This is a genomic window from Flavobacterium cheonhonense (genome assembly GCF_035671315.1).
GTDB lineage: Bacteria > Bacteroidota > Bacteroidia > Flavobacteriales > Flavobacteriaceae > Flavobacterium > Flavobacterium cheonhonense.
The window spans coordinates 1-55,974 of sequence record NZ_JAXAVY010000009.1 but is presented as its reverse complement, the minus strand read 5'-3'; the positions used below and the strand labels follow the sequence as shown (position 1 = coordinate 55,974).

Genomic DNA, 55,974 nt, shown 5'->3' with positions numbered 1-55,974 from the left:
CAGAAGTATTGATAAACAAATTTTAAAACCATCCATTTTTTTTTGTGAACTTATGTAAATCACTGAAGAATAGTTCAGATTTAAAATCTTTGAGTTTATACTTTGATACAATTTTTGGTACTTCGTCAAATAATTTCTCCACAACTACATTAATTCTTTCTTTTTGAGTTATATCTGAAACGAAATAATTGTAGTCCAACATTAAATCAATATATAAAGTTTTAGTTTTTTTATCCATCCGAATCCGCTGCTTGAAATTGTATTCTGGATTTCTGCATATTAGTACAATACAGATACATTCCAAATCATCTCCGTAATTTTTGAAATGTAACCAATCTTCAAGTTCTCTTGACGGAAATGAGTTAGTTACTTGGTCAATTTTAGCCTCATAATTTGTGTCAGAAACGATACCAAACCTCATTTAAATTACAATTTTAAATTATCAATTTCAAAAACCTGAATTTAAAACAGGTCGTTCTCAAATATTTCTGCTAACGTTTCGCGGCTAGTGGCTTTTTGCGAAGCCAGCGAACTGCGTACTTTCAGCTAAGATAAAATTTTTACGTGAAAAACCAACGTGAAACCACGAAAAACCAGCAATGGCCACTAACCGCTGTTAAGCCATTTTTTGCGACGTAAACTTGAGCACGCAACCTAACCAGTTACATTTTCCGGTTTCTATTTTGGATTCTGTTTTCAGTTTCTACTTGTTCTCTGATAAATTTTCAAAGCAAACTTGGAAAAAATTCGGTTTGATTTTCCGCAAACATTTTCCGCAACACTTTTCCAGTTTCTGATTTTTGTCAAAGGCATTTTTTCTTCAATGATTTTTATAAAACAACGAAAGAAAAATGAACATGAATTTTATACAAAAATTGCTGCTGAAATCGGGAACGCAAAATGTGGCTTAACGTTTCGCGGCTAGTTGCATTTGCGAATCCAACGAACTGCGTACTGTCTGCTAAGATAAACTTTTTACGTGAAAATTGAAGTACAACTCAAGAAAAACCAGCAAGTGCTACTAACCGCTGTTACAAGAGGTTTTTTTACGCAAACCTGATAACGCAACGTAACCAGTTTCATTCTTCGGGTTTCAACTTCGGATTCTCAATTTCCGGCTTCTGCTTTCTGTCTGATTTTTGTCTTTTAAGCGCAAACACATTCAAACTTTTGAGTTCTGATTTTCTGCAAACTTTTGAACGTCTTTTTTGAGTTTCATTTAAGAGCAAACTTTGGTTTGTCTGTTGATTTTCTTCTTCATTTTTTCGGTTTAAAAAATCTCAAAAAAAAGCAGATTTTGTCTTCAGCAGAATTTCCAAAAAAATCTCTTGTAACGTTTCGTGGCTATCCGACTGTAGCGAATCCAGCGAACAGCATACTGTCAGCTAAGATAATAGTTTTACGTGAAAAACAAACGTGAAACTACGAAAAACCAGCTATATCGGATAACCACTGTTAACCCAATTTTTCCAACCCAAACTTGAGCACGTAACGTAACCAGTTTCATTTTCCGGTTTCTAATTCGGATTCTGTTTCTCGTTTCTGCTTATTCTCTGATAAACTTTCAACGCAAACTTGGAAAAAATTCGGTTAGATTTTCCGCAAACATTTTCCGCAAACATTTTCGGATTTCATTTTTCCGTCAACTTTTTTTCGTCAATATCTTTTGAAAACGGATCTTGTCTTCAACTACTCTTTTAAAAAACCTGGAACGGAAAATGAATTTTAATTTACTACTAAAGTTGCTACTGAAATGCGGTTTCTGGAAAATATGGGTTAACGTTTCGCGGCTAGTGGCTTTTTGCGAAACCAGCGAACTGCGTACTTTCAGCTAAGATAAAATTTTTACGTGAAAAACAAGCGTGAAACCAAGAAAAACCAGCAATGGCTACTAACCGCTGTTACAAGAGATTTTTTTACGCAAACTTGATAACGCAACGTAACCAATTTCTTCTTCGGGTTTTCAACTTCGGGTTTTCAACTTCGGATTCTCCATTTCCGGTTTCTGATTTCTGTCTGATTTTTGTCTTTTATGAGCAAACACATTCAAACTTTTGAGTTTTGATTTTCCGCAAACTTTAGAACGTCTTTTTTGAGTTTCACTTTCGAGCAAACTTTGGTTTTTCGGTTACGTTTCTTCTTCAGTTTTTCAATTTAAAAAACCTCAAAAGAAAGCAGATTTTGTCTTCCACAAAAATTCCAAAAAAATCTCTTGTAACGTTCCCACGCTTGGCGTCAGTTGCGAACTTCGGAACTGCTTATTTTCTGTTAAAGATAAAATTTCTTGCGAAACGTGAACGTGAATTTACCACAAAATTCGCAATTGCGCCAAACGTGTGTTGGCAGATGCCTTTCTTTTTTCTGTTGCCGTTTTATATACTATTTTGTAGATTGAATAATTCGGATATTTTGTAGAATTTCATATTATTATTTTTTACATAGTTACAAATTTGAATTAGAGTTTGGTATTCCGTTTCATAATTGTTTTGAAAAGTCGGAACTGGTTTATGAGCATAAAATATTACGATTTTATTATTGTTTTTTGCATATTCTAAAAGTGATAAAAAATATGAAATGCTGAAATGTGAATAATTTTTGTCAATTCCTAAACCAAATACAAGATTGTTGTTATTGTAATAACAATTTTGAGAAGCTGGATTTGCGTTTCCATATGTTGTTCCGCGAACTATTTCAAATCGATTGAGTAGCAAATTGTCAGTTGTTGTATTTCTTGCACCATAAGGATATGCAAATGATGTTGTTGATAAATCATTATTATTCATTAAAGTTTCCATTGGAATAATTTCCTGATTTAAATATTCGGCGGTTCCGTTTGCTGAAATAAAATTAGGTGCGTTTAAATGATTTAATCCGTGTCCACCAATTTCGTGACCGTCAATTTTCAAATCTTTTAGCTTTTGTATTTTAGCTGTCGATAACTGATTAAATTTAGTTACAAAAAATGTTGCTTTCCAATCGTAAGGTTCTAAAACACTGTTTACTTCAAACCATTCATCGACATAATCATCATCAAAGGAAATTACAACTCCAGGTTGTAAATTTGATTGTTGATTTGGAATTTCGTCATTTTCATTACAAGAAAATAACACTATACTTAAAACTAATAAAAAGTATTTTTTTGTTTTCAAATTTCTATTCTCTTTGCGTTCTGTTTTTCCAAGGTTTCTGCCAACGTTTCGCGGCTAGTGGCTTTTTGCGAAGCCAGCGAACTGCGTACTTTCAGCTAAGATAGAATTTTTACGTGAAAAACCAACGTGAAACCACGAAAAACCAGCAATGGCCACTAACCGCTGTTGTGTGACGTTTTTATATTTGACTTTGCAATTAATTATTTATTTTTAAATCTCTGATTATAGGGAAAATTGCAAATCTGTCGGTCAACAAATTTAAATAAATTTGAGCAGTTTCAGGTGTAAATCTCGCTGACTTGCATAATTCGTCTGCTTTGTCAATGTCCTCGTAAAACAATTTATTATATTGCTCAAAATTACCTGTTGCTATTAAGAAAAGATTGTTTTGATAGAAAACCACTTGGTCCTTATTTTCATCTTTCCATATTTTGTTATTACTTCTAATTGCATTTAAAAATTGATATAAATTGGGCACTTCTTTCAATTGGTTTTGCCATAACTTGTTTTTTAAATTTGACTGTACAAACTCTAATATAACTTGATGAGACGGCTCTAAACCATGGTTGTAAATTTTGTCGCTGATGTTCAGAAAACGATTATCAAACAACCATTTTATTAAAAATGTATACGCTTCCGGCCATAGATTGTATTCGTTATTTTGATCAAAAAAATCCGAGCTTATGATTTCTCGTTCCTGTTTTATTATAAATGATACATATTCGCATTTATTTTTTTTAATCTCATATTGAGCAACTATATTTATAAGTTCGCTGTATGTCTTTTTGAAATATCCATTATCTATTTTTCCAAAATAGTTTTCAAATTGTTCAAATTCTCCTTTTGGATTGGGGGTGATATCCCAAAAATCATTAGTTCGTGTATCATTTTTTTTTGGCAAGTAAAAATATACCGCTTTTAAGTAAGCTATAAAATAATAATCATTATTTTTAGGACTAACTGGGGGATAAAATGCTTCGTTAATGATGTCATAATCAAAATCAAAATCGATTTGGTAATCTTTATGTCTTATTGCTATTCCACAGGAGTTTGAATTGACCGTTTTGGGTGGTTTTTTTAGCCCATATTTCTCAAAAAATGCCAGTAATTTAACGTCGGTTGATAGTAGTCCGATTAATTCAATTATTTCTGTTTGTTTCATGTGTTTTTCTCTGAATTACTTTTATAATAATTTGTTCTAAAAAAGGCATAAATAATCATTTTTTACTCGTCAAAAGGATTGTAACCTAAATAGTGCATCAGTATATTATCACCTGTTGGTATTGGTCTGTCAATATATTCCAAACTCATAGCAAATGCTGATTTAATATATTTAGAATAGTTTCCATTGTGCAAATTTCTTGAAACACCAAACCCAAATTTTTTAGACTCAAATCCACTTTCATCATCCGTTTTTAGGTTTTCATCTAAAACATGAAATTTGTCCAATAATTCAGTATACGGAACTTTAAATAAATCAATACCGTTAAAAATGAATTTTCCTTTTTTCATTTCAATAAATTCAATAGATTTTTTATTCTCATGAAAAATGATTGATAATTTATATTTTTCAATATGTAGAAATTTGTTCTTTTCTTCTAAAGAAAGGTGATAGCTTTCGCTCTCTTTATATTGGATATCTTTTCCAAGTTTAGCTTTTGCGGCTTTTAAACTATCACTAAAATGAAAGATACCAAGACTTTCAAAACTTTTAAATTCCATATCTTAATTTTGAATTATTTGTTCGACATTATGAATACATATAGCTAATTCTTGATAGCTGTTTATCATGAGCTTCATAGAGTTTTTGCATTTCTTTGCGTTGCCCTTCTTTTAAAAACCAGATTTCTATTTTCTCAATATTTTTATTTCTCAAAACAGGTAAAAAATCGTTTGGCTCATTAGTTATCATTTCTCTACAGGCAAACTCTTTTAGTGTATGTAAGTTTTCCAGAGCGCCGAAATCTCTGATGTTTTTCATATACCAAAGCTCAATTTTTCTCAATTTACAATTTGCATTGAGTTTAGGAAAAGAAGTGATTTTATTGACAGTTTGTAGAAATATGTGTTCCAAAGAATCCATTTTATTTATAAAGTTAAGATTCTCTAAATTTTCAACTTTATAAAATTCGATAAACTTTAAACGAGGAAGCGATTCAAGCGCATCAAAATTTGTTAGAGGAATAGATTTGAGGTGTAGATACTCCAATTTTTTCAAAGAGGTAACAAAATCTAAATTTTTTATTGTTTTGATTTTGCTTAGTATTAAAACTTCAAGATTTTCTAATTGTGAAATGGCTTGTTCAATATTTTTGTTGTGTCCTAAAACACAAAATGACTTTAATTTTTTAAACCTAGTAATTTGAGAAATATCAACTTTATGTTGTTTTGTATCATCTGCAATAATTGATAATTTTTCTAAATTTTCATTTATTTCATTTAAAAAGTCATAATTAATTATATTTTTTGTTTCAAGTGAAAGGGATTTTAAATCTTTTAAATGTGATATTGACTGCTCGTTAACAACTTCATAATGATCAATTGAAAGATGTTGAAGATTTTTCATCTTATCTAAAATTTTTAAATCTATTTTATCACTCCAGCCATAAAGTCTTAAACAAATATTAGGTTTTACGGAAAAGATTCTATCATTTAAAATTTTATATGTCTTCAAAGAAACTTTATTAAATGAGTTAATTTGGATATACAAAACATTATTATTTAGAATCTCCTGAATTAACTCTTCAGTAAGCATATTTTCAGAATCAATTTGATTAAACTGATTAAAATTGTGTTGCGGAATTGAATGAATATGTCCTCCCATATTTTTATATTATTTTTTGTAAATATTTATCTGTTTTCAGCGGTTCGCTCAAAATGTCACACAACGTTTCGCGGCTAGTGGCTTTTTGCGAAACCAGCGAACTGCGTACTGTCTGCTAAGATAATAGTTTTACGTGAAAATAGAAGTACAACTCTAGAAAATCCAGCAATGGCTACTAGCCGCTGTTACCAGCTGGCTCGTTGTCGTCAACATTTATCCAACAATAATATTTTCCATTAAACTTTCTGATTGAGATTAAGGTTAAAATCATATTCCCAACTTCTGTTTCAGCATTAGTGAACTTGTTATAAATGCAAATCGTTTTGTTGTCTAAAAAATAATGATTCATAAAATATTCAAACTTCCATTTTTCCGCTTCCATTTCTTTGTAATCAAATTCAAGCGCCTTAATTATAAAAACTATTAAATCATCAACTTTTTCAAACTCAAATACATTCTTCGATTTTAAGTTTTTTGTGTCAAGCTTTTGAACTTCGATTAGATACTTTTTTACATATTCTGTTGTATTCAAAATCGTTTCATCTTCGAGTTCTTTAAATTCTAACGATGGATTTTCAAAAGTCAGATTTTCTGCGGAATAATATTCTGCTGGAACGAAAAAGTATTTTATTCTGTTGAAAATGTTCATTTTAAGCAGATTTTTTTGGAGCTTGCTGGTAACGTTTCGCGGCTATCAGTCTGTAGCGAAGCCAACGAACTGCGTACTGTCTGCTAAGATAATAGTTTTGCGTGAAAAAAGAAGTACAACTCAAGAAAAACCAGCTATAGCTGATAACCGCTGTTATATGCAGGTTTTATTGAACTTTTCTCAAATAGACTTCTTCGTTTACATATTTTTTTCCGTTGTATACTTTAGAGCGTTTTACTAATCTCCCATTGTCAATTCTATATGTTAAAAGTTTTTCATTTCGAATTTTAAACTTTAAGTGATAAAAAACTCCTTTTTCATTTTTTAAATCGTAGTTGTGATAATTTCCGCTCAAGATTTCTGAAACTGATAAACTATCCGATTTACTTTCTATTTCGCCTTTATTTTTATAAAATTTTAGGTAAACGATATTTTGTTTGACGCTAAATTTTCCAGTTAGGTCTTGATTGATCAAATCACCTGAAAAATTATATTTAAAAGTGCTGTCGGCTTTAAATTCAATAGTAGTAATGAAAAAACCTAAACTTGCTCGATTGGATTTATAAGTTCCAATAACTTTCTTATCAGAAGCACAAGAAAGCAAAGTTGTAAAAATCAAAAAGATTAATAGTTTATTCATATTTTCTCTGTAAAACTAGGCGGAAAACTTGCATATAACGTGATCTGGATAGCCGCTATTGCGACCTCACACGCCTGAAGCTGTAAAGATATACAAAAATTACAACTCCATGCATAGTGTCTGCTACAGCCTAATTTAGCAATAGCGGTTATCCAGGGTTATGCGCAGTTATCCTTTGGATAGGATTTGGAGATAACGTAGTTGGCCGAGTTTCACCTCTGAATTATTTTCAACGTCATCTACTTCCAATGAACCTTTTTTTAATTGCGTTTATGTTTGATAAGCGTCAGTCAAAAAAAGGCTTCCTAAAAAAAAAATGGGCTGTGAGTTTCAAAAGTTAAGAAAAACTTGACATTCTCAATTTTTTCTTTTAACTTCGCCAAGTCTTTTACGTTGTCAAACGTCTGAAAGTAAACTTTCTACGATTTTAATCGAAAGACTTGAGCACGAGAATTCTTCTCTTTCTAAAAAACTCACAGCCCATTTTTTTTAGGATTCATTGACGCAAACTCTCCGGAACTTGGCCAATTGCGCATAACGTTTCGCGGCTAGTGGCTTTTTGCGAAACCAGCGAACTGCGTACTGTCAGCTAAGATAGAATTTTTACGTGAAAAACAAGCTTGAAACCACGAAAAACCAGCAATGGCCACTAACCGCTGTTAGTGGCTGTTTTAGTTTATGTTTATTGGAATCATGTATGGATATTTTACAAATCTACCGCGTTGGTATGCTGGTTGCCACCTAGGCATGATACTTATTATCCTTATTGCTTCTTCATTCAATTTTTCATTAGTACTACTTTTAATTTCTATTTCTGTAGCAAATCCTTTTGAATCAATTTTGAACTGAACTTCTACTTTTCCTTTATTTCCGTTACTCTTAAAATTATTTCCAATAAATTCATAAAGTTTATTAACTCCTCCATAGAACATTGGCATAACCTGACCAGCATTAAATGTATAGTATTTTTTTATTTCCGAATCGATTTCTTTTCCATTTTTGTCAATTAGGGTAGTGCGATTATCTTCATTTCTATGAAAATTGCAAATTATTGTTTTTGAATCTTTATATATTATTAATTCGTCCACATTATTATATGTTGCAATTAACTTTGAATCTTTATAAAAATTTGTGTCTGCAATATATTCTCCATTCTTAAACTCACAAATTATTAAAATATTTTTTTCTTCATCAAACAATTTCCAGATTCCGGTTTGATTATTGTTTTCATCTAAAGCATTTATTTTTTCTCCCTTATATTCAATTATTTTTTGAGAAAATGAAGTTATTCCACAAATTAGGAAAGTAAGTAATAATAGTTTTTTCATAGTATATTTAATAAATTATTGAATTCTCCGAATCTGCGGTAAAATAGCCACTAACTCTTATATACTCGCTATTTTATAGCGAGTATGCACCCGAAATCGGTTGTATAGCCGCTATTGAATACGTGTATTGCTCAAATATAGGGATTTTATTATAAATCGTCAAAAGGGCTGCGAATTTGTTGTAAACTCTTCGTGCTGACGTGAGTATATATCTCGGTGGTTTTACTACTATTGTGTCCCAACAGTTCCTGAATATACCGCAAGTCAGTTCCTGTTTCCAGTAAATGCGTGGCGTAACTGTGACGCAACCAATGCAAAGTAACGGGCTTGTCAATTCCGGCTTTCTGTATGGTGAGTTTTAAAATTTGCTGTAAGGTTCGGCTGTCATAGGGAGTGCCTTTTATGCGGCCTTCAAATAAATAGGTGGCTGGTTTGTAGAGTTTAAAATAGGAGCGTAACAGTTCCAATATTTTCGGACTCAATGGCGCAATCCGATCCTTTTTGCCTTTCGCGTTTTTAATCAGTACTATGTTTCGTTTCGAGTCAATATCGCTTAATTTTAAGGCTAAAAGTTCGCCACACCGCAAACCGCAACTGTAAATCAAGCTGAACATCGCGCGGTGTTTCAAGTTGATTGGTGTTTCTAATATCTTTTTAACTTCTTCCTTGCTCAAAACATTGGGTAACACTTTGGCACGCTTCGGGCGATGAATGATATCAACATCCATTACACGGTTCTGAATCGTGTTAAAAAATAATTTTATAGCATTCGTAATTTGGTTTTGATAAGACGCCGATAAGTTGTTTTTCAAAATATAATCGTTATTGAAATACACAAAATCATCATTGTCTATCAGCGCAATACTTTTGTGTTTGTAGTAAATCAAAAACACTTTCACCGCATTAAAGTAAGTGGTTATGGTATTGTCACTATACCTTTTGGAACGCATCCAAAGTTTGTATTGTTCTAAACTCTTGATGCCTTCTTCGCTGGGTATGGTGTCGAATTTGCTCGGAATACCAAAATAACGCCGATTGGCTTCGGTGTCCGGAATGTGCCAAACTTGCTTCGACTGACTCCATTTGGCATCTTCAAACTCTTTCACTCGCAGCAGAATTTCTGCATTTTTTTCAAAGTAAATGCCAATTCGCTCTTCCTCGTAATGCTTGATTACTTTTGCACTCCAGTCCATATCTTTTATATTAGATAAGAATAAAAGTACAAAAAATAATATTTTGTAAAAAATTAATTACTTATTTTAATGGTAATTAACTGTTTGATATCGTTTATTTGGGATTCATTGGTAACCGGTATTCGTATGCCGCGACCTTCAGCGTAGGGTTTTGCGGCAAGTAGTTCATTTTTAATCGAATCGGCTATGTCGCTTTTCAATACGGCATCGGTGGCTTTTGAACCGAAAACAAAAGCAACTTTAAAGAATTGATCTCTGGGTAATAAGTAAATTAGAACTCTTTTTGTATCGCTGATGCGGAAACTCCAACCGAATTTTTCACCGGAATAGTGCCATTGTGTTATGGCTTTCGGATGCAGGGATAAGGTTATATTAGCCAACGTTTGCCAATAGTCATAAGTTTCACCTAAAGCGGTTTTGAGTTGCGCTTCACTTGGTGTTATTGCTTTATCGGTAAAGATGCTTTTCATTATGCTTCAGCCAGTTTGTTTTGCAGCGCTTGAATCTCATCGCGGTATTTAGCGGCTTGCATGAAGTCTAAATCTTTGGCGGCTTTTTCCATGGCTTTTCGGGCTTCGCGTATTTTCTTTTCGATTTCCGGTTTGGATAAATACAAGCTTTCCGATTCGGCGGCTTTGGCGATTTTGTCTTCAAAATATTGGGTTGAAACCGAGTTACCGCTCAACGCATTACCCAAACTTTTGTTCAGAGCTTTCGGTACCAAATTGTGTTTGGTGTTATAGTTCATTTGCTTCTCACGACGGTAATTGGTTTCGTCTATGGTTTTTTGCATCGAAGCCGTGATTTTGTCGGCATACATAATCGCTTTTCCGTTCACATTTCGGGCAGCGCGACCTACAGTTTGCGTTAACGAGCGATGACTGCGTAAGAAACCTTCTTTATCAGCATCTAAAATGGCTACCAAAGAAACCTCGGGTAAATCCAAACCTTCACGGAGTAAGTTCACGCCAATCAGTACGTCGAAGATGCCTTTGCGCAAGTCTTGCATGATTTCTACGCGTTCTAAAGTATCTACATCCGAATGGATATAGCGACAACGGATGGAGACTTTCGTCAAGTATTTCGTCAGTTCTTCCGCCATTCTTTTGGTCAATGTGGTGACTAAAACCCTTTCATCAACTTCACATCGTTCCTGGATTTCTTCGATTAAATCGTCTATCTGATTCAAACTCGGACGTACCTCTATTATCGGGTCTAATAAACCTGTAGGGCGGATGATTTGCTCTACATAAATGCCTTCCGATTTTTGCAATTCGTAGTCAGCCGGTGTGGCCGAAACATAAACGACTTGGTTTTGCATGCTCTCGAATTCCTCAAATTTCAGCGGACGGTTGTCCATCGCTGCGGGTAATCGAAAACCGTATTCCACCAAGTTTTCTTTTCGACTTCTGTCTCCTCCATACATGGCGTGTACTTGTGAAATGGTCACGTGACTTTCATCGACTACCATCAAATAATCGTCCGGAAAATAATCTAGTAAGCAGAAAGGTCGCGTTCCCGGTTGTCTTCGGTCTAAATAACGAGAATAGTTCTCAATGCCGGAGCAGTAGCCCAATTCGCGTATCATTTCTAAGTCGAAATTGGTGCGTTCTTCCAAACGTTTGGCTTCGAGATGTTTGCCGATTTCTTTGAAATAATCGACTTGTTTGACCAAATCTTGTTGGATATCCCAAATGGCGGCTTGTAAAACATCAGGCGAAGTTACGAACATATTCGCCGGATAGATATTCAGTCTTTCGTAGCGTTCTAACACTTTAGACGATTTGGCATCGAAGGCTTCAATCTCTTCAATTTCATCACCGAAAAAGTGCACGCGGAACGGTTCATCGGCATAACTCGGGAAGATTTCTACCGTGTCGCCTTTGATGCGAAATGTTCCCGGCAGGAATTCCACTTCGGTTCTGGAGTATAAACTTTGCACTAAGCGATGGAGCAATTTAGTTCGGGAGATGACTTGATTTTTCTCAATTGAAATCACGTTCTTCTGAAATTCAACGGGATTTCCGATACCGTACAAACAGGAAACCGAAGCAACTACCAACACATCACGTCGGCCGGACAATAGGGCAGAGGTTGTGCTCAAGCGCAGTTTTTCCAATTCGTCGTTGATGGACAAATCTTTTTCGATAAAAACACCCGTTACTGGAATGTAGGCTTCGGGTTGGTAATAGTCGTAATAGGAAACGAAATATTGCACCGAGTTGTTCGGGAAAAATTGTTTGAATTCCGAATACAACTGTGCGGCCAAGGTTTTATTGTGGGCTAGGACCAAGGTTGGTTTTTCCACGTTCTGAATCACATTGGCCATGGTAAACGTCTTGCCTGAGCCCGTAACGCCGAGCAGCGTTTGGTATTTTTCGCCGTTTTGGATGCCTTTGACTAATTTGTCAATAGCTTGCGGTTGGTCGCCGGTAGGTTGGTATTCAGATACGACTTGGAATTTCATTTTGAAGTACGATTTACGAAGTTCAATGGTTATAGTTTTTTTGGATTTCTACTGGTATGTCTTACTCTTAAAATATAGATGGTTTTAGGAGTTATTTTGTATGAAATTCGATAATGGTAAATTTCGTAAGCTCTATAATTTCCGTCATTCAAACTTTTCATTTCATCTAATTCATAAATTTCAAAGTTTGATTTTAAAATAGATACAGAATCATAAATAGTGTTGATTACTTTCTCTGGAATACTTTCGTTTTTGGTTTTGTCAAGAAGGTAAAAATAAATTTCTTCCAGTTGGTTTAGAGCATTTTCAGTCCAAATTATTTCTTTTTCCATTGTTCCATCTTGGCTTTGATTTCTTCATGTGATACAAGATAACCATTGGCAATGTCTTCTTCCGCTTTTAAAATGTCATTATTGTAATCTGTTGAAGAATAGTCTTTTGATGTCTTGGCGTCAATGATGGTTTTGATAGCCAAAAGAAAATCTCTGTCATGAATTTCATTTATTTTGGCAATCACACTATTTTTCAATTCTAAAGTATTCATAACAAAATGTTTTTACGAAGTTACAAAACTAATCCCAACATTCCATCAACAGCAAATCGCCCTCTTTGTGAGTGATCGAAACTAAGCCATCGTTGATGACGTGATTGCTGCTTCCGGTTCGGTAGCCGATAGTCAAATCTTCATTAGTTAATGCATAAAACAGATTTTGTGTCGAAATACCACAGACTTTTCCAATGGGAATTAATGACAATATAGTGTTGGCGGTGTACCATTTTTCGAAGACATTTGGAAGTAAGAATACTTTGGAGTGGTCGTCTAGTATTACAATTTTAAGCTGATCTCGGTAAGCTACAATATTGGTCAAGTTGGTTATGGTGTGATCGGCACGTCTTCCGGTGGCCCAAATCACATTGGCTGCTTTGTGGCCTTTTTCGATTAAATAATCGAAAGCTTTTTCCAAGTCGGTTTTTTCCTGATTGGGCGCGTAGACAATCTCAATGGGGTATTGTTTGGCTTTGTAGTATTCAGGGTCAAATCCGCGATCGAAATCGCCTAAAAGGACGTCGACTTTAATTCCTAGAGCCAAAACACGTTCTATGGCCGAATCTAAAACGATTACCAAAGGCGACCATTCGAGCAATTGCCCTAACAATTCCGGACTACACATTTCGCCGTTGGCAATGATTAAAGCCGGTTCTTGGTCGTCGCGAACGATATGATGTGATGACATTTTTAAGTACGAAGTTAAAAGTTAGAAGTACGAAGTGGTAAAAATAATTAAAACACTTGTCACTTCCTATTTCGTAATTCCTATTTCGTAATTCGTAATTCGTACTTCCCACTTCGTACTTCGTACTTCGTACTTTTCACCTACTCAATCACATATTCCGAAACCTCAGTTTTACTCAAACGGAAATACCCCAAAGCGAAATGGTCAAAATTAGTCTGATTGATGATATTACCTCTCACGGTAGCCGTTGGTGTAGAAAACGGTCCCATACTATTGGTTCCGGTTTGCTCTAACAATACGTCCATATAGTTGAAATAGCCTTGAGTCACACCGTTTAAGGTAAATTTAAGTGTGTCGCCCGGTTTTAAATCTTCGCTGAAGTACAATCCGAACATTTCGTTATTTTGGAAAAAACGGTCTTCGATTACACCGTATTCGGGGATGACTTTGTACGGATCGTCAATTCGCAAGAAGTAAAAATTCGTTTCATTCACCAAGTCATCAAAATAAAATTTCACTTCGGTTTCGTTGCCTAACACACCGCCGTCATTAATTTGTTCTACTCCGGTAATTGTTGGCGTATTCAACAGTTTTTCGGTAGCCGTATACGTTTCACCTTCGTGAATTACGGTTAAAGTATACGTTTCGTTTACTGACGGAATGAAATTGACACATTTATAGGTTCCCAATTCAGTCGGATCTTCTATAAAATCGAAAACTTGGTTGGCACTATTGGTGATAAAGACAGTTGCGTTCGATACTTTAGGGATGTCTTCGTCGAAATAGCCTGTTGTGGTGGAAAGTTTGATTTTTTGTTCGTTTCCGGCCGTTTCCGCATACCAATTGATAGAAGCTTCAATAACCAATCGCGGTTCACCGGTTTCCAAACCGATATCAATGACTTTTTCGCACGAACTGAAAGTCAATAAAAGAATGAGAATGTATAGATAGTTTGTAGATTTCATGACCTTAGAATTTGATGTTATATGTAGCACTTGGTACTATACCGAAGATAGACAATCGCAACGCTTCGTTTGAACCGGTTTCTTGGTTTTGACGGAAAGTAATAGAAGCCGCATTTTGTCGATTGTATAAATTGTAAATACCGAAAACCCATTCCGCTTGCCATTTTCGGCCTTTGTTTTTAGTAGGTGTCAAAGTAGCCGAAACGTCTAAACGATGGTAAGTGGGTAAGTTTTCTTCGTTACGGCCGCTAAAAACCGGAACCGTAATGCCTTCGTATTGGTATTGTCCGTTCGGGAAAGTCACCGGTTGTCCCGTTTGAGCGATGAGGTTGGCGCTGAAACGCCATTTTTCATTGAGTTTGTAATTGGCGACTACAGCCAAGTTGTGCAATTTGTCGAAACCGGTTTTGTACCAATTGCCGTTGTTGATGCCGGTTTCTTCCGGAGTTCTTCCGGCCACTTGTTGCTCTGTTCTCGATAAAGTATAAGAAACCCAACCTTTGAAACGACCGGAGTTTTTTCGGAATAGGACTTCCAAACCGTAGGCTCTGGCTTTGCCGTTTAAAATCACTTGCTCTATGGCTTCGTTGGCAATCAGGTTAGCGCCGTCTATGTAGTCTACGCGGTTTTTGATTTTTTTGAAAAACGATTCTACTTCTAAGGAGTATAAATCGTCTTTGAAATTTCGGAAATAGCCTATGGCGACTTGATCCAGCAATTGCGGTTTCAAATAGCGGTCACTTGGCGCCCAAACGTCTAAAGGTGTAGGCGATTGCGTATTGGAAATCAGGTGTAAATATTGCGTCATTCGATTGTAACTCGCTTTTACCGATTGTTCTTCGTTAATGACATAGGATACCGCAAAGCGAGGTTCTAAATTGTCAAATTTGGCGATGGTTTTATTTTTACCGTAACTCACTGTTCCGATGGGTTCTGCGTTTTGGTAGATTTGGAAATCAGGGTTGAAAATCACCGGCTGGTCGTTGGTATATGTATTCATGGTTTGCTGACCTAATCGGAGGAAATTGCTGAAGCGAAGTCCATAAGAAAGAGAAATCTTGTTGGAGATTTGATGCTCTGCATCGGCATAGATCGCGTTTTCCATGGCGTATTTCTTGTCCAATTGCTCCGGATTGATGCCCGAATCTTCGCCGGTGGGTTCAATTTTCCCCGGATTGAAATCGTAATAATGCGATTGTAAGCCGTAGTTCAATTTGAATTTATCGGTAATGTAATGCTTGAAATCGTATTTGATGTTGTAGTTTTTGATGCCGCTATCCCAGTTGAAACCTACGAAGTCCAATCGCAATCCATAATAGTAATCCGAATAAATCATCGAAAGGTTGGAGAAGAGTTTATCCGAATACAAATGGTTCCAGCGGAAATTAATCACCGCGTTACCGTAAGTATTCACAAAGCTGTCGTTGAGTTGAAATACGTCGCGTCCGAAATAACCGGAAAGGTAAACGTTGTTTTTTTCGTTGATACTGTAACTCAATTTGGTATTCAAATCGTAAAAGTACGCCGAGTTCGGGTTGTCAAATAATTTTAAAAACAAATGCGCGTACGATCCGCGTCCGGCAATCAGGAATGAACCTTTGTCTTTTACTATCGGACCTTCGGCTAAAATACGGCTGGAAATCAATCCAATTCCGCCATTCATATGGAAGGCATTTTTGTTACCTTCTTTTTGATAGATGTCTAATATAGAGGATAATCGTCCGCCAAAACGCGACGGAATACCGCCTTTATACAGTTTTAAATCTTTGATAGCATCCGGATTGAAAACAGAGAACAAGCCGAATAAATGTGAGGAATTGTAAATGGTAGATTCGTCCAGCAATACCAAATTCTGATCGGCACCGCCACCGCGCACATTAAAACCCGATTGGCCTTCGCCGGCATTGGTAACACCGGGCAAGGTTAAAATAGATTTCAGTACATCGACTTCGCCAAAAATCACCGGCATTTCTTTGATTTCCTGTATGGTGAGTTTGTTGACGCTCATTTCGGGTTTACGGATGTCCACTCGTTTTTTGTTGTCAACAATAACTACTTCGTCTAATTGCTGACTGCTGACCGAAAGGTAAAAGTTCCTTTTAAGGTCTTGGTTGAGCTTGATTTTTTCTGTTACCGTTTGATAACCTAAATAGTTGATTAGTAAGGTATAGTCGCCTTCCGGTAAGGTAATAGAGTAGAAGCCGTATTCGTTAGTAACCAATCCGGTTTTGGTTTCTTGCACAAAGAGCGACACTCCAATAAGTGTTTCCTTATTTTTTTCGTCAGCTACTACACCGCTTATCGTAAACTTTTTTTGGGCTTGTAGCGATACACTCATCAAGAGTATCAGTACGATAGTAAAAGTATTTTTTGACATAGGGTTAGATTATGTTGCAAAATTCTTAATAAAATGCGGTACTTGTTACTAATCATTTGTTAATCTTAGGTTAATTAAAAAAGGCGGTTTTGATTAAAATAAATACATTTATCTTTGAAAAAAAAATTGATTATGAAGGCTTGGCTTTCTTTTATAGTATTGTTTTTGGCGATGTCGAAAAGTTACTCACAATTTGAGTTACCCAAAAAGACATTGAAAATCGCGCCGGCTTCCAATCCGACGGGACAAGTAGCGCCAACTTCTTCAAAATTGATTACGTATCCGAGTATTTTTGATAAGAAAGACAAGTTGTTGGAAAGCGTTTCTTTACTCAACAGAAAAATTGAACCTGAGAAGAGTATCATGGAGCAGGAACAGTTTGAAAATCCGTCGAAGTATTATACTGAAAAAATGAACAGAAAGACGGATGATGGAGAAATTCTGGAGAAATTTAAGAGTGACAGTTTTTTGGGGCAATTCAAAACCGGAACTAAAATCATCAGTATAGCTTGTCGTGATCACGAAGCACCGGATGGCGATGTGGTTCGTATTTGGCTTAACGATAGGATAGTGGTTGACGGGATATTGTTAGATGTAGATTACAAAGAAGTTTTTCTGGATTTGAATGAAGGCATCAATAAAATTGAAATTGAAGCGATGAACCAAGGCGCATCCGGACCTAATACAGCCCAATTTGTTATTTACGATCAAAAGAAAGGCATGATTACCACCAACAAATGGAATTTAACGACCGGAGTTAGGGCCAAAATAATCATCTTAAAAAACGCCGGAACCCTGGAAGAACAAAAATAAAAAAGCGTCTCAATCGAGACGCTTTTTTTATTGCTTTTGGTTATCATTAAACCAATTTAGAAAGTATGGTGTTGAAAGTTTGGCTTGGTCGCATCGCTTTATCAGTCAATGCTTTTACCGGTTGGTAATACCCGCCAATGTCTTGCGGTTGGCCTTGTGCACCAATCAACTCTTCGTTTATGGTCGCTTCGTTAGTATTGAACTCACGGGCAACATCGGCGAATTTAGCACTCAGCTCAGCGTCTTTGGTTTGAGCCGCTAAAGCTTCAGCCCAATACATCGCTAGGTAAAAATGAGAACCTCTGTTGTCTATTTCACCAACTTTACGCGCAGGCGATTTGTCATTGGCTAAGAATTTCTCAGTGGCTACATCTAAGGCTTCGGCTAAAACCATCGCTTTCGGATTGTTTTGGGTTTGTGCCAAATGCTCTAAAGAAGCGCCTAAGGCCAAAAATTCGCCTAACGAATCCCAACGCAAATAGCCTTCTTCAATGAATTGTTCAATGTGTTTTGGGGCTGAACCACCGGCACCGGTTTCAAATAAGCCACCGCCGTTCATCAACGGAACTATCGATAACATTTTAGCTGAGGTACCTACTTCTAAAATTGGGAACAAATCCGTCAAGTAGTCACGCAACACGTTTCCGGTAACCGAAATGGTGTCTAAGCCTTGGCGAATTCTCTCTAAAGTGACTTTGGTAGCCTCAATCGGATTCATGATGCGAATATCCAATCCGTTGGTATCGTAATCTTTTAGATATAAGTTTACTTTTTTGATGATTTCGCGGTCGTGTGCGCGGTTATCATCCAACCAGAAAATGGCCGGAGTGGCAGACAAACGCGCTCTGTTCACGGCTAATTTCACCCAGTCTTGAATTGGTGCGTCTTTGGTTTGACACATTCTGAAAATATCGCCGGCTTCTACGACTTGTTCCATAAAGATAGTGCCTTCGCCATCGGTCACACGGATTACACCAGCTGCTTCGGCTTGGAAGGTTTTATCGTGCGAACCGTATTCTTCCGCTTTTTGCGCCATCAAACCTACATTGGGCACTGAACCCATAGTTCTCGGGTCTAAAGCACCATTGATTTTACAGTCTTCTATGGTAGCAACGTATACTCCGGCGTAACAACGATCCGGAATTAAAGCAAACGTATCTTGAGCTTTACCGGCTGCGTTCCACATTTGTCCCGAAGTACGAATCATCGCCGGCATAGAAGCATCTACAATAACGTCAGATGGTACGTGTAAGTTGGTAATGCCTTTGTCAGAGTTGACCATAGCTAAGGCCGGACCGTTGGCTATAGCAGCTTCAATGGCAGCTTTGATTTCGGCTTCTTGAGCGTGACCTGCAATTTTAGCGTACAAATCGCCCAATCCATTATTGGCTTTGTAACCTAAGGTGTGGAATGTGTCAGCATATTTTACAAAAATATCCTTGAAATAGACTTCAACAATAGCGCCGAAAATAATCGGGTCAGACACTTTCATCATCGTGGCTTTTAAATGAGCCGATAGTAAAACACCTGCCGCTTTGGCTTCTTCAATGGTTTGAGAAACGAAAGCTTTCAAGGCTTTTAAATTCATCACCGAAGAATCGATTACTTCGCCGGCTTTAAGATTAGACAAGCCTTTTAATTCTTTTACACTGCCGTCTTGGGCTACGAATTCAATTTTGAATTGCCCGGCGTTGGCTACGGTAACCGATTTTTCAGTGCCGTAAAAATCACCTTCGTTCATGAAGGCGACTTTGGTTTTAGAATCTTTCGACCAAGCGCCCATAGAGTGCGGATTGGCTTTGGCGTAATTTTTAACGGCTTTCGGTGCCCTGCGATCAGAGTTTCCTTCGCGTAAAACAGGGTTAACCGCTGAACCTAATACTTTAGCATAAGCAGCTTTAACGGCTTTTTCTTCGTCAGTTTGCGGATTGTCCGGATAGTTTGGTACGGCGTAACCGTGTGCTTGCAATTCGGCTATGGCATCGGTTAACTGCGGAATAGAAGCGGAAATATTGGGTAATTTTATGATGTTGGCTTCAGGTTGAGTGGCCAATTGTCCCAATTCGGTTAAAGCATCGCTAACTTTTTGATCTTCTTTTAAATAGTTGGGAAAGTTGGCTAAAATTCTGCCGGCTAGTGAAATATCTCTCAATTCAATATCGATGTTTGCCGGAGCGGTAAAGGCTTGTACTATAGGCAAAAACGAATGGGTAGCCAGCATGGGCGCTTCATCCGTTAAAGTGTAGTGGATTTTTGATTTTTGTGTCATTGTAAAGGTTTTTATTCGTATTGTTTGTTCGCATAGTGTTGCGTCAAATCCCTCATTTTGAAGCAAGCAAATATAAAGAAATCAGTGGGAAGGTTTTACGAAATCGATTGAATTATCAAATTGACAATTAAAGGGAAAAAAAATGGCGAATTGTCAAAATAAGGCGTTTAAATTTTCGGGAATAAAAAAAGTCCCGATAAAATCGAGACTTTTTTTATGAGCACAAAGCGAAAAATTATCTTCTTCTTTCTTTGATTTTTGCTTTTTTACCAGTAAGTTCTCTAAAGTAGTAGATACGAGCTCTTCTAACTTTACCTCTTTGGTTAACTTCAATTTTTTGTAATGCCGGCATGTTTACAGGGAAGATACGCTCTACACCTACAGCACCTGACATTTTACGGATGGTGAATGTTTCAGTCAATCCGGCTCCTTTTCTTTGGATAACTACTCCTTTGAAAAACTGAGTTCTTGTTTTTTCACCCTCTTTAATTTCGTAGTATACCGTGATAGTATCACCGGCACCGAATTCAGGGAAATCTTTTTTGGTTGACAATTCGTTGTTAACGAAATCTACTAAATTTGCCATTTTTGTTATTATTATGGTTTAAAATCTGAGCAACATTCACGGTTCTCGCCAGAGGTTGGTCAAATGTGGGTGCAAATATAAAAAAGAATTGTGACTCGAACAAAACAAATTTAAATTTGTTTTGGGACTGGCGAAGCAATTGTGAATGATGAATTATGAATTTTTTATCGCCTTATAAATTTGTAAAATCAATAAGATACATAAAAAGCTACTGCTAAACTCGTAATTCATAATTCATAATTCGTAATTTTTACGATTCTTCCAGCAAATCCGGTCTTCTGTTTTTAGTGTGTTCAAAAGCCTTTTCCTCGCGCCATTGTTCTATTTTGGCAAAATGACCGCTGGTGAGCACCTCAGGTACTTTCCAACCTTTGTAATCTGCGGGACGCGTGTAGATTGGTCCGGAAAGTAAATTGTCTTGGAAACTGTCGGTCAAAGCTGAAGTCTCATCGCTTAAAACGCCGGGAATTAATCGGATTAAGGCATCGCATAATACTATGGCACCAATTTCACCGCCGGATAAGACATAATCGCCTATCGAGATTTCTTTGGTAATAAAATGGTCTCGCACTCTTTGGTCAACGCCTTTATAATGTCCGCAAAGGATGATGATGTTCTCGTACATCGACATGGTGTTGGCCATTTTTTGGTTCAAAGTTTCTCCGTCAGGAGTCATGTAAATTACCTCGTCGTACTGGCGTTGGCTTTTCAAATGGGTGATGCAATCGTCTATGGGTTGGATCATCATTACCATGCCGGCACCGCCACCAAACTGGTAATCGTCTACGCTTTTTTGTTTATTTTTAGTATAATCCCTCAAATTGTGAAAATGCACTTCTACCAATCCTTTTTCGATGGCGCGTTTCATGATGGAAGCTTCAAATGGGCTTCGCATTAGTTCTGGTAATATGGTAATAATGTCTATTCGCATGGTGCAAAGATATAAAATAGAGTGTCACACTGAAGCTTGTCGAATTGAGAAGCTGTTTCCCGCTGTCCGCTGTATCTTTTTTGTCACCTCGAGCGCAGTCGAGAGGCTTTTCTATAAAAAAGGATGCCGCTCCCATCGGGGCTAGGGTATCTGTTACCATAGGAACTTACTTTTTAATGGCCAAAATCGAATACACCATCGGAATTTTGTTGCCAAAAGCTTGAATTCGATATTTTCCTCCCGACCCTTCGGGATCGAATTCTTCTGTTTGATTGAAACAATTGTAAGGCGAATAATCATATTCGTTAAAGCGTTTGATTTCGAGTCCCGAAACAATCAAGGCGTTCAGGATTTCGCTAATCGGATGGTTCCAAGTGATCGTTTGGTTTGCAATCGGAGCTTCCCGGTCGGCGTAGGTTCCGGTTTCCGCTTCCACAATGGGTGCTGCATTGAAATAGTTGTAAAATACCGTTTTGAAATCGTTGTCATACATCCAAACCACCGGATGGAAATCGGCCATAATCAATTGTCCGTTCGGCTTTAAAAAATGTGTTACCACATTCGACCATTGGTCCAAATCAGGTAACCAGCCAATGGTGCCGTAACTGGTAAAAACGATATCAAATTTTTCCTCAATCACATTGGGTGCCTCATAAAGATCACAGCAAACAAAAGTAGCTTCAAGGTTGAGCTTTTCGGCTAATTCTCTTGCCCTTTCAATAGCTTTGTCCGATAAGTCAACACCGGTAACTTGCGCACCCATGCGCGCTAAGGACAGACTGTCTTGCCCGAAATGGCACTGCAAATGCAATATTTTTTTACCGGAGATATCGCCTAATAACGTCAATTCAATGTCGTTTAAAGTTGTTTTTCCTTGCAAAAATGCTTCCATGTTATAAAAGGAAGAAGCCATGTGGATATCGACTTTGTCATTCCAGGTTTTTTTATTGATTGTTTTGTAATCTGACATTTTTTAGATTTTTACTTTGGGTTACACTCCAAACTGTCTCAAATGATGATCAATATGATTCCACATCAGTTTGTTCCAATCTTCATCTGACATTGGTCCCCAAAACGGATGTACCTTGAGTGTAATGGCTTTTGGTCCTTCGGCAAACCTGGCGAAGTTGCGGATAAATTCTTTTTGAGCAGTTTCAAAATCGTATTGCGCTGTAAACACAAATTCTTTGGCGGTTGGACTGTTTTTTTGGAATTCGTTGTTGAACACCTTGTTCTTTAGCAGGCGACCCAACAATCTCAAGAAGAAGTTGACTTTGATTTCATTTTCTCCAAAAGCGACTATTATGGCTTCGTTGCAATGCTTGAACATTTGATCAACCGTCATTTTTCCCCATAAAGCCTTGCTTTCAGGAGTGAGTTGGTTGATTCTGGAAATGATAGCATCATTGTCGGCTTTGGAATAAATTGAGCTCATGGTTTTGGTTTTAGGTAACCAAATTTACAAGATATTGTAGTAACTTTGCACTTCATTTTTAATAAATACAGTCATGGAAAACGGAATATACGCTAAATTCAACACCACTAAAGGGACGATTTTAGTAAAACTAACACACGATTTAACACCGGGAACTGTCGGCAATTTTGTTGGCTTAGCCGAAGGACAATTGGAAAACTCAGCTAAACCAATGGGAAAACCGTATTACGACGGATTGAAATTCCACCGCGTAATCCCCGATTTTATGATCCAAGGCGGTTGCCCGCAAGGCATCGGAACCGGTGGTCCGGGGTACAACTTCGACGATGAGTTTCACCTAGATTTGCGTCACGATAAACCGGGCGTTTTGTCTATGGCTAATGCCGGTCCGGGAACCAATGGTTCTCAGTTTTTCATCACGCATGTGCCAACGACTTGGTTGGATGACAAACACACGGTTTTCGGTCATGTAGTAGAAGGACAAGATATAGTAAACGATATAGCACAAGGCGACATCATCGAGAGTTTGGAAATCGTTAGAGTAGGAGACGAAGCCCAAAAATGGAATGCTATTGAAGCGTTCCGTACTTTTGAAGGTTCTCGTCAACAAAGAATTGAGGAAGCCAAGAAAGCGGCTGAGGCGGCTATGGAAAAATTAGCGGCCGGATTTGATAAAACGGAAAGCGGTTTGCGTTATAAAATCATTCAAAAAGGCAATGGTAAAAAAGCGGAAGCCGGAAAGACGGTTTCTGTTCACTACACCGGTCAGTTAGAAAACGGTAAAACATTTGATTCGTCTTACCCGCGTAAAAAACCTATCGAATTTCCATTAGGTAAAGGCCATGTGATTGAAGGCTGGGACGAAGGGATTGCTTTGTTGCAAGTAGGCGATAAAGCACGTTTCGTTATTCCGTCTTATTTAGGATACGGTTCACGCGGCGCCGGAGGTGTTATTCCGCCGGATGCTACCTTAATTTTCGACGTAGAATTAATGGACGTTAAAGGATAAATTAAAACTTAAGTTTTGATTAAATGAAAATCCCAATCTTTTACGGTTGGGATTTTTTGTTACATTTACTTCAACCAATAAATATAAATATGAGATACAAATTACTTGCCTTACCGGTTTTAGCCCTTGTGTTATATTCTTGCGCTTCAAAATCCAGTATTCCTACTGTAGAAGTTCCTAAAGAAAAGGTATTATCGCCGGAATTGGCAGAGGGAAAATCGCTTTACGAAAACAGTTGTGCTCGTTGCCACCAATTATACAATGCCAAAGATTATTCGGCTGAACAATGGAAGCCTATAGTGCAACGAATGCAAGAGAAAGCGCGTTTAAATGACGCCCAAGGATTAAAAATTTACAATTACCTCACGATGAACTAAACCGAAAGCACTCAACAGAGTGCTTTTTTAGCTTAAAAAAATATGGAAAACCCATTAAATTGGACAGATTTTGAAAAAGTAGAAATGCGTATCGGAACCATAGTGGAAGTTAATGATTTTCCCGAGGCGCGAAAACCGGCTTATCAATTGCTTATTGATTTTGGTTCTGAAATAGGATTGAGAAAATCATCGGCCCAAATTACCAAAAGATACACCAAAGAATCCTTGGTTGGCAAACAAATTATAGCTGTAGTGAATTTTCCCAAAAAACAAATCGGCAATTTTATGAGCGAATGTTTGGTCTTGGGTTCGGTAGGAAAGGATAATGATATAGTATTGCTCACTTCCGATGTGAAAGTGGATAACGGATTGCGCATTGGATAAAAAAAAGTCCGGAACTTTTCAGCTCAGGACTTTTTTAAACTTTTGACTATTATTAGTCACTAATTACTTTTTAAATATCGTCAAAATCAATATCGGTGAAGCTTTTCTCTGAAGCTGCTTTTCCCGAATCGGCAGTGTCGTGATGGTATTCTTTTTTGAAATCTTTTTGGTGTCTTTCCGAAATTACTTCTTCGCCTTTGTGATTCAATACATAAGCAGTCATTTCTTCTAAGATGTCTGTAAAAGCAGCAAAATCTTCTTTGTACAAATAAATTTTATGTTTTTTGAAGTGAAAAGAACCGTCTTCTTCAGTAAACTTTTTACTTTCTGTAATGGTAATGTAGTAATCATCCGCTTTGGTCGCTCTCACATCGAAGAAATACGTTCTTCTTCCGGCTCTTAAAACTTTAGAAAAAATCTCATCTTTTTCTAACATATCATTTTCTCTCATATTCTTTCGGTCAATTAAAAAGGTTTCTCTATAGTTCAAAAATGGTAAAATTTTTGTTACCAAACAACAATTTAATTTAATTCTTTTTCCGAAAGTTGTTTCTGATACAGCTCTGCATAATAGCCTGGTTGGTTTACCAATTGATTATGAGAACCTTCTTGTATAATTTGTCCGTCGTCGAGTATGATGATCTTATCGGCGTTTTTGGCCGAGGAAACACGATGACTCACAATAATGGTGGTTTTGTCTTTGGAGATTTGAAGCAAATTGTTCAAAATTTGCTCTTCGGTCTCCGTGTCTACAGCCGATAAACAGTCGTCAAACAACAAGATTTCCGGGTTTTTGATAATCGCTCGGGCAATGGAGACTCTTTGTTTTTGGCCGCCCGAAAGGGTAATACCGCGTTCGCCCAACATGGTTTCGTATTGCAGATTAAAGTTCATGATGTTATTGTGGACTACTGCTTTTTTAGCCGCTTCGATTACTTCCTCGTCTGTGGCGTCTTCTTTGCCGAATTTGATGTTGTTTTTGATGGTGTCCGAAAACAAAAAGGCATCTTGCGGGACTATACCGATGCTGTTTCTTAAGTCGAATAAGTTCACTTGGTCAATGGCTTTGCCGTCTATCGTAATTTGACCTTCTTGGATATCGTACATACGGGTAATCAAAGAAAGGATACTCGATTTCCCGGAGCCGGTTTGACCAAGGATAGCCAGCGTTTCTCCTTTTTTAACTTTGAAAGAAATGTTTTTCAATGCGGTAATTTCGGTGTCTTCATAAGTGTAGCTTACGTTTCGGAACTCGATTTCTCCTTGAATGATGGTGTTTTCTTTGGCTTTATTTTTAATCTGTGGACTAACATTTAAAAATTCGTTGATGCGTTTTTGCGACGCTTCAGCTTCTTGCACCAGAGACGAAACCCAACCGATAGAAGCTACAGGCCAAGTCAACATGTTTACATATAATATAAACTCGGCTATGGTACCGATACTCTTGATATCGCCTTGGATGTACATCAAACCGCCAAAATAGATAACTACTAAATTACTCACGCCTATCAAAGCAATCATGAGCGGACCGAATAGCGACTGAACGCGTGCCAAACTCATGCTTTTGGTTTTGCTTTCTTTGGCCAAATCAACAATCTCTTCTTGGTATTGTTTTTCTAAAGCATAGGCTTTTACTACGCGAATTCCCGAGAAAATTTCTTGGGAAAAACTAGAAATCTTAGATAAATATTGTTGGAAAGTGGTACTGCGTTTGTTGATTTCCGAACTTAATCGGAAAATGATAAACGACAAAATCGGCAACGGTAAAATAGTGTATAAGGTCAGCAATGGCGATACATTGTACATGTAAATGATCACTACTGTAAAACGAATAAACGTATTGATAGTATACATTACGGCAGGTCCGACATACATGCGAACTTTAGCCACATCTTCACTGATACGGTTCATTAAGTCGCCGGTGCGATTTTGTTTGTAGAAATTTTGATCCAAAACTTCGTAGTGTTGGAATACTTCGTTTTTCAAATCAAATTCAACGTGACGCGACATGACTATGAGTGTTTGCCGCATCAAAAAAGTCAAAACGCCGGCAATCAGAGTAGTGCCAATGATCCAAAGAATGTTTTCAATCAGTTTGGCTTTAATGACGTCACTGCTGATGTTATTCGAATGAAAACTTTGAATCGCTTCAAAAGATTGGCTAACCAACTTTGGCGTGAATAAAGAAAAAATTTGCGCGACAATAGTGATAAAAATTCCTAATAAAAAATGGAATTTATATTTAATAAAATATTTGTTTAAATATTGAAGTTCTTTCATCTTGAAATTAAAGAAATGGACTTTTTGGGGTTTATTTTGTTAATTTTTTTGCGAATAAATAAATTATTGTATTCTTGTTTAAAATTGAATTTATTAACAAATTACTAATTATTGCTCATATTGAGGCTATTTGTTGAATAATATTTTATTTTTGTACCGACTTTTTAAAAAAGTCTTAAATTAATACTACTGCAATATGACATCAGAAATCACCACACCGGTTGAGCTCAAAAAAATGGACCCAGTTTTCGGTCAACTTTCTTTTGACAATCATGAACAAATTGTTTTTTGTCACGACAAAGATACAGGTTTAAAAGCAATTATTGGTATTCATAATACAGTTATGGGACCGGCGCTTGGAGGAACAAGAATGTGGAATTACGCTAACGAATGGGAAGCTTTAAACGACGTTTTGAGACTTTCTCGCGGAATGACCTTTAAATCAGCCATTACCGGTTTGAATTTAGGTGGCGGAAAAGCGGTTATCATTGGTGATTCTAAAGCAGATAAAACACCGGAAATGATTACACGTTTCGGAGAGTTTGTAAACTCATTAAGCGGAAAATATATTACTGCAGAAGATGTAGGTACAACTACCGAAGATATGGACAGAATTCACAAAGTAACCAATCATGTTACCGGAATTTCAGAGTCTATTGGTGGTTCAGGAAATCCTTCTCCGGTAACGGCATACGGCGTTTACATGGGAATGAAAGCTGCTGCTAAATACCAATTCGGTTCCGATAATTTAGAAGGTAAAAAAGTATTGGTGCAAGGTACCGGTCACGTGGGTGAAACCTTAATCAGCTATTTGAGAACTGAAGGTGCGGAGGTATTTGTATCCGATATCCACCAAGATAAAATGGAAAATATGGTGGCCAAATACGGTGCGAAAATTTTCACCGGAGCCGATTTATACGCTGCCGATGTAGATATTTATTCGCCTTGTGCTTTAGGTGCTACTATTAACGATGAAACGGTTAACAAAATCAAAGCTAAAGTAATTGCGGGTGCGGCTAACAATCAGTTGGCGGTAGAAGCGGTTCACGGTCAGATTTTAAGAGAAAGAGGTATAGCGTATGCGCCTGATTTCTTAATCAATGCCGGTGGTATTATTAATGTTTACGGCGAAATCGTAAAATATGGTAAAGACCAAGCCATGAAAATGACGGAGAACATCTACAATACCACTTTAGAGATTTTCAATTTTGCGGAGGTGAATAACATGACTACCCAACAAGCAGCCATGCAAATTGCGCAAAACAGAATCGACCAAAGAAAAAAAGAAAACGCTGCTAAATAACTAGTAGATTTTTAAAATATTCCTATTTTTGCAAAGCGAAAGAACTCCTTTCGCTTTGTTAATTTTTAAAAGTTCTTATCCGTGTTAAACAGAAGACATATTCGAGTAAAAGTGATGCAATCCATCTACGCGATGCATCAAAAAAATGCTGAAGAGTTAGAAAAAGAGGAGAAATTCCTAATCCAAAGTATTGATAATATACAGGATTTGTATTTAATCATGTTGTCTTCTCTAACGGAAATTCGCAAAAAAGAAATTATTTTCTTAGAAGCTTCCAAAAACAAACACTTGGCTACACCGGAAGAGAAAAACCCCAATCTTAAGTTTGTCAACAATGCCGTTTTACTTCATTTGGAAGAAAACAATTCGTTGAGTATTGCGCTTGAAAGCCGAAAAATCAATAACTGGTCGCTTAACGACGATTACATCTTGTTGCTTTTAAACGAAATCAAACAGAGTGAATTGTATGATAAATACATGGGCAATCGCACCAATACGTTTGAAGAAGACAAACAATTTGTAGTGGACATGTTTACCGAGTTGATTGCGCCCAACGAAAAGTTGTACGACTATCTCGAAGACCATAAACTGACTTGGATAGACGATATTCCGTTGGTGAATACTCAAATCCAAAAGCAACTCAAGCAATTTTCAGACAAAGACGATTTCAAAGTAGTCAAATTGTACAAAGACGAAGAGGACCGTGAGTTTGTGGGGAATTTGTTCCGAAAAACAGTCTTGAACGAAGTAGCATTGGCCAAAGAATACATCGATAAAACGCCTAATTGGGATGCCGATCGTATCGCCGAAATTGATACCATCATTTTAAAAATGGCCATCTGCGAGTTTTTGAAATTTCCGTCTATTCCAATCAAAGTCACCATTAATGAATACTTGGAAATTGCCAAAGAATATTCTACCCCGAAAAGCAGTATTTTTATCAACGGAATTTTAGATAACTTGGTCAAAGAATTCCAAGCCGAAAATAAAATTAAAAAAACCGGTAGAGGTTTAATGTAAACTGTCATAATAGTATGAAAATGAAATTTAATCTAGTGGTTTTAGCAGCACTTCTTGTGCTAACCACCGCTTGCAAAAAAGAAAATGTAAACGATAAAGAAGTGTTGTTGGACACTATTTCAGCCCAAAGACCGGAAGCTGTAGAAACGACTACACCAACGGCTCAAGTACCGGCTGACGGTAAGTATTCAACCATGACTTTTCAAAAAGAAGAGCACGATTTCGGAACCATCAAACAAGGGGATAAAGTCAGTACCGACTTCCAATTCAAAAATACCGGTGAAGCTGATTTAATCATCACTTCAGCTCGTGGTTCTTGCGGATGTACTGTACCCGAGTATCCCAAAACAGCCATCAAACCGGGTGAAACCGGAACCATCAAAGTGTCTTTCGATTCTAAAGGGAAACAAGGTAAAACGAACAAAACCGTAACGATCTTGTGTAACACCAAAGAAGGAAACAAAATTTTAAATATTCATGCTAACATCGAAGTTCCTAACAAGAACTAAAACCCAACAATTATTATGGAACAATTGACTAGTTTTTTACCTTTTTTATTAATGTTTGTGGTGATCTATTTTTTTATGATTCGCCCGCAACAAAAGAAATTGAAACAAGAAAAAGAATTTGAATCAGCCTTAAAAGTAGGCGATAAAATCATCACCAAAAGTGGTTTTCACGGTAAGATTTCGGAATTAGCCGAAACTACAGTGGTAATCGAAACCATGTCGGGCAAACTAAAAATTGAGCGTTCAGCTATTTCATTAGAACTGACACAAGCCTTGAACAAAAAAGCATAAGACAAAGTACGAAATTAAAAGTACGAAGTACGAAGTGAAGTCCCAAATACTCTATTGTGTTTGGGATTTTTTGTTAAACATAATGAGCTGAAATAAAATTGTTTACTTTTGGCTTTCTTAATCCACTTAGGGACAAATTCAGTACATGAAAAACTATTACTTTTTCTTCTTTTTTCTTTTAACAACAATCTCTAATGCCCAATGGGTGAACCTCGATACCGGAATTAACGATAATCTCACCGGCGCTGTTTTTTTAGATGAGAACGGTTTAGCTTGTGGAGCCGCAGGCTTGTATTATACTACTACAGGCGGAGTTGGTTCGGGCAGTTGGACAAGATTTGAAATTACCGATAATGCAGCTAATACAACTATTTACGAGAACACGGCTTTTACCCATTGTTATTCTGATCCTTCCAACTCGTCTAATACCGGATTTGTCTTCGCTTGCGGTCAGGATACAACAACACTGAAGGCGGTTTTGATGAAGATAGCCATTCCGTCTCTAACCTACGAAATAGTATATGTCGGACCGACCAATTCTAAATTGAATAAAATCGATTTTTCTTCGAGTTACAACGCCTATTTTGCAGTGGGTGATGATGGTTTATTACTCCGATTTAACAACACTCAGGTTTTTCCTGTTACCAACAGTTTAACCGATAATTTATTAAGTGTTGGGTCAGCCGGTAGTTATATACTCTTAGGCACTGATCAAAAGATTATGCGAACTTCTATCAGCGCAGGGGCTTTGGGTACTGTAAATGTAGTACCAACCAACTCAGCAATTAATCGCGATGTGTTATTTGGGAACAGTAACAGTTCTAATGTGTATGGTGTAGGCGGAAACTCGTTCTCCTTTACCGATTTGTCATCAGTAAATAACTTCTTTACCCGTTATAATCAAAATTTCTACAGTCCACTTGATGCTAATGGATTTATACTGATTTCCGGTTATTTTTATATCGGAACGAGTCACGGAATTTACAGAAGTTCTTATGCTACAAGCTCTTTTTTAAACACTTCAGCCGAGTGGCAAGTCACTTCTCTTAATTATGATATAAAAGATTTTTGGAAACAAGACGGCACCACCGATTTCTACGCATACGGTAGTAATGGCGTTATCTTGAAAGCTGCCGGAAGTGGTGGCGCTACTAAACCTTATGTTAGAATTAATGCTAATGGCGGATGCTATCCCGGAGGAATTCCGTTAAGTGCGGTTACGGGAAGTGCCAATAGTTACAGTTGGTACATCAACAATAATTTGGTACAAACCGGAACCAACTCATTTACGTATAATTTTCCGGCTGTCGGCACTTATACGATTGATTTAACGGTACAAAACAGCGCTGGTCAACAATCAACCGATACCAAAACAATTTACATTGTTAATCCTCCTCAAATAGACAAAACAGTTACACTGAGTGATGCAATTTTGTGTAAACAAGAAGCCATTCAAATTTCGATAGCCGATTCAGAACCGGAAGTGATTTATACGTTGCGAATGGAAGGCCAACCAAGCTCTAATTTTGGGCAGAGTAGTGCAAGTACCGGTGGTCTTTTAACATTTACAACCGGATTAATTGAGGTAACCGGAAATTATTATATCGATGCTAAACACAACTTAGCCAATTGCAGTCGCCGTTTTACCGGTAATTTTTTGATTACGGTAGAAGAAACCAAAGCCGATTTTCACGCAGGTTTAATCAACGCAGAAGTCAATGAAACGGTCGATTTTTTCGAAAATACAACCGATGCTCAAAACTTTGATTGGCAATTTACACCGAACGCTTCAGTGGTGACTTCTAATGCTCCCAATCCGCAATTAAGTTTTAGCGCTCCGGGAGCTGTTACCAGTACCTTACATGCATGGTCGGATAACGGTTGTCACGATACAGTTATTGCTACGAAACCAAATATATTTGAACCAGATACCGCCGCCGCCGATTGCTTTTTGATAACCAACAACAGTAATGATCCCAATTGGCCGGGGAATTATAATCCCGATATTGCCCAAATGACGCCTACAGCCGATGGCTTTTTACTTTGCGGAACTTATTTCAATGAGATATTCGATTCTAATCATGGTGTAACATTAAATTTAGCCGGTAAAAAAGGCGGATATCTTTCAAAATATGACCGCAACGGTGTAATCAAATGGACGGTATACAACATCAATACAGCTTTCGGAAATAATAATGACAATGGTGTTTACTCGACCGCAGTAGATGCGGATGGTAATATTTATATCTCCGGAAAAGGTAGCGGAAAATTTATCGACAATACCGGAAGAAGTACCGATTTATCGGCAACGCTAAATCAACCCGGATTTTATTTGATTAAATTAAATAGCATGGGTGAATTGATTTGGTATTTACAAAACAGTTATATCGGCTTGGTAAAAATGGCAGTAGACAACCAAAATAATTTGATAGGACTGTCGTCTTTGGATACTAATTTTATCACCATACAAACCTATTTTAACGGCGCTTTAGCTCAGGAGATCGCCCAGCAAGTAGTTACCCCAAGAGCAACTAACGTAATTGTAAAAATTGCCCCTAACGGATCGTTTATTTGGGATACTAAGGTTTATTTATATTCGGCTAATAAAATCGGACTTAGTAATTTAGGAATAGACGCGAATAACAATATCTATTTTACGATGGATTTCGATTTGCAAGCCACGGTTTACCAGGCCGGAACCAACACCATTTCAGAAACCATCATGGGTGATGGTAGCTACGGTTCCAAAATCGGATTGGTAAAAATGAGTCCCAATGGCGAAATTATCTGGAAGCTCAGAAGCCGAACCATTGATGCTAACGGTTTTCCTAGTGATTTGACTTATGCCAATAAAATGATAGTGGAAAGCGATGGGACTATTTATATTACCGGTACCAATTCCACCGGCTATAATTATTTCGGTACTTTAAATTTTACGCACGTTTTTGAAAACACCGACGGCTCAACGGTGTCAACGCAACAAGGACCGTATTTTGTAGCCAAAGTCAATACCAACGGGATTTGCCAATGGATTCGAGGTTCGGGGCATACCTATTATGGCTATGGATACAATATGGTAAAAGCCGGGAATGAAATTCACGTAGTCGGACAAATTTTCAATAACAATAATGACGGCGATTATTGTACGGCTTTATTCGATAGTACTAATGGTAACGGCTATAGTTTGACTATTAACAAGTTTGATTATTTTGTTTCCGTTTATGATGAAGCCGGCAATTTAAAGCGATTGTTTCTGAATAATGATGGTGGTAATTTCAATTTTTATTACGGTTTTACCGGTTTCTTCAAAGGGAATAACGAGCAATTCTATTTGGCCAAAAATATGGGTTATCCGTCAACGCCTACCCAAGCTTATACCGATTTTGGTTTGGTAATGGACGCTTTAAACGGAATAGACGGTACAGTAGTTCGTTTTACAGAAAGTTGCGGAGTGTCAAAATTCAACGCTTTAAACAATACAGATTGGTCTGATACTAGCTTTGATACTCTGACTATAGTGCCGAATCCAACTGTGAATGAGTTCAGCATAACACTAAACAGTTCATTGGAATTGGTTATTGTAGAAGTGTATGACATCACCGGAAAGTTAATTTCAGAAGCACAGTTTAGCAATGTAGATAAAGTATCTTCCTCTATTAGTGGACAATCCGGCCTTTATTTTGTCCGACTAAAAGCTGACCATGCAGAAAAATGGTTTAAACTGATGAAGCGCTAAGCCGTGAAAAACTTCAAATAAAAATCCCAAATGCCTTAATGGAATTTGGGATTTTCACTTCGTACTTCTTACTTCGTACTTCGTACTTTCAACTTATTTCCTATACTTATCATTAAACCCTTTCCCTTCTAAAATCATCGGCGTGATTTTTTCCAAGCGGCTAACTTTAGTTTTTTCTTGTTTGGCCGTGACCATATATTCCCAATATTCTTTTTGTTTGAAAGGCGTTAGTTGTTCCAAAGCAGTTTTTAAGACTTTGTTATTATCGAGTGCTGCCTGAAAAAAATCGCACTTCATGGCTTCTTTCTTTTCGGGCTTAACGGATAAACCGGCTTTTTCGTTGGCTATGGCTTCATTGATGTATCTTAGAATCAATTTTTCATCCAATTCGGCAACATCCGAAAACCGCCATTGCCGCAAGGATTTGGTTACGCCTTCATTAGCATTGACCAATACTTTGGCTTCATCCTTTAAAAAAACACCATTGAAAAACCACAAGGCAAAATAGTTTTTGAAACCGCCAATCCCTATCACATTTTTATTGTTTAAGGTATAGACTTCGCCTCCCCATTTTTGGGCTTCAACCAATTCGGTTTTCAAAACTATAGCACGAAGTTTTTCTATGGCTTCGTCCCAAATTTCGTTCTTTCTCCAAGGGTTTTTAGGTTCTTTCATCTTATATTGCACTTTGCACTTCGCACTTCATACCTCTTACTTCGTACTTCGCACTTCATACCTCTTACTTCGTACTTTGTACTTTGTACTTCATACCTCGTACTTATTTCTTCTTGCTCTTTTTCTCCTTCTTTCCCTTTTTGGTAAAGTCAGTCGTAGCCGTCAATTCTGCAATCTTAACAATCACTTCTACTGCTTTTTGCATGCTTTCTACCGGAACGTATTCATACTTGCCGTGGAAGTTGTGACCACCGGCAAAAATATTAGGACAAGGCAAGCCCATATACGACAAACGACAACCGTCGGTACCACCGCGAATCGGTTTAATCAAAGGTTTAATGCCTAAAGATTTCATGGCTTTTTCGGCCAAATCTACGATGAACATTACCGGTTCTACTTTCTCCTTCATGTTGTAGTATTGGTCTTTGATTTCGCAAATCACGATGTCTTCTCCAAATTGTTTCTGATAAGCCTTATTGAATTTTTTGGTGATTTTGTGTACCAATTCCTTGCGCTTGATGAATTTCTTCATGTCGTGGTCGCGGATAATCAATTCCAATTTGGTTTCTTCGATACTACCGGTTAATCCTGTTACGTGGAAAAAGCCTTCATAGCCTTTGGTTTCCTGTGGTGTTTCACCTTTCGGCAATTCGTTGATGAAATCGTTGGCCAACAACATCGAGTTGATCATTTTTCCTTTAGCATAACCCGGATGCACCGATTTTCCTTTAAAAGTAACTTTGACACCGGCTGCGTTGAAGTTCTCGTATTCTAATTCGCCTATCTGACTGCCATCCATCGTATAAGCCCAATCGGCTCCGAATTTTTTAACATCAAACAAATCGGCACCGCGACCAATTTCTTCATCGGGTGTAAAACAAACTCTGATTTTGCCGTGAGGGATTTCAGGATGTTGGATCAAGTATTCCATAGCCGTCATGATTTCGGTAATTCCGGCTTTATCATCGGCTCCTAATAAAGTCAATCCGTTGGTAGTAATCAAGGTTTGGCCTTTATACTGCAATAAATCTTTGAAGTAGTTAGGCGATAAAATGATGTTTTGTTCCTTATTCAAAATGATATCACCACCATCGTAATTGTGAATCACTTGTGGTTTTACGTCTTTACCGGTAAAATCAGGCGTGGTATCAAAATGCGCTACAAAACCTATGGTCGGCACTTTTTCTTTGACGTTAGAAGGCAAAGTCGCCATCACATACGCGTGTTTGTCAATGGTGACTTCTTTCATCCCGATGGCTTTCAATTCTTCTACCAATTTATTGGCCAAATCGAATTGTTTTTGGGTACTCGGTGTAGTGCTTGAATTCGGGTCGGATTCGGTATCGATAGTGACATAGCTGATAAAGCGGTCAATAATATGTTGCATGGTTTTTAATTTTTGGTAAAGATAATAATTAGGAAGGACAAAGTACAAAGTACGAGGTACGAAGTAAGAAGTGCGAAGTTTATGTTTTAGGCTTCAAGTTGGTACTTCGATAGGCTCAGGATAATCACTATGGCATAAATTGATTTTGCTGTATGATAGAATATGGCTCTTTGAAACTAAAAGCAATTCAATTATACTTTGTCACCCTGAGCCTGTCGAAGGGTTTTTCAATCAAAGGCATAAAGCAATTAACGAATCAGCTCCTTTAGGTTAATACAAACTCGGACACGACCCCTGTTTAAAAATTACATCCAACTTTTCTATCGCATATATTCCATTTTTTGAATAACAATAATTCCGATTTGAATAGTAATTATTATAAAAATTATATTACTTTACACTAGCTAAAAATTGCTATTTTTGTTTTAATCTTGATAGTAACCTTTCAAAAGCCTTTAATCCATGAATACAACTGCAAAACCAACACACTTAGGCCGAAAAATCAGTAAAATCCGTGAACTCCGTGGCATGAAGCAGGAAGCACTCGCTATCGCAATTGGTGTCAGCCAGCAAACAGTCAGTACTATTGAAAACAGTGAGGAAGTAGAGGAGAAGGTATTAACGAAAATTGCTGAAGCATTGGGAGTATCTGTCGAAGGAATAAAGAATTTTAGTGAGGAAGCTGTACTGAACATAATTGGGAACACTTACAATATTGATAATGCATCCTCTGCCTTTAATTTTAATTGTGCTTTCAACCCTTTAGAAAAATTAATAGAATCTTACGAAGAAAATAAACGCTTATACGAAAGACTGCTCCAAGCAGAGAAAGATAAGGTGGCTTATTTGGAGCAATTAAAAAAGTAATGAGAGGTTTAGTATTTTATTTTGGACTGGTTTTTAAACGCGAAAGGAAACTTCTATAAATCCCCCTTAACATAAAAAACTATCGCTCCTTCCAAACCCTTTTCGCTTTGCTACCCTGCATCAACGTAAAAAGAGTTTGTGTTCCGTCAACAACAAATTTAAGATTGGGTATATAGGCGGCAAGCTTATTGAGTTGTACCGCCATTTGCTTGTCCGGCACAGTAACAAGTATAAGTTCCCACACCATGAGCCGCTCAAAATCAACAGCAGTCAACTTAATCTCAAGCGCAGTAAACAGTAGTCTAATCTTTTCCACATTCAAGGCACGTATTTCTGCATCCAATGCGGCTAATTGTATCAGGCAGTTCGGATCAATAATAGCTTTTGCCATAATTTTGAAGTTAAAGTTGCTTGATAAAAATACAAATTTTCTCTCAAATAAATTAGCTTAATATGTCTTCAGACAGGGGTTTAAATCCGCCCACATATAAAAATCGTAATAAAACAATGCAGAAGCAGAGTGGCAGCGTTGCATGAGTCGAACGCGAAGCGTGAGCGGCTTGGGACGCGGAACGTCGCTTCAAAGTAGTTTTTGAGATTTTAATATGCTGGCTTGATCTTTTTGTTTCTTTTTCTATCAAGAGAAAAAGAAAGGGGAATAATTTAGAAAAGCATATATAACTCCATATCCAACATATCTAAACTATAGCTCCCTTATGTCTCCTATATAGCTCCAGTATAGATGAAGCATCAATGGTGACAGTTTGATATAAAAAAAGGAACCAATCGGTTCCTTTCATATTAATATAAACTCGGATATTGTTCCGGTTTGGCTTCATTCATAATTGCATATACTTTTTCAAAAATATCTTCTGCAGATGGTTTGGAGAAATAATCGCCATCCGTACCATAAGCCGGTCGGTGCGCCTTAGAAGCTAAGGTTTGCGGTTGGCTGTCTAAATATCGGTAACCGTTTTGCTCATCGATAATTTGTTGTAATAAATAAGCGCTCGCACCACCGGGAACATCTTCATCTACAACTAACAAACGATTGGTCTTGGCGATACTCTTCACACAATCGTGGTTGACATCAAACGGTAATAATGATTGCGCGTCAATGATTTCCACATCAATGCCAATCTCTAATAATTCTTTCGAAGCTTGCTCTACAATTCGCAAGGTTGAACCATAAGAAACGATGGTAATGTCATTTCCTTCTTTAATCGTTTCCACCACACCAATCGGCGTTTTGAATTCACCCAAGTTAGTCGGCATTTTCTCTTTCAAACGATAGCCGTTCAAACATTCTACTACCAAAGCCGGTTCGTCGGTTTCGAGTAAAGTGTTGTAAAATCCGGCAGCTTTAGTCATGTTTCTAGGAACTAAAACGTGTATGCCGCGAATCGCATTGATAATCATTCCCATAGGCGAACCCGAATGCCAAACGCCTTCCAAGCGGTGGCCACGTGTTCTGATGATTAACGGCGCTTTTTGACGGCCGTGGGTTCTGTATTGTAGCGTAGCCAAGTCATCACTCATGATTTGAATGGCGTACAACAAATAATCTAAGTATTGAATTTCAGCGATAGGTCGCAAGCCGCGCATCGCCATTCCGATACCTTGCCCTAAAATAGTGGCTTCACGGATGCCGGCATCAGCCACACGCAATTCGCCGTATTTTTCCTGCATGCCTTCCAAACCTTGATTTACATCGCCTATGTTACCACTGTCTTCTCCAAAAATCAAGCTTTCCGGGTATTTGTTAAAGATGGCATCAAAGTTATCGCGCAATACCAATCGGGCATCGACTTCCTCGGCTGCTTCATCATAGGTTGGCGCCACAGCAGTAGCTCCTAATACTGTTTTATCAGATTGAGAGAAAAGGTGCGAACTGAATTTCGGTTGGATTTTGTGGGTATAATTCGTAATCCATGTCGCCAATTGCGACTGTCCGCTTTCTTTAACAATCATACGCAATACTTTGCGTGCCGTAGTCAAGATGTCTTTGCGAATAGGTTCTTTAATGGCCGCCAAATCAGCAGCATATTTTTCAATGAATACTTTGTTGGCGCTGGTTTCAGCAATAGCATTCAACAAAGCAACCAATTCGTTTTGCTCTGCTTTGATAGGTGAAACAAAAGCAGTCCAAGCGGCTTTTTTACCTTCGAGTACTTCTTTTTTGGCTTCGTTATCGATGGCTTCTAATTCCTCAGTGGTAGCCAAGTTGTTGTCCAGCAACCAGTTTCTCATTTGGGCCAAACAATCAAATTCGGCTTCCCAAGCCAAGCGATCGGCGTTTTTATATCTTTCGTGCGAACCGGAAGTTGAATGGCCTTGCGGTTGCGTTAGCTCTTTTACGTGTATTAAAACCGGAACGTGTTCTTCACGGGCAATAGCCGATGCTTTTTGGTAGGTTTCTACCAATGCCGGATAATCCCAACCTTTTACAGTCATGATTTCATAGCCATTGTTGTCGGCATCGCGTTGGAATCCTTTTAAAATTTCAGAAATATTCTCTTTCGTGGTTTGGTAACGGGCATGTACGGAAATCCCATATTCATCGTCCCAAACACTCATCACCATCGGCACTTGTAATACACCGGCGGCGTTGATGGTTTCAAAAAACAAACCTTCAGAAGTTGAGGCGTTACCAATGGTTCCCCAAGCCACTTCGTTTCCTTGATTAGAGAATTTAGTGAAATCTTCCAACCCGCGAACGTTGCGGTATATTTTAGAGGCTTGTGCCAAACCTAACAAACGCGGCATCTGACCGGCGGTAGGAGATATATCGGCACTCGAGTTTTTTTGTTGGGTTAGGTTGTTCCAATTGCCGTTTTCGTCTAACGAATGCGTAGCAAAGTGTCCGCCCATCTGACGTCCGGCACTCATTGGGTCGTGCCCTAAATCGGTGTGACCGTACAAACCGGCAAAGAATTGTTGAATGTTTAATTGTCCAATCGCCATCATAAAAGTCTGATCGCGATAATAGCCCGAACGGAAATCACCATTCTGAAATGCTTTAGCCATCGCCAATTGCGGTACTTCTTTCCCGTCGCCGAAAATACCAAATTTGGCTTTTCCGGTCAGTACTTCTTTCCGTCCTAATAAACTGCATTCACGACTCACACGAGCAATACGGTAGTCATTGAGTACTTCGGCTTTAAAATCTTCGAAGGTTATTTCGGTTTTGGTTTGTGCTTCAGTCATGGTGCATTTGTTTCTAAAAAAAACAAATTTAAATAAAAAGCAGCAAGTTTCCGCATACTGTTGATAAAATGTAATTCAATTATCGATAATTTTATAGTTTAAAAACCGAAGCTGATTGATGAATATTTAAAGATAATTAAATATCGCAAAGAATAATGTAATAATTGCAAGAGTTAGAGAGTAGTTAAAACCACTTTCTGGTGAAAAGTCCGATAAGGGTATCAGGGTTAAAAGTAATAATGAAACGGATGCGTTCTCCATAATTCTTTTCGCCGATTTCCCAACCATTACTGGAGTAAACCGGGAAATACAATTCGAAGTAATCGGTAACTAAATTAAGGCGAACACCACTGTCATATACAAATTGTGGTGAAGTGTTTTTGTTTTTAATCATACCGGCATCGCCATATACTTCAATCCAGTTCCAAATATTGGTACTGGCGTTTAACGTTGTCATCCATTGGTTGGCGCTGCGAACTTCCAACATCGATTTGAAAAAACCATCAGCTATAATGGATTGTTGACTGAACAAACCCGTGGTTTCGGAACGGCCTAAGTAATCGTGCTCAAACAAATAATCGGTTGGTCTGTCTAAGCCAAAATCAAAGTAAGTGGAAACATTATTATTGTACAAAAAGGTACCGGCAAACAAACGTAAATTGAGTTGTCTTTTATCGTTGAAGAGTTTTCGGTATTGAATTTCGCCACCCAATTTTCCGAAAGAACCCGACAATTGTAAATCGGCTAATAAGTTATAATGCTCGGTGACTTCGGTTTTACCATTGTAGTATTTGGCATTAAAGACTTTGTAATTCTCTGTGTTTTCATCTACAGTGAAAGCCGATTTTTCTCGGTCAATCATAATGTATTTGAAGATAAGATTCTCTTTTTTGTTGTCTCTGAAATCATCCGGACGAAAGCGCATAATCACCATTGGATTGATTTTAGTATAATAGGCATCGGGCGCGTAATGCAGATAATGTCCGTTGAGTTGGTAGCGAATATTATACAAACTGCTGTTGCGGTTGAATTGATTCACGGCAAAATTGGCTTTACCCGACAAACTTTGTGTTTTGGTGGAAATGGTTGGGTTAACATCAAAATTAAACGGTCGGTCCAATATGGTTTTGTTATGGAATCGAATGCCGGGCAACAAACCGTCGTATAAGTTATATTCTAGGGTCGGAATGTATACTATTTGATTGTAATTTGGATCTTCTAAATCTTTGAAAAAGATAAACTTAATTGGGCGACTGTTCAACCGGAAGCCACGCAGCGATTGCCAGTTGTTTCTCAAATTAAACTCCGGTACTTCGTTTTTGTAATTGATGACAATCTTATCGGCTTCGTTTCTTGGAATGGTAAACAGACTGTCTTTAGGGAAAGTATCTATCCATTTTTTAAAGACGACTTGTTTATTTTTAATCCCGTAAATTGGGATGGGAACTTGGGTTTCGGTTTTGTTTTTAAGCGAGAAGCTAATACTGTCTTTAGTACGGCTTACTTTGTCAAATTTAAAATCGATAATGTCGCGGGAGTTGATGATTTTATCAAAAAACCATGGAATGGCTTTGGGAGAATTCTTCGTTAATAAAAGTTCAAAATCATTTTTGTTGGTTTGTCGCTCTTTGTTTAAATAGATGAAAGATCGAATACTGTTAGGGACTACTTGGTTTTCCAAATAACTGTCTAAGTATTTTAAGCTCAATCCGGCTCGGTATTTAGAGGCGATTTTTTCGTTGAATTTGATCAAAGTGTTTTTGGGTGCGCCTAAGGGTTGGTCTAAGTTTTTACGCGCCATCAACATGTAAAAATAGCTGTATTGTCCGTTAAAATCTAAGCTAACCAAATTATAGCCGCGCAACAATTTCATCTTGGCCACGCTGCCCATCATTTTACTCTCCGGATGGAATTCTTCTATGTATTGCATCATCGTGTAAACCTGAATGCCATCGAAAATCCAAGCGTCTTTTCGCGGGTCGAGTTGCAGCGTAGTGTGCAGGTAATTGTTGAGATAGGTTTTTAAAAACTGAATCTCATACATGAATTCATCGGGAAACGGACTGATAAAATTGGGCAATTGGTTCAAACCGTAGAACGGATTTCGGTCGTAGTCGTTCTGAGAAACCGTAATTTTTTCATGCGGATAAGCACCTAAATTCTCAGCAACATAGTTCACCACTTTGTCAATTACAATGGCACGTTGAATATCGGTTAAACGCGCGTCTCTGAGATTGGAAACTACCGATACGTGTTCGTTTTTATACACCGAAAACTCTTTGGCGTCGTCTAAAAACAGGTTCAGTAACAATCGGTTTTTTCCGTTACAGCGGTAGAGTGTTTGGTTGTTGAGGTTTTCTTTTTCAATCACATTTAAATCGGTATCCACCACCAAATGGGAAGGGATTTTAATGTTGAGGTCAAAGTCACTCAAAGCATTAACACAATCGTCTAAGTTGAGATTATTGTATTTAACAAAAGCGCTGTTTTCATATCGGGCCGGAGTAAGGAAACAATTTTTAAGGGTCATTTTTCCTTTATCACCATAGCCAAATCCTGTGAATTTAGCATTGGGCACTTTAATGGAATAGGTGAGTTTTAAAGTGGCTTTTTGGTTAGGGAACAGTTTTTCTTTTAAACGTACTTGTATCACATCGGGGAAATTGTTGTCTCTTTCCCAAGTCAGTATTGATTGTTGGTCGTCGACGATGGTAATATTGTACGTTCGGCCGCGTTCTTTGTCTTTAGCCAAATGAAAACTTCGGTCAAATTCGTCCGAAAACCGACCGGCCATAGGGGTGTTTTTATCGTGATACGCCTGATTCCAATCGTTTAAAACAAAATTAGTCAGTGTGTCTTTCGTGGTATTGTTGAAAGTCAACTCCTGAACTACAGTAATCACTTTGGTTTCAGGATTCACTTCGGCCACCAATTTCGAATGGTGTTGGGACCAAGCCAAACCGCTAAGCAAACAAAGTATGTAGGTCAGTTGTTTCAACGTTAATTTCGGGGTTTAAAGAATTGGTCAAAAACAGCTTTAGTGTATTCTATCGCACCTTTTTCATTCAAATGACCGCAAGTGGAAAAGTATTGGTCATCAGTCACCGCATCTTCCAAACGATAAATCTCAGGATAAACCTTTTGAATGTGGTTAAAATACTCTCGATTAATCGTACTCATACACATAGGCGTAGTCACGGCTATTAAGTGAATATTGTTGGCTTTACAAACAGCCTTAATTTCTTCATAGGATTTGTTGCGCTTCGGATAATATTTCGATAAATCGGCGGCTACCATTGGTCTCTGATTTTTGGTTAAAGCATTAAATCCGTCGCGATGTAAAGCATTGGTTTCTTTATGAACAAGTGAAGCGTACATTTCCCTAAATCCGATGCGCGCATCATAATGCATATAGCGGTAAAACGGCACCAAAAGCAGCTCGTTGTATTCCGGAATGTCTTTGTAATGCTCGCGGATGGTTTTCGATTGGTGAAGGTACGGCATAAACAAAGAACGTATCGCTTCAGAATGGTCATTGGTGTTGATGTTCAAATCTACCTGAAGGATGAGCGTGTCTATCACATAGTTGCGTTCAACCATCAATTTTAACATTAAGGCCGATTCTTCCAAACGGGAACGCGTGATGCCGAAGTTGTAAGTCTTATAACCTCTGTCGTTAAAATATTTCGGAACAAAATGATTGTTAACGCGTGAAGAACCCAAAAAAACCACATCGTATTGCTGGTTTTCGGAATGGTACACATGGCTGATTTTATTGCGATCATCCGATTGCTTGTAAACCACGGTATACAATACGTCCAGCACGATCATGGTGAGTAACAGCACCGCCAAGCTTTTGAGCAAAAATTGGAAAAATCGTTTCATCAGAATTGGAAATAGATAAATTCTTTATAATCCGAAAACACGCCTAAGGCCAAAATAGCCGCTAAACAAAAGCTCATTTTTACCCAACTGTATTTCCCCGAAATCGGTTCAATTTTGGTACGGCAGTTCCATTCAACTAACACAAAAATCAGCAATAAGCTCCACAATTCGGTGGTGTAACGCTCAATTTTGAAATATTGCTCGGTAAAATGTCCTTCGGTGAACATTCTGGAGATGTAAGCAAACGCGTCTTGTATGGTTTTAGATCGGAAAAAAATCCACGCCACACAGGTAATGGCAAAGGTCAGTATGATGTTGATTAGAATGCGCAGCGAATCAAAATTCAACGCCAATTTAAAGCTGTCCATATTGCTACGGTTTCTGTTGAGTACCATCAGCGGAATAAAATACAGGGCGTTAATCAATCCCCAAGCGATAAACGTCCAATTCGCGCCATGCCAAAAGCCGCTGACCAAGAAAATAATCATCACATTGCGAATTTGAAATAGTTTCGAACCTTTGCTACCGCCTAACGGAATATACAAATAATCTCTAAACCAAGACGAAAGCGAAATGTGCCAACGACGCCAAAACTCGGCTATATCTCTCGAGAAATAAGGGAAGTTAAAGTTTTTCAACAAATCGATGCCGAACAATTTAGAAGTTCCCAAAGCAATATCGGAATAGCCCGAAAAATCGCCGTAAATCTGAAACGCAAAATAAATGGCGCCCAGCATCAGGGAAAGCGAATTCATCGAGTTGTAATTTTCAAAAATACCATTGGCATACACCGCACAAGTATCAGCAATAACCACTTTTTTTACCAATCCCCAAAGGATTTGGTAAACGCCTTCTTTGGCTTTTTCGAAATCAAATTTGCGTCGCTTTTTCAATTGTGGCAACAAGTGCGTTGCGCGTTCAATTGGTCCGGCTACCAATAACGGGAAATAGCTCACGAACAGCGAATAATCGACAAAGTTTTTTTCCGATTTGATGCGACCGTAATAAATGTCGATGATGTACGATAACCCGTGAAACGTGTAAAAAGAAATCCCAACCGGCAAAATCACGTCCAATAAAAGTGGGCTGACTTTAAAGCCGATAGCCGTAAACAACTCGGCAAAAGATTCGACAAAAAAGTTGTAGTATTTAAAAATGCCTAAAAATCCTAAATTGATCGAAATACAAAGCCAAAGCCAAAGTTTTTTCCGTTGCGGTGTATCGCTTTTTTCAATTTGTATGGCCGAAAAATAGTCAAGTAGTGTAGAGAACACCAACAAAAACAAAAACCGCCAATCCCAACAAGAGTAGAAGTAGTAGCTCGCCAAAATCAGAATGTAGTTTTGGTTGATTTTGGATTTCTGACCCACAAACCAATACATCAAAAAAACGATGGGCAAGAAAACGGCAAAATGGAGCGAGTTGAAAAACATCTTGTAAAATAAAAAATTAACCACAATCCCGAAGCATCGGAATTGTGGTTAAACTGTAGCTTAAAAATTCGGACTCAAATTGTATTTTTTGTAGAAATTGTCCAAAACTTCTACCACTTCATCTTCGGTGTCAACTATCTTAATCAAGTTCAAATCTTCCGGACTGGCATTGTGCTCTTTTTCAATCATAGTCGCTTTAATCCAATCCAGTAAACCCGACCAGAATTCGCTTCCTACCAAAATAATAGGAAAACGACCGATTTTCTTGGTTTGGATTAAGGTAATCGCTTCAAACAATTCGTCCAAAGTACCAAAGCCGCCCGGCATCACCACAAAACCTTGGGAATATTTGACAAACATCACTTTGCGCACAAAAAAGTAATCAAAGTTCAGGTTTTTGTCTTTGTCGATATACGGATTAAAATGTTGCTCAAAAGGCAACTCAATGTTCAAACCTACCGAAGTCCCGCCTCCGTTGTGCGCTCCTTTGTTTCCGGCTTCCATAATTCCGGGACCACCGCCCGTGATTACGCCATAACCGGCTTTACTGATTTTATAGGCAATTTTTTCGGCCAGCAAATAGTATTTGGTATCCGGTTTGGTTCGGGCAGAACCAAAAATAGACACACATGGACCAATGCGCGCCATGCTTTCGTAACCGTTCACAAACTCCGACATGATTTTAAAAATCGCCCAAGAGTCGTTGGTTCTTATCTCGTTCCAGGTTTTTTGCTTTAATTTTTCCTGGATTTTCTGGTCTTCATTTTCGTACTGTTCAAATGCCATAGTAATTTTTATTTTATTTTGAAGCTGTTTGCTGCGCCAGTCGCTGCGCTCGTGTCCGGCTTTCCATTACAATCTTTTGTTTTGTGCTTCGACAAGCTCAGCATGACAAAACAAAAGGATTTTCATTGCAATCCGGGCTAAAAACAGCCTGCTAATTTAGTTCTTTTTTCAGGAATTGAGCGGTATAGCTTTTTTTGTTTTTGATGATTTCTTCCGGTGTTCCGACGCACAAGATTTCGCCACCGCCTTTTCCGCCTTCCAATCCAACGTCTATAATATGATCGGCTAGTTTGATGACGTCCATATTGTGTTCAATGATCAAGATAGTGTTGCCTTTGTCTACCAATTTGTTAATTACGTCCATCAACACGCGAATGTCTTCAAAATGCAAACCGGTCGTAGGTTCGTCCATAATGTAAAACGTATTGCCGGTGTCTTTTTTTGATAATTCGGTCGCCAACTTGATGCGCTGTGCTTCACCACCCGATAAGGTTGTGCTTTGCTGCCCTAAGGTAATGTAACCCAAACCAACATCTTGTATCGTTTTGACTTTTCGATAAATTTTCGGAATGTTTTCAAAGAAGGTTACTGCTTCATCCACAGTCATATTCAATACATCCGAAATCGATTTGCCTTTGTAGCGAATCTCTAAAGTTTCACGGTTAAAACGCTTGCCCTGACAGGTTTCGCATTCTACATAAACGTCCGGCAAGAAACTCATTTCAATAGTACGCACACCCGAACCTTCACAGGTTTCACATCGTCCGCCTGAAACGTTAAAGCTGAAACGTCCGGCTTTGTAGCCTCGAATCATGGCTTCCGGCGTTTGGGTAAACAAACTCCTGATTTCCGAAAACACATCGGTATAAGTAGCCGGATTGGAACGCGGTGTACGGCCAATTGGACTTTGGTCAATATCAATTACTTTGTCGATATGCTCTAAGCCTTCGATTTTTTTATAAGGTTGCGGTTTTTTTACAGCATTGAAAAAGTGCGCATTTAAAATCGGATACAGCGTTTCGTTAATCAAAGTCGATTTACCGCTACCCGAAACTCCGGTTACGCAAATGAGTTTTCCCAGCGGCAATTCAATCGAAACATTTTTCAAATTGTTGCCGGTAGCACCGTTTAGTTTGAGGGTTTTGCCGTTGCCTTCGCGACGTTTTTTCGGCACCTCAATCGCCATTTGACCGTTTAAGTATTGGGCTGTAATGGTTTGTTCTTTCAAAAGTTCTTTCGGCGTTCCTTGGCTGATGATTTGTCCTCCGAATTTCCCGGCTTTCGGACCAATGTCAATTACATAATCGGCGCGTTCAATCATGTCTTTGTCGTGTTCCACCACCAAAACCGAGTTCCCGATGTCGCGCAATTGTTCCAGCGATTGAATGAGCTTTTCATTGTCTCTTTGGTGCAAGCCAATACTCGGTTCGTCCAAAATGTATAGCACGCCAACGAGTTGCGAGCCAATTTGTGTGGCCAATCGAATGCGCTGCGCTTCACCGCCGGAAAGCGATTTAGAGCTGCGGTTCAAGGACAAATAATTCAAGCCAACGTTCACCAAAAAGCGCAAACGGTCTTTGATTTCTTTGACAATTTCTGAGGCGATAATGGTTTGTTTGTCCGATAAATGTTGGCTTAATTCGTCAAACCAAGCCGACAAATCCGAAATATCCATAGTCGATAATTCGAAGATGTTTTTTTCGTGGATTCTGAAATACATCGCTTCCTTTTTCAATCGTGAACCATGACATTCCGGACACTCAATTTCGTCCATAAAGTCCTTAGCCCAACGTTTGATTGAAGTCGAATTGCTCTCGTCGTATTGGTTTTTGATGAAATTCGAAATGCCTTCGAACTCAATTTTATATTCTTTAGTAATGCCCAAGGTTTTGGACGCTACTGAAAATTTATCTTTTCCGCCGTACAAGATGATTTGCATGGCTTCTTCCGGAATTGTCTCTATGGCATCGGTTAAAGAGAATCCGAATTTTTCTCCGATGATTTCCAATTGCTTAAAAATCCACGATGATTTGTATTCGCCCAACGGTGCAAAACCACCATTTTTGATGGATAATTTTGGATTTGGAATAATTTTGTTGAGGTTGATTTGGTGTACGGTTCCCAAACCTTTGCATTCCTCGCAAGCACCTTTAGGCGAATTGAAGGAAAACAAGTTCGGTTCCGGATTTTGGTAGGAGATTCCGGAGGTCGGACACATTAAATTTCTGCTGAAATAACGCAGTTCATTAGTGTCCTGGTCTAGAATCATTAACACATTTTCGCCGTGGTACATCGCTGTTTTGATGCTTTCGGCTAATCGTTTTTCGTTGTCTTCATTCGCTTCAATCACCATTCGGTCGATGACAATCTCGATATCGTGGGTTTTGTAGCGGTCTAATTTCATACCCGGCAACAAATCCTGTACTTCACCGTTTACACGAACTTTGAGGAAACCTTGTTTGGTGATTTGTTGGAATAGCTCGGCATAGTGTCCTTTACGAGCACGAATTACCGGAGCTAAAATATTGATGCGCTTGCCGCTGAAATTTTGGATAATCAACTCCTTAATTTGCTCATCGGAATAAGACACCATTTTTTCACCTGAAACATAACTGTAAGCTTCGCCACCACGGGCAAAAAGCAAACGCAGGAAGTCGTAAATCTCGGTTATAGTACCTACAGTGGAACGCGGACTTTTGCTGGTGGTTTTTTGTTCGATGGCAATTACGGGAGAAAGACCGTCAATTTTATCCACATCGGGACGTTCTAAACCACCTAAAAACTGGCGTGCGTAAGCCGAGAAAGTTTCGATGTAACGACGCTGTCCTTCTGCATAAATGGTATCAAAAGCCAATGACGATTTACCCGAGCCTGAAAGACCGGTAATCACAACCAATTTTTCACGGGGAATGGTAATGTCAATGTTCTTTAAATTATGCACACGGGCACCGAGAACTTCAATCGTATTTTCTGTTTCTAGCATAGCAATTTGGCATTCCGAAATTTCGGAAGCAAAGGTAAGCTTTTGAAAAGAATTATCGAATAGACAATTGAGAAGTTGTTGTTAAAAAACTATTCGATTATCATCTCTTTCAATCGGTGACGATAGCTTTCAAGGACATCAATTTTAGAGAGAAATCCGAAGTATTTTCCTTTGAAAATTACCGGTAGAATAGTGGTGCCGGAAGTTTCGAACAGTTTCATGATTTTCTCGGGCTTGTCTTCAAAAAGGACTAACTCTTTGGGTTGACTCATGATTTCCGATAAGGTCATAAACTTGACATGATTCGGATTAAAGATAAAAGCTTTCACGTCTTCAAAATCAATCAAGCCTATAAGCGATTTGTCTTCATCTACAATCGGAATTATTTTTTGGTCACTGGTTGAGAAAATTTCTATTACAGTTTTAGGTGAATCTTTAAGATTCAGGGTTTTATAGTTTTGTTGGACCAAATTATAAAAATCAATACTTTGCAAGATGTTTTTGTCTTTGTCGCTGGTGAAAACTTCACCTTTATCGGCTAAGCCTTTCACATCCATAGAGTGTTTTTCAAATTGTTTGGACACCGCAAAACTGATGGAAGATACTATCATTAGTGGTACCATTAAATCGTAACCACCGGTAATTTCTACGATAAGGAAGATGGCTGTCAAAGGCGCATGAAACAAGCCACTCAGGATTCCGGCCATACCAACAATAGTAAAGTTGGCAATGGGCAAATGATGTGTGAAGTTAAGTAAATTAATAGATTTGGCCACAAAGTAGCCTAAATAAGAACCTACAAATAGCGAGGGCGCAAAGTTTCCACCGTTTCCGCCACTTCCCAGTGTTAATCCGGTGGCAAAAGCTTTCAGTAACATCGTTACACCCACGAATGCCAATAAAACCCATTCGCTTTTGAAACGCTCGAGCATAGTGTTGTCGAGTAAAATTTCGGGATTTTTGGAAGTTAAAGTTCGGATGCTTTCATAACCTTCACCGAATAGTGTCGGAAAAAAGAAAATGAGTATGGCTAGTAATGTTGCCCCAAACAAAGCCCTGCGATATCCTTTATTTTTAAAAGAGCCGAAGAATTTTTCCACTTTTTGAAAATTTCGCGCGTGGTATACCGAGGTCAATCCGGCCAAAACGCCCAACAAAATATAGTAAGGGGTATTGTGGTAATCGAATTGTAATTTTTGTTGAAAGTTCAGAATTACGTCATCGCTTAAAGAAATAGTAGAGATCAAAGCACCGGTTGCCGCAGAAATAATGATAGGGATAAAAGCGGCTATGGAGATATCAGTTAAAACTACTTCAATAGCAAACAAAACTCCGGCAATAGGCGCATTAAACGCTGCACCAATTCCGGCTGCTACACCACAAGCCAAGAGTAAGATGCGGTCTTTTTGCGACAAATGGTACTTCTGAGCAAAGTTGGAACCAAAGGCTGCACCGGTAATTACAATTGGGCTTTCTAATCCGGCGGAACCGCCAAGTCCAACGGTTAAGGAGCTGGTTACTATTTGTGCGTACATTTGCTTTTTGGGCATAATACCGCCTTTTTTGGCTACTGCGTAAAGCACTTTAGAACTTCCTTTTTCGATATGATTATTTAGGAAATTGCGAACCACAAATACCGTTAGTAAAATTCCGGCAATGGGTAATAGACTGTTGATGTAAGGCAACTTTAAGAAGCCATTGATGTCGTTGGCCAACAAAAAAATGTTGTGCGCAAAACTTTTAAGCAGAATTACAGCAAATGAACAAGTAATGGCCACAGCAACGCAAGCGAAATAGATAAAGTTTCTCTCGTTGAGTTTGTCTTTCAAAAGAAAAACCAGGTTTTCGGCTCTTCTGAAAATACTTCGGAAAACAATTTTAAAAAGGGAAGCTTTGTTTGAAGGCATTTTGATCAATCATTTGAACGGCTAAGATACGATTTCAAAAAACAAATGGGATAGCAATTGTAAAAATCAAGCTTAAATTTCAGCTAATTTTTTGCGACAATGTTCTTGTAATTCTTCAAAAAACAATTGGAATTCGGTTTCAAATTCGGTGTAAAATTGTTGCAATTCAATGATGGATTCATGCATGGCTACTCGATTTTTTGTACGGTGATCCATTTGGAATAAAATCATTTCTAAGCCTTCGATAGAAGCGTAACTGACTAGCCAATTGCGACCAATCATATACGGAATCATGCCTTTGGTTCTTTCGGTTAGTACATCATAATTGTTTTTGAGTAGCGTGTAGAAGTTGTCCGCATAGTCTTCCAGTTTTTCATCCGAATAGAAATTCCAATTTTTTGCCAAAAAATGATCGTAAAAGATGTCCATAATCACACCGGAATAATGGCCGTATTTTTCGTGTAATCGGTGCTTGCTTTGGCGGTATATCGGATGCATATCGGTAAAACTGTCAATGGATCGGTGTAATAATATGCCTTTTCTTATTTCGGTCGGATAGGCTTCGTATTGGTGTCCGCGAATACTATCGGCCATAAAGTTCCCGATTTTAAGCAAATCGTTGTCGTCGGAAAGATAGATGTGGGCTAGGAAATTCATTTTTTGAGTAGCTGAGTAGCTGAGTTACCATGTAACTGAGCTTTGTTATCGTAAATATAGAAAAAACTTAGCAACTCGTCCACTAAGCCACTCAGGAACTTTTCTATATTTGTACTTAAAACAAAAAAACAAAAAATGACACTTATAAAATCAATCTCGGGTATTCGAGGAACTATAGGAGGAAAAGTCGGTGACAATTTAACGCCGGTTGATGCCGTGAAATTCGCTTCGGCCTACGGTACTTTCCTGAAAAATAACATTCAAAAAGAAAAACTTAAAGTGGTAATTGGTCGCGATGCTCGTATCTCCGGGCCAATGATTCACAATTTAGTGGTGAATACATTGGTTGGATTGGGAATTGATGTCATCGATTTGGGATTGTCGACCACACCAACGGTTGAGGTAGCTGTTCCTTTAGAAGAAGCCGATGGCGGAATTATTTTAACTGCTTCACACAATCCGAAACAATGGAATGCCTTGAAGTTGCTGAATGCTAAAGGTGAATTTTTAAGTGGTGCCGATGGTGCTAAGATTTTAGAAATTGCAGAAGCAGAAGCTTTTAACTTTTCTGATGTAGACAGTTTAGGTGAAGTTACAGCCAATGATGCTTATATGGATATTCACATAGATGAGGTTTTAGAATTGCCTTTAGTTGATGCTGAAGCGGTGGCTAAGCGAAAATTTAAGGTTGTTGTAGACGGCGTGAATTCTTCCGGCGGGATTATTATTCCGAAGTTGTTGGAACAAATGGGTGTGGAATGTGTTAAATTGTACTGTGAGCCTAATGGGCATTTTCCACACAATCCTGAGCCTTTAAAAGAACATTTGGGTGATATCTGTAAATTAGTGGTCGAAGAAAAAGCCGACTTCGGAATTGTAGTGGATCCTGATGTAGACCGATTGGCCTTTATTTCCAATGACGGCGAAATGTTTGGAGAGGAATATACTTTGGTAGCTTGTGCCGATTATGTGTTGAGTAAAACACCGGGCAACACCGTTTCCAATATGTCTTCTTCGCGTGCGCTAAGAGATATTACACAAAAACACGGAGGCAGTTACCAAGCCAGTGCGGTAGGAGAAGTTAATGTGGTTGAAATGATGAAGTCTACTAATGCCATTATTGGCGGAGAAGGTAATGGCGGGATTATTTATCCGGAGTTGCATTATGGACGCGATAGTTTGGTAGGTGTGGCTTTGTTTTTAACGCATTTGGCCAATTTGGATATGACTGTGGCTGAATTAAGAGCGTCTTATCCTCAATATTTCATGAGTAAAAATAAAATTGAACTGACACCACAAATTGATGTAGATGCTATTTTGGCTGCTATGACTGAGAAATACAAAAGCGAAAATATCTCTACCATAGACGGTGTGAAAATTGATTTTGCTTCCGAATGGGTACACTTGCGTAAATCGAATACAGAACCGATAATTAGGATTTACACTGAAGCACCTACACAAGAGGCCGCTGATGCTTTAGCTTTCAGAATAATTGATGAAATAAAATTGATTGTCGGTATTTAATTTTTTTTTTTGATCTATAAAAAAACCCTTTCCAATCGGAAAGGGTTTTTTATTGAACTTAAGTGTTAATTATCGTTTAACTACTTTGAGAGTTTTAACTTCATCTCCTTGAGTAATTACTACGTTGTAAACGCCACTAGGGTAACGATCACCAATTTGTAATTCGGTTACTTCTAACGGACTTACTTCTCTGCGATCTAATTGTTTTCCTGTCAAGTCAAATACTGACACTTCTACTTTTTCGTCGCTTGAAGAGTTCCAACTGATATTGAATACTTCAGAGAATGGGTTAGGGTAAGCTTTCACTGTTAAGCCTTTTACCATGTCTGATTTTTCATTATCAGTTTTACAAGTCGTATGACAGTTTTGTGGTCTGGTTACTGTAAACGTAGCAGTAACACTGTCTTGGTTACAATTTCCTGAAATACTGTAAGTCACACAAACTGAGCCACCATAAATTAATCTTGGTGCTACTCTTGGACTACCACTGAATACAGCAGTATTTCCGCTAGGACCACAACCCGGAGCAGGACATCCTGCGCTCAATGTTCTGAATTGAGACAACCAGTTAGCAAAAGCACAATCTAAAGCGTACTGACTTGTAAAATTACATCCATTGTAGCTTACGCTTGAAGGACCTGTTACGTCTACAGCAGCGCCAGTGGCTACAGTAAATCGTTTAGTACAAGATTGTGTTCCGCAACCACCTGGTGTAGTATATGTCCAAGTTACATCAACATAACCTCCACAAGCTGAAGGTGGATTAGCAGGAGCATTGTTAGTCAATGTCCCTCCATAGCATCCGCCGCTTACAGTTGTTGAACACAAGAATGAAGACCAAGCAGCATTGATTTGTGATTGAGTACTACAAGCCGGCATAGTTACATTACCTCCACATTTGAAAGCAACTGCAGGAGAAGCCGCAACAGTGAATCGTTTGGTTACAGACATAGTGTTAGAACTTCCACAACCACTTTGAGGACCACATCCTGAAACGTTGTATGTCCAAGTTACATCTACATAACCACCACAAGATGAAGGTGGGTTAGCAGGTGCATTGTTGGTTAATGTACCTCCACAACCGCCGGTAGCTGTTACAGAACATTTAAAGGCTGCCCAAGCTGCATTAATTTGAGATTGAGTGCTACAAGAAGCTACAGTAACATTGTTAGCACCGGAGAATACAACCGGAGCCGGAGCCGCTACAGTGAAACGTTTAGTTACTGTTACAGCATTAGAACTTCCGCAACCACTTTGTTGACCACAACCTGAAACATTATATGTCCAAGTTACATCTACGTAACCACCACAAGATGAAGGTGGGTTAACAGGTGCATTGTTGGTTAATGTACCACCACAACCGCCAGTTGCAGTAACTGAAGATTTAAACGAAGCCCAAGCCGCATTTACTTGCGATTGAGAGCTACAAGCCGGAACCGTTACATTATTAGCACCAGATAATACTACTTGAGCTGGAGCACTTACTCTGAAACGTTTTGTAACAGTTACATAGTTGGTGCTTCCACAACCACTTTGTTGTCCACATGAACCGGTAGTGTATTTCCAAGTTACATCAGCATAGCCACCACAAATTGAAGGCGGATAAGCCGGAGCAATTACTGTTAATGTACCACCACAACCGCCAGTTGCAGTAACTGAAGATTTAAACGCAGTCCAAGCAGCATTGATATCAGCTTGAGAACTACAAGCCGGAAGTGTCACATTGTTGGCTCCAGAGAATACTACAGGTGATGGAGCACTTACTCTGAAACGTTTTGTAACAGTTACATAATTGGTGCTTCCACAACCGCTTTGTTGTCCGCATGAACTAGTAGTGTATTTCCAAGTTACATCAGCATAGCCACCACAAATTGAAGGCGGATAAGCCGGAGCAATTACAGTTAATGTACCACCACAACCACCAGTTGCAGTAACTGAAGATTTAAACGCAGCCCAAGCTGCATTTACATCTGCTTGAGTACTACAAGCCGGAAGCGTTACATTATTAGCCCCTGAGAATACTACAGGAGATGGAGCAGTTACAGTGAAACGTTTAGTAATAGTTACATAATTAGTATTTCCACAACCGCTTTGTTGTCCACATGAACTAGTAGTATATTTCCAAGTTACATCAGCATAACCACCACAAATTGAAGGCGGATAAGCCGGAGCAATTACAGTTAATGTACCACCACAACCACCGGTTGCAGTAACTGAAGATTTAAATGCAGCCCAAGCGGCATTTACTTGAGATTGAGTACTGCATGATGCAATTGTAACATCATTTGCACCATTGAATACAACCGGAGCCGGAGCTTCAACGGTGAAACGTTTGGTAATAGTTACATAATTAGTATTTCCACAACCGCTTTGTTGTCCACATGAACTAGTAGTATATTTCCAAGTTACATCAGCATAACCACCACAAATTGAAGGCGGATAAGCCGGAGCAATTACGCTTAATATACCATCACAACCACCGGTTGCAGTAACTGAAGATTTAAATGCAGCCCAAGCGGCATTTACTTGAGATTGAGTACTGCATGATGCAATTGTAACATCGTTTGCACCAGTGAATACAACCGGAGCCGGAGCTTCAACGGTGAAACGTTTGGTACAAGTCATAGTATTGTTGCTACCACAACCACTTTCTTGACCACAAGAGTCAACGGTGTATGTCCAAGTAACATCTACATAACCACCACAAATTGAAGGTGCGTTAGCAGGCGCATTGTTAGTCAATGTACCACCACAACCGCCGGTTGCAGTTGTTGAAGCTAAGAACGCATTCCAAGCTGAATTTACATCAGCTTGAGAGCTACAAGAAGCAACAGTTACATTGTTACCACAGTTGAACACTACCGGAGCCGGAGCTTCAACAGTGAAACGTTTG

At 38.3% G+C, this 55,974-nt stretch carries 46 protein-coding genes; 11 read left to right on the top strand and 35 right to left on the bottom strand.

Annotation, left to right across the window (positions count from 1 at the left end; translation table 11 throughout):
- Window positions 1–22 precede the first annotated feature (22 nt).
- The 16 genes from SK086_RS13375 to SK086_RS13300 all read right to left on the bottom strand — a co-directional run bounded on the left by SK086_RS13375 (window position 23) and on the right by SK086_RS13300 (window position 16,827).
- Window positions 23–421 carry a hypothetical protein gene (locus SK086_RS13375; RefSeq protein WP_324692299.1) on the bottom strand — a complete coding sequence of 133 codons (399 nt, stop codon included), beginning with the start codon at window positions 419–421 and terminating at the stop codon, window positions 23–25.
- A gap of 1,951 nt (window positions 422–2,372) precedes the next feature.
- A complete protein-coding gene (locus tag SK086_RS13370) occupies window positions 2,373–3,149 on the bottom strand; it encodes a polysaccharide deacetylase family protein (protein WP_324692298.1) in 777 nt (258 codons plus the stop codon).
- Between the two features lie 196 nt (window positions 3,150–3,345).
- Entirely contained in the window at window positions 3,346–4,311 is a 966-nt protein-coding gene (locus SK086_RS13365) for a hypothetical protein (protein WP_324692296.1), read from the bottom strand.
- Between the two features lie 62 nt (window positions 4,312–4,373).
- Entirely contained in the window at window positions 4,374–4,871 is a 498-nt protein-coding gene (locus tag SK086_RS13360; protein ID WP_324692294.1) for a hypothetical protein, read from the bottom strand.
- 28 nt (window positions 4,872–4,899) lie between these two features.
- Window positions 4,900–5,973 carry a leucine-rich repeat domain-containing protein gene (locus SK086_RS13355; RefSeq protein WP_324692293.1) on the bottom strand — a complete coding sequence of 358 codons (1,074 nt, stop codon included), beginning with the start codon at window positions 5,971–5,973 and terminating at the stop codon, window positions 4,900–4,902.
- Between the two features lie 175 nt (window positions 5,974–6,148).
- On the bottom strand, window positions 6,149–6,622 hold the full coding sequence (locus SK086_RS13350; RefSeq protein ID WP_324692292.1) for a hypothetical protein: 474 nt from the start codon (window positions 6,620–6,622) through the stop codon (window positions 6,149–6,151).
- Between the two features lie 166 nt (window positions 6,623–6,788).
- The gene (locus tag SK086_RS13345) at window positions 6,789–7,262 is read right to left on the bottom strand and encodes a hypothetical protein (RefSeq protein ID WP_324692291.1); all 474 of its coding nucleotides are present in this window, start codon (window positions 7,260–7,262) and stop codon (window positions 6,789–6,791) included.
- A 671-nt stretch (window positions 7,263–7,933) separates the two neighbouring features.
- A complete protein-coding gene (locus tag SK086_RS13340; protein WP_324692290.1) occupies window positions 7,934–8,590 on the bottom strand; it encodes an energy transducer TonB in 657 nt (218 codons plus the stop codon).
- Between the two features lie 149 nt (window positions 8,591–8,739).
- Window positions 8,740–9,783 carry a tyrosine-type recombinase/integrase gene (locus tag SK086_RS13335; protein WP_324692288.1) on the bottom strand — a complete coding sequence of 348 codons (1,044 nt, stop codon included), beginning with the start codon at window positions 9,781–9,783 and terminating at the stop codon, window positions 8,740–8,742.
- Between the two features lie 53 nt (window positions 9,784–9,836).
- Window positions 9,837–10,253, bottom strand: a complete 417-nt coding sequence (locus SK086_RS13330; protein ID WP_290873664.1) for a DUF3788 family protein — start codon at window positions 10,251–10,253, stop codon at window positions 9,837–9,839.
- Window positions 10,253–12,250, bottom strand: a complete 1,998-nt coding sequence (uvrB, locus tag SK086_RS13325) for an excinuclease ABC subunit UvrB (protein ID WP_324692286.1) — start codon at window positions 12,248–12,250, stop codon at window positions 10,253–10,255. Before uvrB ends, SK086_RS13330 begins: the two co-directional genes overlap by 1 nt.
- Window positions 12,251–12,279: 29 nt before the next feature.
- Entirely contained in the window at window positions 12,280–12,582 is a 303-nt protein-coding gene (locus SK086_RS13320) for a type II toxin-antitoxin system RelE/ParE family toxin (RefSeq protein WP_290873658.1), read from the bottom strand.
- Window positions 12,567–12,794 carry a hypothetical protein gene (locus tag SK086_RS13315; protein ID WP_290873655.1) on the bottom strand — a complete coding sequence of 76 codons (228 nt, stop codon included), beginning with the start codon at window positions 12,792–12,794 and terminating at the stop codon, window positions 12,567–12,569. Before SK086_RS13315 ends, SK086_RS13320 begins: the two co-directional genes overlap by 16 nt.
- 28 nt (window positions 12,795–12,822) lie before the next feature.
- Window positions 12,823–13,485 carry a thiamine diphosphokinase gene (locus SK086_RS13310; protein ID WP_324692285.1) on the bottom strand — a complete coding sequence of 221 codons (663 nt, stop codon included), beginning with the start codon at window positions 13,483–13,485 and terminating at the stop codon, window positions 12,823–12,825.
- 140 nt (window positions 13,486–13,625) lie between these two features.
- Window positions 13,626–14,450, bottom strand: coding sequence for a DUF4249 family protein (locus SK086_RS13305; RefSeq protein ID WP_324692284.1), 825 nt, complete (start codon window positions 14,448–14,450; stop codon window positions 13,626–13,628).
- 4 nt (window positions 14,451–14,454) lie between these two features.
- A complete protein-coding gene (locus SK086_RS13300; protein WP_324692283.1) occupies window positions 14,455–16,827 on the bottom strand; it encodes a TonB-dependent receptor in 2,373 nt (790 codons plus the stop codon).
- 132 nt (window positions 16,828–16,959) lie between these two features.
- On the opposite strand from SK086_RS13300, the gene SK086_RS13295 reads away from it, so the two are divergent.
- The gene (locus SK086_RS13295) at window positions 16,960–17,640 is read left to right on the top strand and encodes a hypothetical protein (protein WP_324692281.1); all 681 of its coding nucleotides are present in this window, start codon (window positions 16,960–16,962) and stop codon (window positions 17,638–17,640) included.
- A 46-nt stretch (window positions 17,641–17,686) separates the two neighbouring features.
- Here the strand turns inward: SK086_RS13295 and SK086_RS13290 are convergent, their stop codons facing one another.
- The 5 genes from SK086_RS13290 to SK086_RS13270 form a co-directional block, all read right to left on the bottom strand.
- Window positions 17,687–19,909: an NADP-dependent isocitrate dehydrogenase gene (locus SK086_RS13290; protein WP_324692279.1), complete on the bottom strand. Its 2,223-nt coding sequence runs from the start codon at window positions 19,907–19,909 to the stop codon at window positions 17,687–17,689.
- A 235-nt stretch (window positions 19,910–20,144) separates the two neighbouring features.
- The gene (gene rplS / locus SK086_RS13285) at window positions 20,145–20,495 is read right to left on the bottom strand and encodes a 50S ribosomal protein L19 (RefSeq protein ID WP_290873637.1); all 351 of its coding nucleotides are present in this window, start codon (window positions 20,493–20,495) and stop codon (window positions 20,145–20,147) included.
- Window positions 20,496–20,745: 250 nt separating this feature from the next.
- The gene (gene trmD / locus SK086_RS13280) at window positions 20,746–21,426 is read right to left on the bottom strand and encodes a tRNA (guanosine(37)-N1)-methyltransferase TrmD (RefSeq protein ID WP_324692276.1); all 681 of its coding nucleotides are present in this window, start codon (window positions 21,424–21,426) and stop codon (window positions 20,746–20,748) included.
- 166 nt (window positions 21,427–21,592) lie between these two features.
- Window positions 21,593–22,396 carry a class I SAM-dependent methyltransferase gene (locus tag SK086_RS13275; protein ID WP_324692274.1) on the bottom strand — a complete coding sequence of 268 codons (804 nt, stop codon included), beginning with the start codon at window positions 22,394–22,396 and terminating at the stop codon, window positions 21,593–21,595.
- 21 nt (window positions 22,397–22,417) lie between these two features.
- On the bottom strand, window positions 22,418–22,861 hold the full coding sequence (locus tag SK086_RS13270) for a DUF1569 domain-containing protein (protein WP_324692272.1): 444 nt from the start codon (window positions 22,859–22,861) through the stop codon (window positions 22,418–22,420).
- A 73-nt stretch (window positions 22,862–22,934) separates the two neighbouring features.
- Here SK086_RS13270 and SK086_RS13265 point away from each other — a divergent pair, with 73 nt between their 5' ends.
- The 3 genes from SK086_RS13265 (at window position 22,935) to SK086_RS13255 (ending at window position 24,631) form a co-directional block, all read left to right on the top strand.
- Window positions 22,935–23,870: a peptidylprolyl isomerase gene (locus tag SK086_RS13265; protein ID WP_290873624.1), complete on the top strand. Its 936-nt coding sequence runs from the start codon at window positions 22,935–22,937 to the stop codon at window positions 23,868–23,870.
- 89 nt (window positions 23,871–23,959) lie between these two features.
- Window positions 23,960–24,247, top strand: coding sequence for a c-type cytochrome (locus tag SK086_RS13260; protein WP_324692270.1), 288 nt, complete (start codon window positions 23,960–23,962; stop codon window positions 24,245–24,247).
- Window positions 24,248–24,289: 42 nt separating this feature from the next.
- Window positions 24,290–24,631, top strand: coding sequence for a tRNA-binding protein (locus SK086_RS13255; protein WP_324692268.1), 342 nt, complete (start codon window positions 24,290–24,292; stop codon window positions 24,629–24,631).
- Between the two features lie 70 nt (window positions 24,632–24,701).
- Here the strand turns inward: SK086_RS13255 and SK086_RS13250 are convergent, their stop codons facing one another.
- Window positions 24,702–25,082 (bottom strand): PUR family DNA/RNA-binding protein, encoded by a 381-nt coding sequence (locus SK086_RS13250; protein WP_324692302.1) that lies wholly within the window; start codon window positions 25,080–25,082, stop codon window positions 24,702–24,704.
- A 71-nt stretch (window positions 25,083–25,153) separates the two neighbouring features.
- The gene (locus tag SK086_RS13245) at window positions 25,154–26,911 is read right to left on the bottom strand and encodes an ABC transporter ATP-binding protein (RefSeq protein WP_324692266.1); all 1,758 of its coding nucleotides are present in this window, start codon (window positions 26,909–26,911) and stop codon (window positions 25,154–25,156) included.
- Window positions 26,912–27,107: 196 nt separating this feature from the next.
- Here SK086_RS13245 and SK086_RS13240 point away from each other — a divergent pair, with 196 nt between their 5' ends.
- The 5 genes from SK086_RS13240 (at window position 27,108) to SK086_RS13220 (ending at window position 33,770) form a co-directional block, all read left to right on the top strand.
- Entirely contained in the window at window positions 27,108–28,214 is a 1,107-nt protein-coding gene (locus tag SK086_RS13240) for a Glu/Leu/Phe/Val dehydrogenase dimerization domain-containing protein (protein ID WP_324692264.1), read from the top strand.
- A gap of 114 nt (window positions 28,215–28,328) precedes the next feature.
- On the top strand, window positions 28,329–29,234 hold the full coding sequence (gene nusB, locus SK086_RS13235) for a transcription antitermination factor NusB (RefSeq protein WP_324692301.1): 906 nt from the start codon (window positions 28,329–28,331) through the stop codon (window positions 29,232–29,234).
- A 20-nt stretch (window positions 29,235–29,254) separates the two neighbouring features.
- Window positions 29,255–29,743 (top strand): DUF1573 domain-containing protein, encoded by a 489-nt coding sequence (locus SK086_RS13230; protein WP_324692262.1) that lies wholly within the window; start codon window positions 29,255–29,257, stop codon window positions 29,741–29,743.
- A 15-nt stretch (window positions 29,744–29,758) separates the two neighbouring features.
- Window positions 29,759–30,034 carry a preprotein translocase subunit YajC gene (gene yajC, locus SK086_RS13225; RefSeq protein WP_324692260.1) on the top strand — a complete coding sequence of 92 codons (276 nt, stop codon included), beginning with the start codon at window positions 29,759–29,761 and terminating at the stop codon, window positions 30,032–30,034.
- A 145-nt stretch (window positions 30,035–30,179) separates the two neighbouring features.
- Window positions 30,180–33,770, top strand: coding sequence for a T9SS type A sorting domain-containing protein (locus SK086_RS13220; protein ID WP_324692258.1), 3,591 nt, complete (start codon window positions 30,180–30,182; stop codon window positions 33,768–33,770).
- Between the two features lie 93 nt (window positions 33,771–33,863).
- On the opposite strand, the gene SK086_RS13215 is transcribed toward SK086_RS13220, so the two are convergent.
- Both SK086_RS13215 and pepT read right to left on the bottom strand, forming a co-directional pair.
- Window positions 33,864–34,445 carry a YdeI/OmpD-associated family protein gene (locus SK086_RS13215; RefSeq protein WP_324692256.1) on the bottom strand — a complete coding sequence of 194 codons (582 nt, stop codon included), beginning with the start codon at window positions 34,443–34,445 and terminating at the stop codon, window positions 33,864–33,866.
- A gap of 103 nt (window positions 34,446–34,548) precedes the next feature.
- Window positions 34,549–35,832 carry a peptidase T gene (gene pepT, locus SK086_RS13210; RefSeq protein WP_324692255.1) on the bottom strand — a complete coding sequence of 428 codons (1,284 nt, stop codon included), beginning with the start codon at window positions 35,830–35,832 and terminating at the stop codon, window positions 34,549–34,551.
- A 462-nt stretch (window positions 35,833–36,294) separates the two neighbouring features.
- Here pepT and SK086_RS13205 point away from each other — a divergent pair, with 462 nt between their 5' ends.
- Entirely contained in the window at window positions 36,295–36,699 is a 405-nt protein-coding gene (locus SK086_RS13205) for a helix-turn-helix domain-containing protein (RefSeq protein WP_324692253.1), read from the top strand.
- 79 nt (window positions 36,700–36,778) lie between these two features.
- Here SK086_RS13205 and SK086_RS13200 read toward each other — a convergent pair whose 3' ends face one another.
- The 9 genes from SK086_RS13200 to SK086_RS13160 form a co-directional block, all read right to left on the bottom strand.
- Window positions 36,779–37,090 (bottom strand): hypothetical protein, encoded by a 312-nt coding sequence (locus SK086_RS13200; RefSeq protein WP_324692252.1) that lies wholly within the window; start codon window positions 37,088–37,090, stop codon window positions 36,779–36,781.
- Between the two features lie 410 nt (window positions 37,091–37,500).
- Window positions 37,501–39,906 (bottom strand): alpha-ketoacid dehydrogenase subunit alpha/beta, encoded by a 2,406-nt coding sequence (locus SK086_RS13195; RefSeq protein WP_324692251.1) that lies wholly within the window; start codon window positions 39,904–39,906, stop codon window positions 37,501–37,503.
- A 184-nt stretch (window positions 39,907–40,090) separates the two neighbouring features.
- Entirely contained in the window at window positions 40,091–42,904 is a 2,814-nt protein-coding gene (locus SK086_RS13190) for an aminopeptidase (RefSeq protein ID WP_324692249.1), read from the bottom strand.
- Between the two features lie 2 nt (window positions 42,905–42,906).
- Window positions 42,907–43,791 (bottom strand): hypothetical protein, encoded by an 885-nt coding sequence (locus tag SK086_RS13185; protein WP_324692248.1) that lies wholly within the window; start codon window positions 43,789–43,791, stop codon window positions 42,907–42,909.
- Window positions 43,791–45,224, bottom strand: a complete 1,434-nt coding sequence (locus SK086_RS13180) for an MBOAT family O-acyltransferase (RefSeq protein WP_324692247.1) — start codon at window positions 45,222–45,224, stop codon at window positions 43,791–43,793. The genes SK086_RS13185 and SK086_RS13180 overlap by 1 nt, the downstream gene beginning before the upstream one ends.
- Window positions 45,225–45,284: 60 nt before the next feature.
- Complete coding sequence (locus tag SK086_RS13175; RefSeq protein WP_290876384.1) at window positions 45,285–46,010, bottom strand: LOG family protein; 726 nt, start codon at window positions 46,008–46,010, stop codon at window positions 45,285–45,287.
- A gap of 151 nt (window positions 46,011–46,161) precedes the next feature.
- Entirely contained in the window at window positions 46,162–48,993 is a 2,832-nt protein-coding gene (uvrA, locus tag SK086_RS13170; RefSeq protein WP_324692245.1) for an excinuclease ABC subunit UvrA, read from the bottom strand.
- A gap of 89 nt (window positions 48,994–49,082) precedes the next feature.
- Entirely contained in the window at window positions 49,083–50,900 is a 1,818-nt protein-coding gene (locus tag SK086_RS13165) for a chloride channel protein (RefSeq protein ID WP_290876389.1), read from the bottom strand.
- A 72-nt stretch (window positions 50,901–50,972) separates the two neighbouring features.
- Window positions 50,973–51,557 carry an acyl carrier protein phosphodiesterase gene (locus tag SK086_RS13160; protein ID WP_324692243.1) on the bottom strand — a complete coding sequence of 195 codons (585 nt, stop codon included), beginning with the start codon at window positions 51,555–51,557 and terminating at the stop codon, window positions 50,973–50,975.
- A 135-nt stretch (window positions 51,558–51,692) separates the two neighbouring features.
- On the opposite strand from SK086_RS13160, the gene glmM reads away from it, so the two are divergent.
- On the top strand, window positions 51,693–53,081 hold the full coding sequence (gene glmM, locus SK086_RS13155) for a phosphoglucosamine mutase (protein ID WP_324692241.1): 1,389 nt from the start codon (window positions 51,693–51,695) through the stop codon (window positions 53,079–53,081).
- 69 nt (window positions 53,082–53,150) lie between these two features.
- Here the strand turns inward: glmM and SK086_RS13150 are convergent.
- On the bottom strand, window positions 53,151–55,974 hold a 2,824-nt coding region (locus SK086_RS13150; RefSeq protein WP_324692240.1), incomplete at its 5' end, for a T9SS type A sorting domain-containing protein.

Coding starts and splice junctions, on each gene's coding strand:
- SK086_RS13270 (WP_324692272.1), bottom strand. CDS start 22,861: ATGAGCTCAATTTATTCCAAAGCCGACAATGATGCTATCATTTCCAGA.
- SK086_RS13275 (WP_324692274.1), bottom strand. CDS start 22,396: ATGTCAGATTACAAAACAATCAATAAAAAAACCTGGAATGACAAAGTC.
- SK086_RS13330 (WP_290873664.1), bottom strand. CDS start 10,253: ATGAAAAGCATCTTTACCGATAAAGCAATAACACCAAGTGAAGCGCAA.
- SK086_RS13255 (WP_324692268.1), top strand. CDS start 24,290: ATGGAAAACCCATTAAATTGGACAGATTTTGAAAAAGTAGAAATGCGT.
- SK086_RS13215 (WP_324692256.1), bottom strand. CDS start 34,445: ATGAAAGAACCTAAAAACCCTTGGAGAAAGAACGAAATTTGGGACGAA.
- SK086_RS13315 (WP_290873655.1), bottom strand. CDS start 12,794: ATGAATACTTTAGAATTGAAAAATAGTGTGATTGCCAAAATAAATGAA.
- uvrA (WP_324692245.1), bottom strand. CDS start 48,993: ATGCTAGAAACAGAAAATACGATTGAAGTTCTCGGTGCCCGTGTGCAT.
- SK086_RS13360 (WP_324692294.1), bottom strand. CDS start 4,871: ATGGAATTTAAAAGTTTTGAAAGTCTTGGTATCTTTCATTTTAGTGAT.
- SK086_RS13220 (WP_324692258.1), top strand. CDS start 30,180: ATGAAAAACTATTACTTTTTCTTCTTTTTTCTTTTAACAACAATCTCT.
- SK086_RS13245 (WP_324692266.1), bottom strand. CDS start 26,911: ATGAAAGAACTTCAATATTTAAACAAATATTTTATTAAATATAAATTC.
- SK086_RS13290 (WP_324692279.1), bottom strand. CDS start 19,909: ATGACACAAAAATCAAAAATCCACTACACTTTAACGGATGAAGCGCCC.
- SK086_RS13265 (WP_290873624.1), top strand. CDS start 22,935: ATGGAAAACGGAATATACGCTAAATTCAACACCACTAAAGGGACGATT.
- pepT (WP_324692255.1), bottom strand. CDS start 35,832: ATGCAACATATTATTGACCGCTTTATCAGCTATGTCACTATCGATACC.
- SK086_RS13295 (WP_324692281.1), top strand. CDS start 16,960: ATGAAGGCTTGGCTTTCTTTTATAGTATTGTTTTTGGCGATGTCGAAA.
- SK086_RS13180 (WP_324692247.1), bottom strand. CDS start 45,224: ATGTTTTTCAACTCGCTCCATTTTGCCGTTTTCTTGCCCATCGTTTTT.
- SK086_RS13250 (WP_324692302.1), bottom strand. CDS start 25,082: ATGAGAGAAAATGATATGTTAGAAAAAGATGAGATTTTTTCTAAAGTT.
- SK086_RS13355 (WP_324692293.1), bottom strand. CDS start 5,973: ATGGGAGGACATATTCATTCAATTCCGCAACACAATTTTAATCAGTTT.
- SK086_RS13310 (WP_324692285.1), bottom strand. CDS start 13,485: ATGTCATCACATCATATCGTTCGCGACGACCAAGAACCGGCTTTAATC.
- SK086_RS13160 (WP_324692243.1), bottom strand. CDS start 51,557: ATGAATTTCCTAGCCCACATCTATCTTTCCGACGACAACGATTTGCTT.
- SK086_RS13240 (WP_324692264.1), top strand. CDS start 27,108: ATGACATCAGAAATCACCACACCGGTTGAGCTCAAAAAAATGGACCCA.
- SK086_RS13365 (WP_324692296.1), bottom strand. CDS start 4,311: ATGAAACAAACAGAAATAATTGAATTAATCGGACTACTATCAACCGAC.
- SK086_RS13335 (WP_324692288.1), bottom strand. CDS start 9,783: ATGGACTGGAGTGCAAAAGTAATCAAGCATTACGAGGAAGAGCGAATT.
- SK086_RS13205 (WP_324692253.1), top strand. CDS start 36,295: ATGAATACAACTGCAAAACCAACACACTTAGGCCGAAAAATCAGTAAA.
- yajC (WP_324692260.1), top strand. CDS start 29,759: ATGGAACAATTGACTAGTTTTTTACCTTTTTTATTAATGTTTGTGGTG.
- uvrB (WP_324692286.1), bottom strand. CDS start 12,250: ATGAAATTCCAAGTCGTATCTGAATACCAACCTACCGGCGACCAACCG.
- SK086_RS13375 (WP_324692299.1), bottom strand. CDS start 421: ATGAGGTTTGGTATCGTTTCTGACACAAATTATGAGGCTAAAATTGAC.
- SK086_RS13195 (WP_324692251.1), bottom strand. CDS start 39,906: ATGACTGAAGCACAAACCAAAACCGAAATAACCTTCGAAGATTTTAAA.
- SK086_RS13350 (WP_324692292.1), bottom strand. CDS start 6,622: ATGAACATTTTCAACAGAATAAAATACTTTTTCGTTCCAGCAGAATAT.
- SK086_RS13175 (WP_290876384.1), bottom strand. CDS start 46,010: ATGGCATTTGAACAGTACGAAAATGAAGACCAGAAAATCCAGGAAAAA.
- SK086_RS13230 (WP_324692262.1), top strand. CDS start 29,255: ATGAAATTTAATCTAGTGGTTTTAGCAGCACTTCTTGTGCTAACCACC.
- SK086_RS13260 (WP_324692270.1), top strand. CDS start 23,960: ATGAGATACAAATTACTTGCCTTACCGGTTTTAGCCCTTGTGTTATAT.
- nusB (WP_324692301.1), top strand. CDS start 28,329: ATGCAATCCATCTACGCGATGCATCAAAAAAATGCTGAAGAGTTAGAA.
- SK086_RS13320 (WP_290873658.1), bottom strand. CDS start 12,582: ATGGAAAAAGAAATAATTTGGACTGAAAATGCTCTAAACCAACTGGAA.
- SK086_RS13200 (WP_324692252.1), bottom strand. CDS start 37,090: ATGGCAAAAGCTATTATTGATCCGAACTGCCTGATACAATTAGCCGCA.
- SK086_RS13305 (WP_324692284.1), bottom strand. CDS start 14,450: ATGAAATCTACAAACTATCTATACATTCTCATTCTTTTATTGACTTTC.
- SK086_RS13165 (WP_290876389.1), bottom strand. CDS start 50,900: ATGCCTTCAAACAAAGCTTCCCTTTTTAAAATTGTTTTCCGAAGTATT.
- glmM (WP_324692241.1), top strand. CDS start 51,693: ATGACACTTATAAAATCAATCTCGGGTATTCGAGGAACTATAGGAGGA.
- SK086_RS13340 (WP_324692290.1), bottom strand. CDS start 8,590: ATGAAAAAACTATTATTACTTACTTTCCTAATTTGTGGAATAACTTCA.
- SK086_RS13300 (WP_324692283.1), bottom strand. CDS start 16,827: ATGTCAAAAAATACTTTTACTATCGTACTGATACTCTTGATGAGTGTA.
- SK086_RS13345 (WP_324692291.1), bottom strand. CDS start 7,262: ATGAATAAACTATTAATCTTTTTGATTTTTACAACTTTGCTTTCTTGT.
- rplS (WP_290873637.1), bottom strand. CDS start 20,495: ATGGCAAATTTAGTAGATTTCGTTAACAACGAATTGTCAACCAAAAAA.
- trmD (WP_324692276.1), bottom strand. CDS start 21,426: ATGCGAATAGACATTATTACCATATTACCAGAACTAATGCGAAGCCCA.
- SK086_RS13185 (WP_324692248.1), bottom strand. CDS start 43,791: ATGAAACGATTTTTCCAATTTTTGCTCAAAAGCTTGGCGGTGCTGTTA.